Below are 41,820 nucleotides of genomic sequence, written 5' to 3'. Positions count from 1 at the left end.
GAAGTTAATTTTCATGGTAGTTCAATAAAAAAAGGCTGCTTTTTTGGTAGCTTGCCCACAAGTTACTATTTACGCTGCCTCTAACTTAATGATTGGTGGGAACCCTGTGGAACGTAAAACCGCTTATTTTTTTTGAAAAAGTGAAATTACTCTCTTTAAAGTGTTGAAAAATATCTTTGTTACACAAAATACTTAGGAGAGGAGACATGAAATGGAATTTTTTCTACTTACACTTTTATTGCTCGCTGTTATCGGATTGTCTAGTTTCATCCATCATTTTATGCCATACATACCAGTGCCGCTGGTTCAAATTGCACTAGGGGTTTTGCTTGCGGCACTTCCAATAGGAATTCATATCCCTATGGAGCCGGAATTGTTCTTCGTTTTATTTATCGCCCCCCTGCTTTTTCATGATGGAAAAAATGTTTCACGGCACGCATTATGGAAATTACGAAAACCAATCCTATTGCTAGCTCTCGGGCTTGTGTTTGTCACCGTATTCGCAATTGGATACTTAATCTATTGGCTCATCCCATCGATTCCATTGCCTGCGGCTTTTGCGTTAGCGGCCATCCTTTCTCCTACTGATGTCGTTGCCGTGAGTGCCATTTCAAGCAGGGTAAAGATACCGCAAACAATTATGCATGTCCTTGAGGGAGAAGGACTCATGAATGATGCCTCCGGTTTAGTAGCGTTTAAATTTGCTGTAGCCGCCACTGTGACGGGCGTTTTTTCATTGGCTGAGGCAAGCTGGAGCTTTTTAGTTATTTCCATTGGAGGTCTAGTAGGTGGTGCCATTCTTGCCGTCCTTATTATCCAATTGAAAATCTTTATTCGACGGCTGGGGATGGAGGATGTAACGATTCACATGCTCATCCAACTCCTCACCCCTTTTGTGATTTTTTACCTGGTTGAGCATTTCCATCTCTCTGGCATTTTATCTGTCGTAGCAGCAGGCATTGTTCATACCATCTATCGCGATCGTGACCAATCCCCTGCAATGCAATTGCAAGTGGTTTCTCAAAGTACCTGGACCGTACTTATCTATATTCTGAACGGATTGGTATTTGTGCTGCTGGGCTTACAAATACCAAGTGTCATTAGTGAAATTTTTCAAGACCCATTGTTTAATAATTGGGAAGTGAGTAAGTATATTTTCATCATTTCTGCTTCACTTTTCGTCCTTCGCTTCTTGTGGATCGGGGCTGCCTGGCATTGGGGCTGGCTGAAAAAGCAAATCCAAATGCCTTCGATGAGAGCAATTGGCATCATTACGATTTCAGGTGTACGAGGGGCTGTTACACTAGCCGGTGCATTTACGATTCCCTATGTACTGGCGGATGGAAGTCCTTTTCCTCAGCGCTCGTTATTCATCTTTATTGCTGCTGGGGTAATCCTTGTAACACTAGTAGCAGCGAGCACTTTCTTGCCGGTTCTCGCCAAGCCGGATAAAGGAAATACGGATAAACTTAAGGAGGAAATGGAACAGGTTGCTATGATCCGAACAATCGACTCTGCGATTCGTTCGATTCGGGAATTGATGAATGATGAAAATCGTGGAGCAGCTGTCTCCGTTATTTCAGCATACACTCAAATTCGGAATCGCCTTACCAATGCAAGTGATGAAAACTCCGAGCGACTGAAATTAGTAGAAAATGAAATTCGGATGAAGGCCCTTGATGCCGAAGCCAACTACATCGAAAAATTGAAAAAAGAGGGACAAATTGACCGTGAAATGACTTATATGTCTGAAGAACATATCCATCGGATGAGGCTCGCGGTTACAAACCGAATCCACTACCGTAGATTATTTATTTGGACCTTGGTTAAAAGAAGTTTGTATCAGGTTGTTCATCTTTTTCTGCCAAATAACAAAGAACGGCTTACACATCGCCAAGCACAAATAAAAAAGATCATCCGACTAAAAGTAAGCATGGCGAAAGCAGCTATTCAGTATTTGAAGAATCAAATGACTTCTGAAAATGCCAATATTTATTTGGTCATTATCGGAGAATATAGCGAATTAATCATGAAATTAAAACTAGCCAAAAAAGGCGCAGATTCTACTCACTACACACAATTACAAAGAGAATTACGTGTGAAAGCCTTTCAAGCAGAACGTGATGAAATACAGAACTTGTACGAAGAAGGTGAAATCACTATCGATGTCACACGGAAAATTCGTAAGCAGATCAATATACGGGAAGCTTATTGGATGGAAGAAAGTAGTTTGCATTCTCATTAACGGTACAGAACATATGCTAAGGCGGCAGGAACCATATCCCTGCCGCCTCTTTATCTTAATATAAAAAACCTTAGCAAAGTCGATATCATATATTCTAGTGCTTTTCGGTATGGTATTACAATTGGGAATATTTATTTATTGTTTTTTACGCTTTTACGCCAGACAGATGTCCCCCGTATCTAGGAAGAATCATATCCTTCGTATAAACATCCACTTGATGAAGTGTTTCAACGATTGTCGGTATATCCAATGCCTTGACAAGTTTATTAATTGCTTGAACACCCGCCTCTGCATGTGCTTCTCTTTCTTCGGGTGTTTTTAATAGCGGTGTAGCCATATGATCAGATGGTTCATCAAAGTAAGAACCCACTGCGCCGGATTGATAAGCGTATTTTCCCAATGTATTACCAGGATTATTACCCATCCCTGCTAACATATGTTGAACATCATACGTAACAGAATGAGATTCAGGTACATTCAATGGAACATCTTCTATTCTGCCTAAAACTTTATAAGCACCGATGGTCATATCATGAAATGCATCCATCAGATTGAAATTAGTTGCCTCTGCTGCTTTTAATACATCCATATACAAAGCAGGCACTTTTGTTTCGTCAAAGAAATCGCGAACCATGCCGCTTACTGTCAAATAAGCTGGACCATGACTGGTGATATAAATTTGTCGTCTAAAGCCTTGATTTAGTAATGACTTTGCAATCTTATCTAAATAAGCCATTCCGTCTTTTATGCTCATTTGAATCGTTCCCCGACCAACGATTGTTCCGCCTGGGAAGAAATAAGGTAAGTTATGCAAAACAAGTCCATCTGATGCCTCAGCCATTTTTAAAGCAATTGCTTCCGCCAAAACAGTTTCAGAATCGAGCGGTAAAGCTCCATGAGTTTCCGTTACTCCAACTGGAACAAAGATAATATCATTTCGATCTAAATATTCTTCAACTTCCCCATTTGTCATTTTTGATAGGAATCTAGTACGCATATGAACCTCTCCTATTATTCTATTTAATAACGATTCACTATAAAGAGCTCTCCTTATTACGACGCTCTTCTTTCTTTTAATACTGCATACATTTCATTTGTGCTCTTTGCATTTAGGTTAAAGATTAAACCTACACCGATTAGTATGAGAATAAATGCCACAACTGGCATACCTGTGTACATTTTTAATATACCTTCTGCAACTTCTTGTGACTGTGATTTTGCACCAGATACAAATCCAACCCAACCTAAAGAGTAACTTCCCACTGCTGCTCCTAATCCCATTCCTACTTTACGAGCGAAAGAATAGAGGGAGTATAGGGTTCCTTCGATTTTCTTTCCAGTTTTGTACTCTGTATAATCGATACAGTCTGTAACCAATGCCCAAACAAGCATAACAAATACGGATGAACCGATTGTTGCGATATTGTATAATGCTGCAAATACATATACATTTTCAAACGTAACAAAAGTCATTAAAGCGGATGCAACTAAACTGAATGCTGAAGAAGCAAGAATCAAGTTGCGTTTATTGAATTTTGCTACGAGTTTTGGAATGACAACGAATAACACAAGTATAATTCCCATGCTAATGAAAGAGTTGATAGCAAATGCACTAGGCATGTTATAATACTCAGCAAATACATAAGCAGCTAACGTAGCAACACCGGAAATAATTAAGGTAGAACCGAGAGTTGCAACCATCATACCGATTAATGGTCTGTTGGAAAATGCTACTTTAAATGCATCCTTGAAATCGTAATCAGGCTTAGCTCCTGCAGACTTTTCGTCACGGATACGTTCAGTTGTTAATTTTACAAGCCCTGTATAAGAAAATAATGATAAAATACTGAATACAATAGCGATATAGAAGAATGCTTCTGGAACGATATTTCCAGCTTTATCATAGATGAACATTGGAACAAAGGATAAGAAACCAACTCCTACAATCATACCGCCGATCGAACGGGCACGAGATAATTTTGTACGTTCAACAGGATCATTTGTGATTACAGATGCTAATGAACCATATGGAATGGCATCAGCAGTATAAGCAACACAGAAGAATAGATAAGCAGCTACTACCCAAATGTGAGTAGCGGTAGATTCCCAACTTGATATATCTGCAAAAGCTAATAAACATGCTGCTGCTAGTAACCATTTAGAAAAGCTAATCCAAGGCAAGAACTTATCTCCACTTTTTCCTATTCTAAAACGGTCAGTAATTGTCCCCATAATTCCAGTCACAATGGCATCGAATATTTTTCCGACTAAAAACATCGTCCCCATAAAGTAAGGGCTTACACCCAATACATAGGTACAAAAGACAATAAAGAAAGAACCAATATATAAGTTAACGAAACTTCCTCCAACATCTCCTAACGCATAACCAATTTGGTCTCTTACTCCAAACTTTTTCATGTAGAACCCTCCCCTGAATTTTTTCTTTTTTTGTAAACGCTTTATCTGGTACGTGATTAGTATACATCGAATCGCAATTACACTTTTGCACTATAATTGCATGTTTTTATAGTATAATTGCATGAATTTTTAAACAAATGAAGGGAAAAAATAATGCAGCTAGAATAAGAAGGGCAGAATAAATAGGTGCATGATTTCTCATGCACCAACTAAAAGATCACATACGTCTCTTCATTTATTGAGGTTTCTTCCTCTTCTTTTTAAACTCTACAGGAGTTACTCCTTCTATCTCTTTGAAAAATTTAGAAAAATACTGAGGGTTGCTGAACCCCACCATATATGCAATTTCAGTCATCGAAAGATTTGAAAATAGGATCAGCTCTTTTGCTTCTCTTATTCTTCTCAGATTTCGATAATTACTGATAGTGATTCCTTTTTCTTTCTTAAAGGTACGCATTAAATGTGAAGGATGAACATGTATTTTCTCTGCCATATCCTCCATGGAAATGTCCTCCGAAAAGTTCATCTCTATATAGTTCTCTGCTTTCTCTACAATGGTTAAGTTGTCACTTTTCGATTTTCGGATGGCAGGGTCGGAATACTCTGTTACCATATTTAAATGTATTTTTCCTAGTTCAGAAAAGGTTTCGGCATGCTCGATCATAATTGCATATTTTTCTGATATAAAGTGACTTTGCCACGGACTTAATCCGCCCTTTTCAGCCGCATAGCTATAAAGGGTATTGTGTGATAATAGAATATTTTTATAAGATCGGACTTTATCATTTGGGACTCTGTTAAGAATCTTTAATTGATCATCTCTAAATTGCAGAGACGCATCTCCTTGATATTCGGCTACCAAATCTCGATCAGCATGTTGAATTCCGGAGAGTAATTTTTCCCTTAGCTTATGGCCAGTTTCAATGGATTCAGGCGTAAGTCCATTTCGATTTATGTGCGAATTTGGAGGATCTGCTTGCGGTTGTTCCTTCATTTAAAGTCCCTGCCTTATGCATTCTGTCATAAGTCCTATTATATTATCTTTTGGGACATATTGCATTTGATTCTAGAGGCCTCAAATCCATTAACACGATAAATCCTTTTCTGTAACCGACTGACTGAACCATAGCTTTTTGACATTTTGTGAAAATTGGACATAGTTTATTTTCTCCAGTACATCCTAAAAAGAAGAACCTTGTGGACGGAGGATGAAAAGCTTGAACATCGATGATATCATCATTGCACGGGATAAAATGAAGGGAATTGTCCATATAACACCCCTTGATTATTCCAAAACATTTAGTCAGCTCGCTCATAATGAAGTCTATTTAAAGCTTGAGAACCTTCAAAAAACAGGCTCCTTTAAAGTAAGGGGCTCTTACAATAAGCTTAATTCACTATCAAAGGAAGAACTAACAAAGGGAGTAATTGCTGCTTCTGCTGGAAACCATGCTCAAGGAGTAGCGTATTCAAGTCAAATGCTTGGCGTACCATGCAAAATTGTGATGCCTAAAGGCGCTCCACTTAGTAAAATCCTAGCCACAAAACAATATGGCGCTGAAGTAATTTTAGAGGGGGCCACATTCGATGATGCTCTCTCCTATGCATTAAAACTGAAAGAGCAACTCGATGCGACCTTTATTCATGCTTTTGACGATGAGGCTATCATGACAGGACAAGGTACGGTCGGGTTAGAAATCCTCGACCAGCTTCCAGATGTTGAGGCGGTTATTTGTCCAATTGGCGGCGGCGGACTGATTGCTGGAGTTTCTATGGCAGTAAAGGAAAAAAATCCTCATATATCTGTTTACGGCGTTCAAGCCCTTGCCTGCCCAAGTATGAAGCAGTCCTTGTTTGAAAATAAACCTGTAATGGTTGACTCCACACCCACAATGGCTGATGGGATCGCGGTTAAAAAACCAGGGCTGAAGCCCTTTGAAATCGTTCAAAAATACGTGGATGATGTTTTTTGTGTCGATGAAATGGAAATTGCCAGGACCATGCTAATGGTTTTGGAGAGGAATAAGCTTTTAGTTGAGGGGTCGGGTGCCGTCTCACTTGCTTCCTTACTTTATGAAAAATTGAATATTAAGGAGAAAAAAGTGGTTGCTGTATTAAGCGGCGGCAACGTAGATATGAATTTTATTTCAAGAATTATAGAACGCGGTTTGGTTGAATCCGGTAGATATGCTAATTTTACAATTACCTTAAAAGACAAACCTGGTGAACTGCAACGAGTCTTAAGCTCGATAACCGATTTGGATGCGAACGTTCAATCTGTTAATCTCCATCGGATTGGCAAAGATATTTATCCCGGCTATGCCCAAATTGAGATTTCAGTCGAGACAAAAAATCACGATCATATTGAACAGCTGCATAAAGTTCTTACCGAGAAAAACTATCATGTGGAAATGGGGAATTTCTAGGAGCTAGGGCTTATACCTAGCTCTTTTCATTCTTAGACACTATAACTTTTTAACAAATTCAGATTTTAAACTCATTGCGCCAAAACCATCTATTTTGCAATCAATATTATGGTCTCCATCAACTAAACGGATGTTTTTAACCTTTGTACCTGCTTTCAAGACTGATGAACTTCCTTTTACTTTCAGGTCCTTGATGACTGTGATAGAGTCCCCATCGGTTAAAACATTTCCATTTGAATCTTTAACAATATTTTGGTCTTCATTTTCTGTTTCTGATTCTACATTCCATTCATGAGCACATTCCGGGCAAACAAAAAGACTTCCATCCTCGTACGTGTATTCGGAATGACATTTAGGGCAATTTGGCAAATTAGACATATGTTTGTTTCCTCCATTCATCCCTGTTATTCTAATACATCCGTGGGTTTCTAGTCTAGGCGGTTATTAATGGTTTAAAAAAAAAGAGTGCCTGACACCAATTCGGGGATGACCGAATTGGTGTCAGGCACCATTCATTTTTCCTATTCTAAATTGCTATGTCGGCCAAAAGCTAGGGTGTGATCCACTTCGTTAAGCTGGCTGAAAAGCAGGCATAAGGTATCAAATAGAATATGAGCGCATTGATCGAATAAAGATCCAAGCGGTTGGATCGTTTTTAACTCATTCTCGCGCCGATATTTTGTCGCTGCGGGTACATGAAGAATCTGCGTTGCCGCCATAGCTAATGGAGACTCTAGATTTGTAGTTACAGCTATTACCGAACAACCAAGTGAATGCGTTTTTTCAGCCGTCCAAACCACATTTTTCGTTGTACCTGAACCCGAAATCGCCACTAAAAGGTCACCTTCAGCAATGGACGGAGTGATCGTTTCTCCGACAACAAAGACGGTTGCTCCCAAATGCATTAAGCGCATCGCAAATGATTTTGCCATTAACCCGGAGCGTCCTTCCCCAATAACAAAAATCCGCTTGGCCTTTTGCAATTGAACCGCTAACTCTTGAAGCTGCTCCTCTTCGACTTGACTGAGGACCGTTTCTACTTCTTTTAATATTGTAGGAATGACTAACATGTTCTATTTCCCTCCGTTTGTAAAATAAGTTGTTTAAATTGTGCCGCTGCCGCTGACGGATTATCCGCTTTTGTAATAGCAGAGCCAATAATCACAACAGCTGGGTTTAAAGACCGTACGAAGTCTTCCATCGAATCTAGGGTAATTCCTCCAGCTGCCGCTACCTGAAATCCTGAAAAATCACTTGGCTTTGTTCCATGATTTTGACTGCCTAATTCCTCTTGTTGGTCCTTACTCACGTGCTCGCAAAATATGGCGTCCTTGTATTTCCTTAAGTCTCTTTTTTGTTGATCAGACGTATTTAACAGATCAATCATGACCTTTTTTTGATAACGATGGGCTACTACCATGCAGGTATCAATTGTTACAAGGGGAGAGACTCCCATGACGGTAGCAATATCAGCCCCAGCATCAAAACACAGTTCAAATTCATAACGGGCATTATCAATCGTTTTTATATCGGCCACAATTTGTTTATTTGGAAATGCTTGTTTCATCTCTTTTATGCTAGCCACACCGAATTCTTTGATTAGAGAAGTACCAACCTCAATCCAATCAATGGAATCCTCTACTTTCCTTGTTAACTCGATGGCTTCAGCTATTTCCATCCGATCCAAAGCAAGTTGTATTTTCATATTCAAACTCCTTTACATGGGGGTTAGATAAATCGGTTTACTAAATCGGTTTATGAATTGATTATACTTCATTTGTAAGCGTTTTTCAATGAACAAAGTGTGCCCGAACCAGTTTTGGTGTCAGGCACTAATGAATCCTTTTACATCATCTTGCTTGGAAAAACAAACACTTCAGGAGGTGTTTGTTCTTTATTAATCTGTTGGAATAACAGTTCGGCCGCCTTTTTTCCCATATCTGTTGCCGGTTGAATGATGAAGGAAATGGGCGCCTCTAGCATGTTGGAGAATGGGATATTATCAAATACAATCAACTCAAGCTCTTTCCCAAGCTTAATTCCCTTTTCTTTTAAAAACTCCCCTACCGCCATAAATACACGATCATTGGCAGCAAAGAGTGCCGTTGGCTTAACCTTTAATGAAAAGAGCTGTTCTAGTTTGCTTTTCATTTCCGAGATACTTGATTCGATAATGAAATCTGAATTTACCTCTAAATCCGCATCTGTTAAGGCCTTTTTATATCCTGCCAATCGATCGATACGAGTACTAACCGATAGCGGCTGCACCACAAAGGCAATATTCTTGTGACCCTTCGCTATGAAATGCTGCAAGGCCTTGTAAGTGGAATCGGTATTATCCGTAATTACTGAAAACACATCAAGATTCTCGACTCTTCTATCTACAAATACAACAGGATAGCCTTGACGCACCATGGTTTTATATAAATCATTATTTTGTCCAGTAGGAAAAATGATCAGACCATCTACCTGCTTTGCTCTCAACATTTCAATATATTTCTTCTCCTTTTCGGGATCATCATCTGCGTTACAGACGATGGCATGCAAATCATGTTGATGACAAAAATCCTCAATGGCACGGCTGATTTCAGTTGAAAAAAAGTGCGTAATATTGGCAACAATGATTCCAACCATAGAGGTCCGCTTTTGCTTTAGACTTCTTGCGATAAAATTGGGCTGGTAACCAAGTTCTTCAATCGCTTCTTCAATTTTAAGCTTGGTTTTCTCCCCCATATATTCAAACCGTTTATTTAAATATTGAGAAACGGTACTTTTTGACACGCCTGCCGCTTTTGCTACATCGGCCATTGTTACTTTTTCCATGCCTATCTTCCTCTTTCCTCTTGGTTCACTGACTTCATTTTAGCGGCAAATCTACTAATTTTCCAGTAATGATCGATTCAAAGTCGTCCACAGGTAAACAAAAGGAGGATGACCCCCTAAATGACAATGCACTTGTTTATAACCAAGTACTCGCCACTTATGGTCATCCTCCCCCTATGCTTACCGTGCTGACTGGACTTCTTCCATTAACTTCCTTGCATTCTCGGTTATCAAACTTAAATAATCATCCGTTAATGCTTTTTTCGGATCAACCAACGAACTTCCGACACCAACAGCAACCGCTCCAGCACGGATATAATCCTTGGCATTTTCCATGTCAATCCCGCCTGTCGGCATTAACGGAATATGCGGCAGTGGACCCGCTAGATTTTTAAAATAACCAGGGCCTACGCTTCCTGCAGGGAATACTTTAATCACATCGGCACCATACTCATAGGCAGTTAGAATTTCGGTTGCGGTAAATGCACCAGGGACACTAATGACCCCATACCGTTTCGTCATCTCGATCGTTTCCTTGCGAACAGTTGGTGAAAAAACAAACTTTGCTCCTGACAAAATGGCTGCACGGGCAGTCTCAGCGTCTAAAACCGTTCCGGCCCCTACAAAAATCTCATCACCAAACACATCGGCCGCTTTTTCAATAATCGCTAATGCTTTTGGGGTTTCCATCGTAATTTCCAGAGCTGTGACTCCGCCTTCTTTTAGGGCATGGGCCATTGGAATGATGGTTTCCAAACTGGCACCGCGAATGACCGCAACAACCGCCCGTTTTTTGATTTCTTCTACTCCCATTTTAAAAACTCCTTTTATCTCTTTTATGTTATATACAATTGGTAACAGCCTTGGAAAAATCCCAAAGCTGTTGACAGTATTTTTATGCACTCATATTTACATCAGATGGTTTGTTTCTTTCCTTTTTTGCCGCTTTTACCGCCAAAATGGTTAAAATAGCGGAAAGGAATAAAGATCCTGCCATGAAGATGTAAGAAGCACCGAATCCACCTGTAGAATCATTTAAATATCCTACGATATAGGAACCAACAAACGATCCTAATGCACCCATGCTGTTAATAAGGGCCATCGCGCCGCCAGCCACGTTACGAGGGAGGATTTCAGGAATGATCGCAAAGAATGGACCATATGGAGCATACATGGCACCACCGGCAATGACTAATAAGACAAATGAAATCCAGAAATGGTCCGTTCCAATGGCATAAGAGGCATAAAATGCGACTGCACCAATTAATAGGAATGGCCAAACAAAGGCGTTTCGATTCAATGTTTTATCAGAGAAATAAGAAGCTACTAACATAAGAATAATGGCTAAAATATAAGGTACAGAAGACAACCAGCCTGTTTTTACAATATCCATATTTGGCGCTGCTTTAATAATAGAAGGAAGCCACATGACAAACCCATATACACCAATGCTCCAAAGGAAATATTGAGCACTTAACAAAATAACTGGTTTCGATTTAAAAGCTTCACCGTAATTTTTAACCGGCTTAATCCCTTCTTGCTCTTTCGCTAATTGCTGTTCAAAATCATTCTTTTCTTGTTCGGTTAACCATTTTGCATCTCTTGGTTTGTCATTTACAACTTTCCACCAAATAAATGCCCAAATAACGGCAGGAAGACCTTCGGCAATAAACATCCATCTCCAGCCCACAGAATTAACTAAATAACCAGAAACAATTGACATCCATAACACGGTTGCAGGGTTTCCTAAGATTAAGAACGTATTCGCACGAGAACGCTCTGCTTTCGTAAACCAGTTACTTAAGAGTACAAGCATGGACGGCATTACCGCACTTTCAACTACCCCGAGGGCAAAGCGTATCACAAATAACAATTTAATATTGGTGATCATCCCTGTGAAAGAAGCTAATAAACCCCAAGCAATCAATGACCAGAAAATAAGGACTTTTGCACTCTTTTTCTCGGCAAAAGCAGCCCCAGGCACTTGGAAAAAGAAATAACCTAAGAAGAATAGCGAACCAAGTAAGGAAGAAGTACCCGCTGTAATGTGAAGGTCCTCCGCCAATCCTGAAGCAGCACCGAACCCATAGTTAGCACGGTCAAGGTAAGCAAGACTGTAAGTGATAAAAGCAATTGGAATCAGACGTAACCATCGTTGTTTGGCAATCGTTTGTTTCATGTTATTTCACTCCCTGTAAGTTTTTTTCTATATATTTTGCTAACTCTTCTTTGGTTGGATAGCCATCGTTATCACCGGGTGATTGAACTGCTAACGAACCAATTGCATTTCCCCTTGAAACCGCATCATGAACGTGAAGACCTTCGAGTAATCCACTGATCACCCCAACTGCAAAGCCATCGCCCGCACCAACGGTATCAACAACCGTTTCGACATGAAAACCGCGTACCGTTCCTTCTTCGGTTGCTGTTTTATAAAATGCTCCCTCTGCACCAAGCTTAATGACGACAAGCTCGACACCCTTTTCTAAATAAAAGGAAGCGATTTCACGAGGCTCCTTAAAACCTGTTAAAATTTCACCCTCAGCCATTCCCGGCAGCACATAATCAGCAAGGAACGCCACTTCATTAATTTCCTTCACCATTTCTTCGTGTGATGCCCAAAGAGTTGGCCTTAAATTCGGATCAAACGAAACCTTTTTGCCATTCTTTTTCATAAATGATAATGCGTGTCTTGCAAAGGCTCTTGCACTTTCCGAGAGGGCTAATGGAATCCCTGTCATATGCAAGTGCCTTGCATTTTGAAAATACTCTTCATTGAAATCCTCGCTAGTTAAGTGGCTCGCTGCCGAACCCTTGCGAAAATATTGAACCTCTGGGTCGCCTTCTAAAACCATGGATTTCAATTGAAATCCTGTCGGATAATTTTTGTCGATCAACACATGGTCAATGTCAACGTTTTCATTTTTGAGCCTTTCGATGACAAATCTTCCAAACGCATCATTTCCGACTTTGCTTGCCCAACCAGAGCGGAGACCAAGCCGAGCAAGCCCAATTGCCACATTGGTTTCTGCACCGGCAAGCTCACGGGTAAATTGGCCAACTTCGTGTAAGGAACCCGGATGATTAGCCATAAACATTGCCATCGCTTCTCCAAATGTAATCACATCTAACTGTTGCATAATAAAGCCTCACTTTCTGTTATCATCTGAATAAACTCTTTTGTTTTCTCCTTTGGTTCGATAGGAAACTCAAGCGCCTTTGTGATTTCAGATGGTAAACTATTCATAACCTTCTCCCAGCTGTGACTCCCATCTTTTTGAAGAGGCACAGTGATGAACTCGCCATGATCATCTTCTACCTGTTTCAAATGCAGATAATGGACATATGGTGAAAGCTTGCTTAATGCATCGTCTACATCCTGACCGGAATAATACCAGTTCCCTGCGTCAAATGTCATTTTTACTGGTGTGTCCTGCTCGGAGGCGCTTTCAAAAAAGGACGTTAATTGATTGATATTCCCGCCATGTAGCGTCTGGTCATTTTCAACTAGCAATTGAATTCCTTGGAAATGGTTCAAAAAGGTATTCAGCTCGATGACATTTGATTGACCTTTATGAAAATGCCCTAGTGATACTTTTATCCATTTAGCTCCAAGTGCTATTCCTTCGTGAAAGATCTCGTTTAATTCCTTTTCATTTAAACCGTGATCTTTTTTCCATAATTCAATCGGAGCCGAGTACACGGTAAAAAGATGATATTGTTCTATTTCTTTTCTAATGCTATCTAGTGGTGGATCTTGGTCCGACAATAATTCACGGCGAATTTCAATTCCGAAAGCACCGGACTCGGCAATGAGCCTAATGAATGAAGTTTGCCCCTTCTTCAACACTTCAAATCTATCATAAGCATTTAACGGGACAATTACATTTTCCATAACGAAGACTCCTTTTTAAAAAGTAATTCTGATAAATCGTTTTAGTAAACCGGTTTAGTAAATCGATTTATTCATATTATAATCCAAATGAAAGCGTTTTTGCAAGAAAAACTTTTTTTCTTTAATTGATACTACTTTGTGGTGCCTGACACCTTAAAAAATACATAATCTACTCTGGTGCCTGACACCATAAAATGGATTCAAATTACTTTGAGGAAAATGTAGAAAAGGTAAAAGGTGTGGAACCCCTAAGTATAGAATCCAAAAAAAAAGACCCCATATAGGAGTTAGAGACCGAAGCTTTTCAACTTCAACTTGTCGATAGATTTTTCTAGTTGCACTTCTACCTTTTCATATTCTTTACGAATGACTCCGACACCCTGTTCCATATCTCGTTGGATCAGGCGTTTGATATATGTCGCAAAGTGGATGTACTGGTTACAATGTTCTAGAAGCTCTCTTTCATAAGGGTCATCGAGGTTGAAAGGGACGGACTTGATCTTTCGATTCAGTTCATTCATCAACAAAGACCGCTTTCCCCATAGAATAAAATCCGAAAGCATTAGCATATTGCGGACTGTATGCTTTGTGTCCGTTTGTCCGGTAGAGGACGGGTCTGATTAGCTTGATATTACTAAAATGCTCTTTAATATATGGCAGAAGATATTCAGCAATTCCTCCGCAAAGATAAGTTGGTTCGTATAAGTTCCACTTGCCTCGAAGTTCCGCCAGGATGGCTACTGCCATTTGTTTTTCTGTCATTTCCATGTCTGTTTCAGCACCGAAAGCAAGGGTCCCGCTTTTCCTGTCAATAAAGTAGCCATCTTCCACTCTTAAATAGTTGAAGGTACCACTTCCGGCGTCGATGATGTTCGCAATGTCCTCCGGCCTGTCTTCCATGCTGAAGTATGCCCCAGACCCTTCAGGAGCGACTTTTACTTCCTCGATGTAAAACGTCTTCCTAACATTGTTCACCGTGATCGTGTGTTCCCCTTTCAGCATGTTCTCCATACTTTCCCTGTCTTTATTCACCATTCCACGGATCGGCTGCCCAATCACTACACAGTTCCCGTCCGTTTTACCATACTGATGAACTGCCACCAGTACCCTGATCTTTGTTTCTTCGTGCGCCTTCGAAATATCTCTCGGCTCTCTTATTGCATGACATTCCCGCCAGGCGATATTCCCCACAAACAGCTTCTCGTCCCCGTACTCGACGATGTAGTCGCCGGCTTCCATTTGGCTGCTATCTGCATTCACCAAATGAAGATGGCGGTAAGGTCCAATTGTTGACCTAAACTTAAACACATCGTCCCTTGTTCTTCCTTTCACCTCGTATGCGCCGGCATCAATCGCTAATATCCATTTGTGAGTCATTTTTTCTACCCCTTTTAACAATATTTTGAAAGTGCACCTATGTCATACAACTAATCTTTTTTCAAACTTAGTATATGAGTGGAGGCCCAAATGTGACACACACAAGTCATACAATACTGTTTATTGGAAAAAAGAATAATCCAATTTGGGGCTACAACAAGAACAACACCTTCTCTTTAAGGAATTAATAAAATTTTTCCCATGCTTTTTCGACTTTCTAGAAAACGGTGTGCTTCTTTGCCATCGTGCAACGGGAAGACTGTTGGTTCGGAAACTATTAATTTGCCCTCCTCTATCCACCGAAACAGCTCATTTGAACGAGCTATTCGTTCTTCTCGGGAGGTCAGCACATTCCATAAGTCTCCGCCTGTCAGAGTTTTTGATGTATCCATAAGCATCCTTGGGTCAACCAATGCTGGGTCGCCCCCTGCCATTCCGTAAAATACGACCGTTCCACCGGTGCGAGTAACCTCAAAGCTATCTTGAAGTGTAGAACCTACTGATTCGTAGACCGCATCGACGCCCTTGCCATTCGTCTCCTTGAGTACTTGTTCCTTCCAGTCATCCTTGTATAAAAAGACTTGATCCGCACCCGCTTCTACTGCTGCAGCTCTTTTTTCAATGGAAGAAGTTAAGCCAATTGCCGTGCCACCAAGTAATTTTACAATTTGAACAAGAAGCTGCCCCACACCGCCTGCTGCAGCATGCACCAACACGGTATCATTCTTTTTTACCGCATAGCTATCCTTCGTTAAATAATGAGCCGTTAATCCTTGAAGCAATACGGATGCCGCTTCTGCAAATGAAATGGTGTCAGGCACTGGTATAGCTTTTTCAACGGGAACGGCTACTAGCTCGGCATTTGCATATGGTACATCGGCAAATGCCATCCGGTCGCCAATGCTGATACCATGGACATCTGATCCCGTCTTTGCTACGATTCCAGCTCCTTCATACCCTAAGATATAGGGTGGCTCTCCGGCTAGATGATAGTTTCCTTTTCTTCTATATATATCGGCAAAATTCAGACCAATTGCTTTCATGCTTAGCAGTATTTCGTCCGAACCAATCACAGGTTCCGCTATATCACCATATTCGAGGACTTCCGGGCCCCCAAATGTTTTGAACATTAGTGCTTTCAAATGAATTACCTCATCTTATTTAAATTTTTATGACTCGCTTATATTAAATAAGATCGTGAAAGGTAATGCAAATAATCGTTACCGTTATTCTAATTTTCCGCGCTCAGGGGTACGATTACTCCCTAATTGTTACTACTGACCCTATTTTTCCGCACTCAAGGGCACAATTACTTCCCAATTATTACCTCTGACCCTATTTCTCCGCACTCAAGGGCACAATTACTTCCCAATTATTACCCCTGACCCTATTTCTCCGCACTCAAGGGCACAATTATATTAATATGTTGACATTCAAGGGATAAAGATAATAAATGAAATAGAATAGCGTTAGGTATAATCCACATCCACTTGTAGTAGAAAAGGAGACATTATCTATGGATAGAAACAAATTTTCAGCAATTGCTCATCGTAACCATGCATTTAGTAATCCAATCAGCGAAGCAAAGATCATGAAGATGCTCGGAATTGTATCGCCTAAAGCATCAGATAAGGTGATTGATATTGGGGCTGGGAAATGCGAATTGTTAATTCGGTTGGTGGAAAACTACCAGGTTACCGCCACTGCAATAGAGTTGTATAACGGGTCCATTGAGGAAGCAAAGCGGAATGCTAGTAATAGAATTCCTGAAGGCAGTATTGAGTTTATCGTGGAAGATGCCAGCACGGCGGTCGAGAGATGTGAGCCAGACGGGTATGATTTTGGGATTTGTATCGGATCTACCCACGCCTTGGGCGGAATGGAACCCACACTAAAAACACTAAAACGTCTTGTAAAGAAAAATGGCCATATTTTAATAGGTGAAGGCTATTGGAAGCAGACTCCCAGTCCTGAGTATTTAGAGGCGCTTGGCGGTGCAGACGAGTCAGAATGTAAAAGCCATGCAGATACTGTGAAGACTGGTGAAGAATTAGGTTTAATCCCACTTTGGTCTTATGTTGCTAATGATGATGACTGGGATGATTACGAATGGCTTTATTCGATGTCGGTCGAGAATTATTGTCTTGAAAATCCAGATGATCCCGATTGTGAAGCGATGCTGCAACGAATTCGTACATGGCGCCGGACCTATTTGGCATGGGGCAGAGATACCTTAGGATTTGGTTTGTATTTGTATCGAAATAACTAGTAGGAAAATATAGAGCAATACCAAGGCTTCATCCACATTTAATCAAACGTTTGATTAATTTTTTCAGGTAAATTTTCTCCTCTTTTTAATCAATCGTTTGATTAGTTTTTTTTCACAAAAAATTACCAACCTCATAAAAACCTTATACACCAAGGCCTCAGACCCTTTTAATCAATCGTTTGATTAGTTTTTCCAGAAAAAGTCTTTACTCCAAAAACCCATATACACCAAGGCCTCATCTCGTTCCAATCAAACGTTTAATTAGTATCATCCCACCTCTGCCATTAGACATTTTATAATCATTTCTGTTATACTATAATAGTTACCCAAGGTAATTATTACTCTAACTAACCATTTAACAAGGGGTGTTTCAAATAAATACTTCTCAAAAATTTTTCCACCAATTACTGATGTTATACCGTCCATTTGAGAATAAACTTAATATCCATCTCGCCGAGCATCATCTCCACAGAGCGCAATGGTCGATTTTATACTACTTATTCAATAATGGCTCGGCAACGCTAGTGGAACTCTCTCATTATTTATATGTAGAGAAGCCCACTGTCACCCGGACCATGAACCGCTTGGAAGAATTGGCCTATGTCGAGCAGGTTCCGAGTAATGATAAACGTGAAAAGAGAACGCAACTGACAGAGCTTGGGAGAAAAGTATATACAGAAGTCCGTGTGACGATTGATCAATATGAAACGGAGATTTTAAAAGGCATCTCAGAGCATGAACAGCTCGAGGCCATCCGCATTATGGGGGAAATTCGTAAAAATATTATTAAATAAGGGGTTTTAAAAAGTGACTCAACCTAGAGCTAAACTGTGGACAAAGGATTTCACCATTGTTTCCACGGTCAATTTTTTCGTAACTTTAGTCTTTTATTTATTAATCGTAATCATCGGTGTTTATGCCGTCGATGAATTTGGTGCTTCTACAAGTCAAGCAGGGCTTGTAACAGGAATATTTATTGTCGGATCTTTAATTGGCCGGTTGTTGATTGGCCGGTTTATTGAGTCAATTGGCCGAAAAAAAACGTTATTCATTGGTATCATTTTATTTATTTTGACGCTACTTTTGTATTTTGTGAACTTCGGGATTACCTTCCTGCTTATTACCCGCTTACTCCACGGGATTGCAGGGGGAATGGTCGGAACTGCTACAGGTACGATTGTGGCCCAGATTATCCCGGCTTCTCGAAAAGCGGAAGGGATCGGCTACTTCAGCATGAGTGCAACACTCGCTACTGCTATCGGGCCATTCATCGGACTTTATATGACCCAGCATACAGATTTCCAAATGATTTTTATTTTCTCGCTTGCTTTAGGGGTTATTAGTTTAATTACAGCATTCTTTGTTGATGTGCCTGCATTAACTGTATCGGTGAAAACATCTGAAGTAAAAGGATTTAAGCTTTCCAACTATATTGAGCCAAAGGCACTGCCTATCGCTGTTATTACACTGGTAGTCGCTTTTTGTTATTCCAGCGTTCTTTCATTTATTAACTTCTATGCGATTGAAATCGACTTAGTTAGTACGGCTAGTTTCTTCTTCCTAGTCTATTCTATCGCAGTATTGTTATCACGCCCGATCACAGGCCGCTTAATGGACCTGAAGGGGGCAAACTTTATTATGTATCCGGGCTTTGTTCTCTTAGCAGCCGGCTTGTTTCTGTTAAGTTCAGCAAGTATCAGCATCACTTTATTGCTAGCAGGTGTTCTAATTGGCCTTGGTTTCGGCAACATGCAGTCAAGCACCCAGGCAGTGGCCGTTAAGGTAACGCCTCCCCATCGAATGGGTTTGGCGACATCGACTTTCTTTATCTTTCTTGATGCAGGACTTGGATTCGGTCCATATATCCTTGGATTTATTATTCCATTAACCGGCTTTAGCAGCCTGTATGTAATCTTAGGTATTGTCGCCCTGGCAACCTCTATTCTTTACTACTTTCTGCACGGCAAAAAGGAACGTTCAGGAAGGACGATTATGACTGGACCAACCCCCGACCCTAATTGATTTCAGGTAACCGGCCCATCGAAGGCACGCATAAAACCGGTTTATAGCAAATATGATAAACATAAGAATCCTAATTAAAGGGGTCGGTAGATATGATAATTTTTAATAAAATTGCATTATCATTTGTTGTCTTTTTTTCCTTCAGTATTATCATAAATACTTATTTGGGTGAAAAGGAACGGGTCCAATCTAATGTTATTTACTTTGTTATGAACGGGTTTGCTTATATTGTATCTGCCTTAGAAGTTGAAAAGGATAAACTGAGTTTAGAAACGGCAGAAATATAGTGTGAATTTCAAATAAAGTTCCAATTGCCCTTGAACCAAAGGGAATATTCTGATATATTTACTATCAATTAAATATTTTCTTACTTCACGTTTTTTGAAGTGAGGATAGAGGCGCAAAGACCATTAGTACACAATATGAGGATAATGAGATCCAATGATGATTGTGAAAAGGGGAATTTGCCGAAGCTTCAATGAATCTCATTGGTCTTGAAGCTGGTTCTGCTATTGAAAAAATACAGAACTGTCATATAGGAAACTATATGGAGGGCTATCTTACGCACGGGAACTTATTTTTTTTATGTTTCTACTGCAACAGCGAACCCTCGTTGTTGCTTTTTTGCGTTAAATTATGAATGGCCTTACCCACCTCTAAATTTTAAAAAAATTTTAATTAAAGGGTGAGAAATGATGAATTTTGGCCAAGTTTTAACCGCTATGGTTACACCATTTGATCAAAATGGTGAAGTAGATTTTAACGCGACTAGAACACTTGTTGATTATTTAATTGAAAATGGTACCGATGGAATCGTAGTTGCTGGTACAACCGGAGAATCTCCTACATTAACAACGGAAGAAAAAGTCGCTTTATTTAAATTTGTTGTCGACGCTGTCAATGGAAGAGTTCCAGTTATCGCTGGAACTGGCTCAAATAACACGAGAGCTTCTATCAGCTTAACAAAGCTGGCTGAACAAACAGGAGTCGATGGGATTATGCTTGTTGCTCCTTATTACAACAAACCATCCCAAGAAGGCATGTATCAGCACTTCAAAGCGATTGCTGAATCTACACCTTTACCGATTATGCTTTATAATATCCCCGGCCGAAGTGTGGTCAACCTGTCGGTAGAGACCATTGTTCGACTTTCACAGATTCAGAATATTGTCGCCTTAAAAGAAGCAAGCGGTAACTTAGATGCTATGGCTGAAATTATTAGCCAAGCACCAAGTGATTTTACCCTTTATAGTGGTGATGATGGCTTAGCACTGCCGGTTTTAGCCATTGGTGGAGCTGGAGTGGTTTCCGTTGCTTCCCATGTCATTGGTAATGAAATACAAGAAATGATTAATCATTTTAAAAATGGGAATGTCCAAGATGCAGCTAGTGCCCATCGCCGTCTTCTCCCGATTATGAAAGCATTATTTGCGGCACCAAACCCAGCACCGGTAAAAGCCGCATTGAATATGAATGGAGTGAACGTTGGGGGTCTTCGCCTGCCATTGCTCCCGTTAACCACCGAAGAGCAAAGAACACTACAAGGTGTTCTCCCAGCGAGCAATGTAAAGGTATTAATCTAAATACCGATAAAAATAGCTGCCAAACTCCGTAAAAAACCGGGTATTTGGCAGTTTTTTTTGTGATCGACAAAAGTTTTACCTCCCCTTTTCCGATAAAGTAAATCCCTAAGGGCATACTATTCTTATTTACTTGGAATAAGGAGGATATTAACTTGCGAACTAATGATAATAAATTATCTATTTTCGCCTTAGGCGGCATCAATGAAATCGGTAAAAATATGTATGTGGTTCAGTACGCAGACGATATTTTTATCATTGACTGTGGTGGTAAGTTTCCAGACGAAAGTTTATTAGGAATTGATTTAATTATCCCCGATATTACTTACTTAGAAGAAAATCAGGAGAAAATCCGCGCTCTAATTGTGACCCATGGGCACGAAGATCATATTGGCGGTATTCCTTATATCTTAAGAAAATTGAATATTCCTATCTACGCTACCCATTTTACACTTGGTTTAATTGAATTAAAGATTGATGAGCATCGTCTCCATGGAAACACCAAACTCATGACAATTGACTCTAATTCAAAACTTGAGTTTGGAGAAACCACTGTATCCTTTTTCAGAGTAAGTCATAGTGTTCCTGATTGTCTCGGTATTGTCTTTCATACACCTGAGGGTAATGTAGTGCATACCGGGGATTTCAAGTTTGACTTAACGCCTGTGAATAATCAACATTCAGATATTCATAAAATGGCCGATATCGGTCAGCAAGGTGTCTTAGTTTTAATATCTGAAAGTACCAATGCTGAGCGTAAGGGGCTAACACCGTCCGAGCAAATGATTGGTGGCAATTTGGATGAAGCCTTTATGAAAGCTGACGGGAAAATCTTTATCTCTACTTTTGCATCGAATGTGAATCGTGTTCAACAGGTGGTTGCCGCGGCGATCAAGGCCAATCGAAAGATCGCTCTTCTTGGCCGGAGCATGGTCAATGTGGTCTCTGTCGCGATTGAACGTGGTTATTTAACTATTCCCGATGGGATGATCATCGAACCACGTGAAGTCGATCGACTTTCTCCTGAAAAGGTGGTTATCCTTTGTACGGGTAGTCAAGGAGAGCCAATGGCTGCCCTTTCTCGTCTAGCGAGCGGAAACTTTCGTGATGTCTCCGTTTATCCCGGAGACACGGTTATCTTAGCCGCATCTCCAATACCAGGAAATGAAAAGGACGTTTCTCGGATCATTGACAATTTATTTCAACTGGGCGCCAAAGTTATCTATGGATCCGGAAGTTCAACGGGTATGCATGTGTCCGGTCATGGCTATCAGGAAGATTTAAAACTCATGCTTACCTTAATGAAGCCGACCTATTTCATTCCGATTCACGGTGAATATCGAATGCTGCACCACCACCGGTTGTTAGCCGAGTCTGTGGGAGTTGAGAAGGGAAATACCTTCATTATCAAAAATGGTGATGTTGTCGATGTTGAAAACCATGTGGCCCGTCAAACACGGTCAATTCCAGCAGGAGATACGTATGTGGACGGGATGGGTGTTGGCGATGTCGGGGACATTGTGTTACGAGACCGTAAACAGCTTTCTGAGGATGGCATGCTCGTAATTGTGATAACCATTAGTAAAGGTGACCGAAGGATTATATCCGGACCTGACACCATTACACGTGGTTTCGTGTACGCAAGAAATTCGGATGAACTTCTAAAAGAGATTAACCGCCTTGCTAAGAAAACCATTAATGACCTGCAAAGCGAGAATATCCGGCAATGGAATGTAATCAAACAAAACATAAAAAAATCTGTTGGACAATATGTATTCACACAAACAAAGAGAAAGCCAATGATCCTCCCTATTATTATTGAAATATAAAACAAAAAAATGGTGTCAGGCACCATGTGAAAATTTCACATGGTGCCTGACACCTCATTTTTTATCCGGTTGGTAATTTTATTCTATCTATGATGGTTGTCAGGTAATTTCTGACTGTGCTAATTTTTGTCTGTCTCTCGACTAGCGGTTGGAACATTTCGATGTCCTGTTCGTTTTGGTTTGAGTGTTCATCGATTAGTTCGGAGCAGTATATTCGCTGTCCATTGATGATACTGCGAATCGATCCTACTAATTCCTCACTCGGGCTATCCTTCAATAAATACCCGCTTACATCCGCTTGTAAGGCCCTTCCATAATACCCACTCCTGGCAAAGGTTGTTAGGATTATAACCTTACAACCAAATGACCTTAAAGCCTCAGCTGCCTCAAGACCGCTCATTTCGGGCATCTCTATATCCATGATACAAATATCAGGCTGCATTTGGCGCACTAGTGCAAGGGCCTCTTCCCCATTGCTCGCCTGCCCGACTACTTCCATATCCTCTTCCAAATTGAGGAGAGAACCAATTGCCCCTAGCAGCATTTCCTGATCCTCAGCAATAACAATTCGAATCATATAAGTTCCCTCCTTATCTGTCAGCTGTTATGTAAGTAACAACTCCCCTTAAATTAAGGGGAGCAAGCCTTTATTGATCTAGTTAGATTTCAGGTTTAACTTGTACGGAAAACCTCTTTTTAGCTAAAGCTTTGACTTCTCTAAAGCTCACAAAATTCTTTCTTTCCTCATCCCACAAACGGAAACGTAGTGACTTTAAGCTTGTAGCAAGAGAAATGGTTGGTACGTTTTGTAACGGAGGCGTATTATTATGTGCTTCCTCCAATTTATAGTTAGGCACCCGTGGGCTTAAATGATGAACATGGTGGAAACCAATATTCCCAGTGAGCCATTGCAATACTTTTGGAAGCTTATAGAAAGAACTACCCTCTACTGCGGCTTTTACATATTCCCACTCTTTGTCCTCTTCAAAATAAGAATCTTCAAAAGTGTGCTGTACGTAAAACAACCAAATACCAGCAGCTCCGGAAATCATAAAAATTGAACCTTGTACGAGTAGAAATGCCTGCCATCCGATTGCCCAACAAAGCAAGGCAATCAAAGCAACGATTAGAACATTCGTTAAATAAGTGTTGTTACGTTCCTTCTGTTTTGCACCTTTGCGGTTAAATCGATTTTTAAGAAGGAACACATAAATCGGTCCTAATCCAAGCATGACCAATGGATTGCGGTAAAAACGGTAGGCTAGACGAAGTCTAAGTGGTGCAGCTAAATATTCATCTACTGTAAGTGTCCAAATATCACCGGTTCCGCGTTTATCCAAGTTACCACTTGTCGCATGATGGACAGAATGCTCATGTCCCCATTGATCAAACGGGAAAACCGTTAACACACCCATCGCAGTTCCAACGATTCGGTTGGCCCGGCGACTTTTAAAGAAGGAATGATGGGTACAATCATGAAAGATGATGAAAATTCTCGTTAAAAATCCTGCCGCTACCACTATTGGAACTAATGCTAACCAATAGGAAACGGATAGGCTTAAAAAGGCAAGGTACCACAAGCCAATAAATGGTACGACCGTGTTAATAATCTGCCATACACTTTCTTTTGTCGTAGATTGTTCAAAGGGAGCAACTTGTTTTTTTAAAGTTTTCGTATTTTGTAAAGTCATTTTATTTGAATTCCCTTCCTTCGTTTCGTTATTAACCAAAGTATAAACGAAGGAATTTGTCCATGTTAGTAGCAGGTGTCATGTACAGGGTATGACAAATGTCACATTTCGATAAATTTTTCATCAAAAAAGTGCCTGACACCAGACGTAGCAGCACTTCTGGGTCATGACACTTTTTTTGATAAAATAAATTTTTCCTTTTCTTTAGCCAGAAAAATTCGATTCCCCATTTAAATTAGAGCGAACAGTGCTAGTCACTGTTCGTTTTTTACAATATATCAAGTATAATGGAGCATATTCAGATTATGCATACGATATTTCTTTGCGAGAAATCCTATAGATAAGCCGGATAATACAAATAAACGAGGTTAATACATGAGCGAAAAAAGTTTTACGGATTATAATTTAAGTGAAGAAATCACAAGAGCACTTGCCATTCTAAAATACGACACTCCTACCGACGTTCAAACGGAAGTCATTCCATTAGCTTTGAATAATCAGGACCTGGTCGTAAAGTCGCAAACTGGCAGCGGCAAGACCGCCTCCTTTGCGATACCTATTTGTGACATGATGGAATGGGAAGAAAGAAAGCCACAGGCCTTAATTCTTACCCCAACTAGAGAGCTTGCTGTTCAAGTTCGCGACGATGTAACGAACATCGGCCGATTTAAGCGAATTAAAGCGATGGCCGTTTATGGAAAAGAACCTTTTTCGAAGCAAAAAGAAGAATTGCAGCAAAAAACGCATGTCGTGGTAGGTACACCGGGACGTGTTATGGACCATATTGACAGAGAAACCCTCGTCCTAGACGAAATAAAGTATCTTATTATTGATGAAGCGGATGAGATGCTGAATATGGGTTTTATCGACGAAGTGGAAGCCATTATAAAAGAACTTCCTTCAGACAGAGTCACGATGGTATTCTCGGCTACCTTACCAAAGGATGTTGAAAACCTCTGCCATAAATATATGAACAATCCTGTGAATGTCGAGATTGCCTCTACTGGAGTCACTACAGATACGATTGAGCATCTGTTAATTGAAGGAAAAGAAGATGACAAGCTATCGCTTCTAAAAGATGTGACGGTCGTTGAAAATCCAGACAGCTGTCTTATTTTTTGCCGAACAAAAGAACATGTGGATACCGTATATTCGGAATTGGAAAGCTCCAATTATTCTTGTGAACGACTCCATGGTGGATTGGAACAGCAAGATCGATTTGCGGTTATGGATGGCTTCAAAATGGGGAATTTTCGCTATCTCATCGCAACGGATGTTGCCGCACGAGGAATTGATATTGATAATGTAACCCTGGTCATCAATTATGACGTCCCTATGGAAAAAGAAAGCTATGTCCACCGAACAGGAAGAACGGGCCGTGCGGGTAATGAAGGAAAAGCGATTACGTTCGCCACACCGTATGAAGGAAAATTTGTCCGAGCAATTGAAAGATATATTGGCTTTGAGATCCCTAAAATGGAGGCTCCAAAACCGGCTGAAGTGGCTAGAGCAAAAGAGGCTTTCGAGGAAAAAATCAGCGGACGACGGGTCGTAAGAAATAATAAAACCGCCCGGATTAATCAAGGCATCACGAAACTCCATTTCAACGGTGGAAAAAAGAAGAAGATGCGCGCGGTTGATTTTGTTGGAACAATCGCAAAAATTCCAGGAGTTACTGCCGATGATATTGGCATTATCACTATTCAGGATCAAATGACCTATGTTGATATTCTTAATGGAAAAGGCTCACTCGTCTTACAGGCGATGGAGAATGCAACGATTAAAGGAAAGAAGTTAAAGGTTAGCAAGGCAATTAAATAATAAATGCTTTATTAAGGACGATTATGGGACCATAATTGTCCTTTAGAGTTTTATAAATCCCTGCATGAAAAATTTCATGCAGGGATTTATAAAACAGAATATGAATACTCTATTTAATACCACGACTTCAACCTGATTTAATCAAACGTTTGATTAGTTTTTCCTTTTTTTAACTTTTGTGTCGAAAATAATTAAGAGTATCAATTAAGGAAGAATTAATAGAAAATATTGGATTCCAGCCTAATTGAATAAGTTTTAAAGGTTTTTCTTCAACAACCAGATCATCAACACCATCGGTTAGCGCTCTAACCTCAAAGTCTATATCTGTAAAGTTTTTATATATTTGAATCAAATCCCTAATTGAATGGCTTTTTCCTGAGGATATTTCATAAACTTCCCCTGCAATCCCTTTATTAAAGAGCACTTCATAAGCGCTTATAACATCGCGAACATCTATGAAATCACGCTTAGAATTTAAGTTATTTACTACCAACACTTTGTCTAACATGTTCTTTTCCATTTGAGCAATTTTATTGGCAAAAATGGAATTAACACCATTGGAACTACCTGGTCCTATTATATTAGATGGTTTTGCAATTACGATGTTCATTTTGTACAATTTTACCCAAGCTTGTGAAATTAGTACCTGAAGTGTCTTACTAAGACTATAGGGATGTGTGAGATTTGATATTTCATTGGGGCTAGTTTGGAGAGCAGAACCGACAATGACAATTTTACAAGTTGGATTTAGTTGCCGGGTAGCATCAATGATATATAGTGATGATAACAAGTTGGTTTCTAATGTTGTAATCGGGTCATTCCAAGAATCACCAACATGGTTGAGTCCTGCTAAATGTAATAAGAAATCAGGTTTTACTTTTTTTATTAAATGATTCACATCATTCTTATTTGTTAGTTCACAGTATTCTGTTTTTATCCCTTTACATCCATCAAAAGGTCGGTTTCTAGTAACAGCTGTTATGTCATATCCTAATCCGGAAAAATGTTTACATGCATGTTCTCCGGTAAAACCGCTTGCCCCAGTAATTAGCAACTTTGGCCTCTGATTCATCATTTTGCCTCCATATGATAAAATTACTGTAAAAATTTTGATTTAATCAACAATTTTTTTATTTCCTCATGGGTCATTAAATCATCATTCGAACTATAAGATGACATATTTATTGGTTGACAGTTTGAGTACAGTTCCCTTACTTCTGAAAGGTTTACCTCAGGAAGAACAACCAAATATTCTTGGTTATAAACAACTGTATCCTCTATTTCATGGTGTGATACAAGTACTTCATGCAGTTTCTCTCCTGGTCTTGAACCAGTTTCAATAATATTGACTTCTTTTCCAAAATGTTCAATTAAAACTTCGGCTAAATCAATTATTCTGCATGCTGGCATATTTATGACAAAGATCTCCCCGCCCTTACCATCAGTAGCGGCCTTTAATAAAAGCTTGATTGCATCTTCTTTAGTTAAAAAGAATCGTGTCATCCGTTTATCCGTAATGGTAATTTCATTTTTAATTTTTATTTGATCGATAAATAAATGGAGAACACTTCCGTTTGTTCCGAGAACGTTACCACCTCTTACACAAACAAACTTCGTTTTTGAACTAAATAGATTTGCATGTATAATTAATTTTTCACTTATTGCTTTTGTAAAACCATAGAAATTTGCTGGATCTGCCGCTTTGTCAGTTGATACATTAATCACCTTTTTTACTTCATTAAATATAGCTGCATCAATCACATTTTGAGTGCCAGTAACGTTTGTTTTAAGTGCTTCCTTAGGGAATTCTTCACAAACTGGAACATGCTTCAAGGCCGCAAGGTGGAAAACATAATCGACACCTTTACAAGCCTGGAATAAAGCATCCCTATCCCGTATATCACCTATCCGAAAACTTAACCTTGAGTCTTCAATTTCTCTTCTCATCTTAACTTGACTATCTTCGTTACGGGAAAAAATGATTATTTCTTTTGGATTATAGGTTAATAATTGGAGTGTAAGCTCCTTCCCCCAGGAACCTGTCCCCCCAGTTACTAAAATGACTGCGTCTTTAAACATCTATAAATCCTCCTATTAATTAAGCTTTAATATTAATACCTTTAAAAATGGCTTCCCAGTAATGGTCATTGCCATGCCATTTTTCTTCATTAGGAAGCTCTATGGCACATACATTTTTCACAGGCCAGTCTTTTTCAATTAGGTCTTTGGTATTCGTATGGTTTACAAGAAGAATATGGAATTCATTTTTCACCAATTTCGATAACACTGACTCAAGTTCCAGCAATTCTTCAAAGGTTCCTTCTGTTCTAATAAACAGGATACGTTTTCCGTTGGAAAGTATATCTAAGAATCTCTGAATTCTTCGGTCAAATTTGGCTCTTACCTCAGGGTAAGTGGCTAAATTAGTAAATGTATTTTTGTCTGCAATAAAATCATGACTTGAAACGATCTGATAGGCCATATCAGTTACAACAAGGTGGGGCTCGGAGCTGTCTACACCAGTAGCATAGCCTGAAGGTATTAAATTTGGCAGGTCCATATAACCAATGAATCGATTTTTCAATAGACTACTAACGCTAGACAATGAAGGGGATGACATCCAGTCCAATGGTCCCGCGAAAGGTCTTAAATTGTTTTGTCTTAGTTGAAGGGCTGCAAGGCACAAATCCCCCAAACTGTATATCGTATCGTACTCTCCTTTTAAATCTTCTAATCTCATAAAAAGTAATCAGCTCCTTACATTAATAAAATATTAAATATTTACCTGTGTTATTAAATGCAAAAATAAAATAAATGATAGGGCTAATACGCTGTATTCAATAAATTTTATATAAAAAATATAAGACCGTTATCACTTTATTGTGATAACGGACCCTTTTAAGGATTAATTTTTTTCTTGTTTTGATTAATATGTTTCCTAATATATTTTCTACTTGTTATCTCCATAATTAATGGGTTAGGAAGTCGATATTCATCAGGTACCGTATCTTTAATTTGCTGAAGGACCTGATGATCAACTACCACTTCTGGATTGAACACTTTTAATTCAAAAAAGGAATTATATTGGTCTGCTTTCATCGGCTCAAAGATTTGCAGGGTCTTTGGATTAGGTAACTTAAAGTCTTCAGTCAAGACTCCATTAATTGGTTTCCAAACGTTAGAATCCACAATTATATTTGGTGTAGGAGTATTTGTGGAAAATAATAAATCATAAAAAGCACTGTTCATTGGTTTGAACGTCATCTCCGCAAATGGGCTGGGAAGCAAATAATTTTCAGGCACAGAATGTTTAATTGTTTTCCAAATCTCAGAATCCACGAATATTTCAGGTGAATTTATAGGTGTTGAGAACATCGAATAATAGGAATCGGCTTCCATGGATTTAAAGGTTCTCTCAATAAAAGGATTTGGCAGTATATAGTTATCAGGAGTAGTATTTACAATAGATTCCCATATTTGAGGATCTACAAATACTTTAGGAGATGGTACCATTGTGTGAAAAAGGGAATGATAAACATCGCCTCTTAATTTTTTTAAGGCATTCAATGTGTCTGGATTAGGGAAAACTAATTCTTGGGGAACCGAATCGATAATTTTTTCCCATTCTATGCCGGAAACAAAAACATTTGGACTTGAGACGGGGATAGAAAACAAAGAATTATATTCATCCGAATTTATTAAAAACACTTGGGAATTTTCATCGGTAGGATGGTTTAATCGCACAGATTTTTGGGTTCTTGACCAGACTTTTTGAGTCTTTGACCAGATGTTTTCCAACCAAACCTTACAATTGGAGAAACAAACGAGAAGATATTGATTAATTATTAGGTTCAGATGCTCCATTACTCTCGTCCTTCCCACGTTTGGAAATCGCACTATTATAAATTTCGATTAAATGTTTAACTCCTTTATCTAAAGACCAATGAGTCATTCCCCATTTTTTGGCGTTTGCCCCAAGCCTTTTTCGATATTTTTCATCTTCAAGCAACAAATTTAGTTTTTTGCAAAGGATTTTAATATCTCCTGCAGGAGTAATCAACCCTGTAACTCCATCCTCAACAATTTCTGGCAATCCACCAACATCATTAACAATTATTGCTTTACCAGCAATTTGGGCTTCTATTACAGACAAAGGCTGATTTTCTAGGAGACTAGGCAGAACAAAGATATCCGATTTCGCTAACAAGGATGGAATATCATCTCTTTTTCCAAAAAACAAAATGTCATCTTCCAAACCAAGGTTTTTACTTTGTACTTTTAAGTCAGCTTGCTTATCGCCGTTACCAACAATCCAGCATACCCAGTCATTACGTATTTTTTTTAATTCACTTAAAGCAGATATTAAATGATCGACCCCTTTTAGTTCTACCAACCTGCCAGAATAAATAATTACTTTTTTGTCCTTCGGACGTATGATTGATGATTTTTTCTTCGACCGTTTAATAAAATTCTCAGTATCAAAACCATAATGCAGTACTTTAATTTGTTCATTTGGAACATGGAATTCATTTGTTAATATATTTTTTAGCCACTCATTTGCAACAATGGTGACTTCTGCAGATGTAGCTCCTAGCTGCTCTAGCTCATCATAATATGCTCTAGCCATAAACGATGTATTTGAGCTATGAATTGTATTCAATTGATGCCTTATTTCATGAGCTACAGAACCATGAAGAGTAGCAACCAGAGTGGATTTTTCAGGCCTAACCCTATCTATGGAGGCAGTTGAAATTACGTCATGTGTATGAATCACATCATATTTTTCCAACCCTAAATAGGCAGCGCTTAACTCATAGACGTATCGGTGAAATTCAGTATATTTTACTAAATCATTGGCATAAATTGCAGGGTAGGTTTGTGCGTTTAGTTTTGCATTTAATAATGGGAGAATCTTATCGCTATCTACTTTTCGGTTTTCATTTACAATGTAAACAGAAATATTATCCTCATCATAACCAAGCATATCAACTTCATGTCCCAGTGATTCAAGCTTTTTCCTAAGTTGAACCATATAACTCCATACTCCTCCTACATGTGGAATAGGCCAATAGGTTGCAAGCAGTATTTTCATTTACATCTCTCCTATATCTATTGATATATCATAACAATATGGGAAGATAGTCAATATGGTATAGGCCGTTAACTTAGTTTAGTTTTATATTATATATTTTTTATTTATACGACTCATAAATATGATGTCCCTTTTTAATAATCCATTATATTTATTTCAAAGGGAATAAATGCAAAATGGGCATATGTATTAACTTAATAAAAATCAACTCGTCTATCTATATCTCATTTTACATATTTTACATATGTTGTATTGAAATATTATAAGGAGGAAATATAATGGGCCTAAAAATTATTAAGCTTGCCGTTACATCTGATACTAAAATTGCTTTATCCCCCACTGTTACACGTTTTTTTTATGAAGTGCTTGAGCCTTTGTCACAAATAACCACCTTGAGAATTGATGCTGCTGGTTTTTTAGATGACTCTGGTCATAATGTTGATTCATTACCGTCCTTAAATCTAAATAATAGCTATTTTAATGTTTATATCAATGGTGTTTTGCAAATGGACGATAATTTCGCTTATACTGCTGGTGAAGAAGGTATTGGGAACCTTCTCATTTCAATTCCAGATGGTTCGGAGATTGCTGCAGGAACTCCTATCATTTTAGAAGTTGTAAACTTTAACCCCTCCCTTAAGACCACTTTTGAGACATAACTTTTCACAAGATGACATTAAATAAATAAATAAATAAATAAATAAATGAATAGGAAATAAAGGCTACTAAAAAAAGTGTTATAAACACCTTTTGAGTTAGCCTTATTTTATTCAAAAATATTAGACTATTAAATTATTTCCCTACGGTGTCTTCTGACCAATGTTCCCCCATGTGGAGCAATTTGGCTCATGTATAGCCCTCCAATCATAGTTTATTTATGGTCATTTGATGAAATCGCGAGCGTATACAAAGCAAGGAAATTTTTCACCATTTTATCCATTGACCATCGATCTTTTGCCCATTCCTTCGCGCGGTTTGCAAACTGTGTCCTAATGTCGGGATTGTCGAGAAGATAATTAATGTGCAAGTATAGTTGATGGCTGTTTCCTGCCGCTGCCACCAATCCATTTTCCCCGTTTATTACCATTTCAGGCAGTCCTGATGCATCGCTGACGATTACCGGAACACCGCTAAGCTGTGCTTCCATGACAGAATGCGGCTGAGTATCCTGCAGGCCGGGAAGAACAAAAATATCTGCTTGTCTAAGAAAATGCGGGACATTATCCGATACTCCTAAAAACTTGACATCGCCCTCAAGGCCCATATTAATACATTGTGCTTGTAACTCATTCTGTAACAATCCTTCACCAAGAATCCAGCACTCCCAATCACTTCTGTAGAGTTTTAAAATAGCAAGCGACTCTATAAGATGCTGTAGTCCTTTAAGGTAAACCAGACGGCCTGTAAAAAGGATTACCTTTTTATTAGGTGGACGGCTAATGGACGTTTCACCTTCTGAACGTTTTAAATAGCCTTCAATATCCATTCCGTATGGAAAAGTAAACAGCTTGTCAGCTGAAACGGAAAATTCATTTATAATTTTTTCACGCATCCAGTTTGATTGAGTATGGATATAATCACTACAATGGTAACCCGAATATTCTAAAGCTTTATGATACTCATACTCAAATCTGTCTTTAATTTGCTCATCCGTTAAATAGCGGTTCCCCGTTTTTAGATGGTAGAATATTGCCCCTGAGAGGTTGCCGTGTGCACTGGTAACTAAAGGAATATGCTTTGGTTTTACCCTGCTCATGGCAAGTGCCGCTATGACATCCTGTGCATGGATAATATCGTATTGGTGAAGTCCGTAATACAAGGATGATAATTCCAGGCTGTAACGATATAACTCAGTATGGTAAATCCAATAGTTGGAGTGTAATGTGGGGAAGGCCTCTGTTAATTTTCCCTTAATATAAGGAGAAAGCTGGGAGATTTCAACTTCTGGCTGACGTCCAATGATGCGATATTTGGTAGCTTCAGGGTTGTGACTGAGTACATCTACGGTATGTCCTAATTGTTCAAGCCGATTTTTTAATTGCGATACAAACCTCCAAATCCCGCCAAGTGCAGGAAGTGGATAGTAAGAAATCAATAAGACTTTCATTTTATTAAACCCTCATTTGGGGGATAAAACTTTTTGATTGTTTCTGCTAGTTGCGGATCAGGAATAGTAAGCTCCAATGCCGAACTATCCTTTAAATGTTTCCAAAGATCAAAATCCTTTACAGATAAATTCGCAGGTTGCTGCTGTTCTGTCATTTAAGCCACCCTTTCATTAAATAACTTTGAATATTTTATTATTGGTCATTCATTGGCGCTGTGAATGGAGTAAATAGCGTTCATATCATAATCCTCAAGTTGCTGTTCCCATAGTAATTTTTCATTTTTTAAATCATAGCAAGCAATTCTGGTCGGAAGAACTCCATACTCACCTTCCCAAAGGGGTAATGGAGTGTTAAATCCAAAAACCCCACATATCGTGGAAATATTTAATGAGTTTTATCCATCCTTTCCAAAGTTCGCCTTTAATAACTGTTTTGATACAAGTCAATTTAGCTACCAATCCCATCCTGTCAGCAATCAACCCATCATTGCTTGGACTGGGAGGATTGAGGATAATAAGAATTGGAGAGAATTTCTCCACATCGGCCATCAACTTATTAACCAAAATTATTCAAATCTAAAATTATATATGTTTGAAGATCCTTCGTTATCAACAGCAAAAGAAAGAAAGGATTTTCACCAATTAATTCAAGGGTTGAATCTTGGAAACAATCTTACAATCCATTCAAATATCCCCCATAAAAAAATGGCTGACTACTTTTCGATTATTGGCGATTCAGGCGGCTTTCTTTGTTCGACCTCTAAAGTAGAAGGTGCCCCGTACGCAATTCTCGAAGCAATGAGCTGCAGATGTCCGATATTAACCACAGATTCTGATGGAGTCAGAAGCTCCATTATTCATAACCAAACTGGCAAGTATTACACCATTGGGAATATTGAAGAAGCAGTTCGAGAGGCTAATGAACTTATGACAAATCAATACTTGCGGGAATATATACGTGCGACAGCACTTACACATGTAAAACAAGAATTTAATCCAGAATTATATAGCAGGCATTTTGCCGAAATGTTAACCAGTTTAGGGATCGTCCTTAAAAAGTGAAATAAATAAGTTTCTCAAGTCCTTTTTTAGGACTGGGTATAGGAAATAATAAATGATGTAGTTAATCCTTTAAAAACAATTGAACCGGTTTAGTATGGATGATGTAAATCACCCTGCTAAACCGGTTTTTTATGTCGGCCGGAAATCATTTATTTTTGGTTTCCATCCAATTCTTTAATGCTATTAACATCTGTTTATAATCTGGATTTACATATTTAAAATCAGTTCTAGTGTTTTTAATCGTCCGATCAAGTACGGTTGCATGATCAGGGATGATATCAACATCATTTTTCCTAAAAACTTCCTGAATTAATTTAAGTAACGAGTACTTTGAAATCCTTTGTGTTGAACCCAAATGATATAAACCTGTAATTTGATGTTTGATCATTTCTTCTGTTGCCTTAGCTAGTTCAAGAGTTGTTACTCCATTCCATAAGACGTTTTTATACCCTTTTATTTTTCCTGTTTGTTTCATGAACCATAAAAACAATCCAATTCCATCCTCTTTTTTTTCTGGACCAATTATGGAAGTGCGGATTGTCAAGTGCTTATCACTGATAACTTCACCCAATTGTTTAGATTGGGCGTAGACCGAAGTACCATCCGGAAAATCATCCTCTGTATATTCTCCTCTTAATCCCGAAAACACACAGTCTGTACTAATATGAATTAATTTCCCATGGTGGCGCTCAATATATTTTGCTAATTGATGAGGAAGTAAGCTATTTACCTGGAAGGCTAGAAGAGGGTTATTGGCTGCATGATCATTCAAAATACCAACACAGTTGATGATGATATCAGGTTTTAACATTTCAATAGTTTCTTCAACCCTTTTTAAATCAGTAACATCCAAATATATACTTTTTTTATCATTAACATCCCTTGAAGTATAGTGTACCTCATATTGTGTTTTGTCCATAAAATATTCAGTCATCATATGTCCGGCCATACCTTTTCCACCAAGTATGAGTACCTTTTTTATTAAGTCTTTCTGATATTTTTGTTCTTCCCAGTCTAATCGAAAACCAGCCTCTGGCTGTCATAGAAGCACAAATTGCCGAAAGAGCTATAATAGTTAGTGATACAGGTGGGTTGCCTGAAATGGTGGAGCATGGGGTAACAGTTATAATAACTCCTGCTGGAGATTCAGAGATCTTATGTAAAAATTTGAATCTATTACTCAGTAACGAAAAGTACAGAAAAATTTTAGGATCCAATGCCCAGAAATGGGGAATGAAACATTGGATTCCGGAAGAGGCCGTTGAGAAAGTTTTGAATGTATATCAAAGTGCAATCTCTAAAAGGAGAAAATAGTTAAGTAATTTATATGCGGAGGAACGCGAGGAATGACACAAAAGCAGGATCCAATTAGGGATTCTGCTTATTATAATTACTACACAAAAATTTAATTCTTTTATTTCTTTCATCACTTTTGGATTGTACGAACTCACCAAAATAGTGTGTCCCATTCTTAGTTTTGGGTGTTTTCAATAAAATTTAAACATTTGTAAAATAATAGGCGCTCCTTTTGCTGGAATGTCATCCGTAAGGAAAGTAATTTTTCCTTCTTCAATTAGGTAACATGTTTTGGGTTGTAAAATTCCATTTATAAACAGATTGATAAATGATATGTTTCTTGGATCTAAGATCTTTTGTTTTCCGTAACCCATTAAGGCATCTTTTTCTGTGTAAACCCTTTTGAAGCCATCCGATAGGGCATAAAATTCAATAGTATCTACCTGTTTACGACTAACATAATATTCTTGTCTTTCTATCACTGGAAAGTTTAGAAAAGGAGGGGGATATTGTATTGTAGATTTACGTTTTCTCAAGTCATTTTCCTCCATTCACAAGAAAAAACAATTGATAAATATTTAATCCATTATATTTGTAACAAAAGGAATAAGTGTGTAAAAAATGGGTATATGTATCAGATTTAAAGGCTGACTCTAAAAAGGTGGTTTAAAGACCACCTTTCGAGTCAGCCTTAGTTTTTATTAAAAAATACAAGCTATTGAATTTTTTTATTAAATTGGCATGTTTTTGTTAAACCATCGATAATTGAAATTTTTGGCTGCCAATTCAGTTCCATTTTTGCTAATTGATTATCAAGGCAACTGTGATTGATGTCTCCTAATCGTTCCACTTTATATTCGGGGACAACATTTTTATTTAAGATAGTATTTAATTTTTCAATAAGTTCATTGATGGATATTCGTTTGTTTGTGCCAATGTTATATGTTCCACTTTTTTCTGTTTTTAGTGCGGCTAGATTCGCTGCAACGACATCCTCCACATAAATAAAGTCTCTTGTATGTTCCCCATCTCCAAATACAACAGGGATTTCATTATTCATCATTTTATTAATGAAAATGGAGATAACACCACCTTCGCCCTTTGGCATTTGCCGGGGACCATAGACATTTGCATATCTTAAAATTGTATATTTTACGTTATAAAGGTGTGCATAACAACGGATATAAAGTTCTGGTGTATACTTGGATATACCATAATTGGATAGAGGATGAATCGGATGTTGTTCACTAACCGGTAAATTTAGTGGTGTACCGTAAACGGCTGCAGAGGATGAATAAATGAGTTTACTATTATAATTTTTGCATAATTCAATAATGTTAATAGTGCCTAAAATATTTATTTGTGAATCAAGGTTCGGATTGTGTATGGATGTTTGTACGTCTATTTGAGCAGCTAAGTGAAACACAGCCTTTGGTTTCACTTCTTCAAAAATTTCTTTCATTTTCTGTATGTCTAAGATGTCGGATTGATAAAACTTAGCCCTTGGATTATGGAATTGTCGCTTTCCGGTCGATAAATTATCGATAACATACGTATCAAAACCTTCATTAATTAGCCTATCAACTAGATTCGAACCAATAAATCCTGCGCCCCCAGTGACGATTACATTCATTTCTTCTCCTTCTTTCATACTTTGCTTTTTCATTCCTCCTAATGGTATGAAAAAAGATCGTACATGGTTCCACGGTTTCTGTATTTTTTTTATGTCTTTAAATACGTCAAAAAAGCAGGAATCCCATAAATGGGCCCTGCTTCTTGTAATCCCTCTTAGTTATAATCCTCTTTGATCTGAAATAGTTGCTCCATTGTTTGCAGCACTCAAAGCAGCTAAGTTATCGTATGGTGGCCCAGTTGTGGTTCCAGCTAATAATACAATATCGAACTCATTAGCAGGAATCCCCCATGAATTTCCGTTAAATGTGGTAAATGCCCGGTCCACTAAAAAACCACCTTTAGTGTTATAGACAACATTATTATTAATTGCACCCATACCATTAGGATTAATATACATTCCTGTTCGCAAGGAATGAAAAGTATTATTTTCAATCAATAAACCTGTTAGGCCTCCTTGAGAAACAACAGCGCGATTGACCACCCAATTTGACATCGGCAACGCTTGAGGCGGACCAAATATTGTATTATTTCTTAGTGTAACGTTATTGGCCCCTATTTGAATGAATTCTCTTGCATAAGGTATATCGCTTGTGATTGTTAGTCCATCAACAGTTACATTAGGGGCTGTAATCAATAATGGAATCAGGTTTGCCTGTAAAAGAAGCTGTGTTCCCGCCTCTCCTTTAAGCGTAATACCAGCCTTATTGACGACAATTTGAGTGGTTATAAGGTATGTCCCACTTAAAATATGAACAGTTCCCCCAGGATTAACCGCGGCAATTCCCTGTGTAATCGTACCAAACGGTTGGGCTGCACTTCCATTTCCTCCTACTGCACCGGCACTGACAAAAATATTATTAGGATCGACGATTTCGTTAATCGCATTATCAAGTGCTGCTTGTACACTTACTACTGTCGGATATCCGCCAACAGGTCGATTCGTTAACAAATTACCAGCAACCTGATCTTTTTGAGCCTCTGTGAGACTATTGTATGCTGTGAGATCTAATCCAAGTTGTGGATTTTCAATAGCTACGCGCATTTCTGTTACAGTTTGAGCATCATTTACAGCATCTAAAGCAGGATTGCTTCCAGAAATGACGTAGTCTGTTAGTTCTTTGGTGATTGTTACAGTATCGTTAGTATTGAGCAAATCATCTAGTTCACTTCCGCTTACGGTGACAAACTGAATTTTACTATAGAGATCACCTGCGAAAATAGTAAACATTAATATACCATTTAAGAAGATGTTTGGAGCATCCCCATAGGTAATTGTTAGAGTTTGTCCAGGATTAAGAGTAAATGAGCTTGTCCCATCCTGATTCACTGGATTAGCTCCCTGTCGAATAAAGAGTGTGATCTGTAGGGTCGCTGGACTATTATTAATAAATGTTTTTTCTGCCATCTAATAGTTCCTCCTATTATATAATTTAGTTTTGTAACAATACAAAACCTATTAGAAAGAGAAAAATTCTTTCTAGAATATTAATATGGAAAAGAGGACAAGACCGTGATAATAAAAAAGCCCTTTTTATCAATAATGGGCTTTGGAATAGGTGCAATTTTTAAAATGAAACCAAGAAATAAAATAATCAATTATGGAAACTAAAGCTAACTTTTTGAAGTTCTTATCATATATTATTTTGTGGAAAGTTGGATTATTCTTACTCTTTATTGAAAGGTGTGTAAAAGATGACTAAGCAGACAACAGCTTTTTTAAGGATTGATTTTAAAAATCTTTATAAAAAACCTGTTCTAGAAATATACGATTACTTCATACAATATCTTGGTGAACCTGATTATATTGAAAAATGTGCAGATCAAATTCACTGGTTTCACTTTAAGTCTTTTAGAATTGAAGAATTAAATAATCAATGGGGAATTACTATCCCTTTATTGAAACCAGTAGCGGATTACGACTCAATAGACATATTTATACAATTAGCAGAGGAATTAAAAAGTAAATTAATTAATATATATAAAGCGATTCCCTTTCAAGATGATGAAGTGGAAATTTTCTTAGATTACAATATTCACCATTCCATACCACTACCATGGACTGAATTAATAAAGGAATGAAAAGATAATAAGAGGTAGAAAACACAGTAAATATTATTACATTGAAAGATTGATACGATGAGAATAAAAATAAAATATATAATTAATTAAAGTATGAATTTATATCAAAAAAAAGAAATAGCCCTCTTCAAAGGTTTAAGTGTTAGTAGACCAATCACCATCAGTATATTTCTATAACCATGAAAATTTTATTATCTCTAAAGTGCATACATTCTATAAAAGCCTTTATTACGAGATTTTATGCATAACTTAAAATAAAGGCCTTTTTTACACAAAAAATATACTGCCATAAACGACATAATTGCCAAAAACACTTTCAATATGAATAACCAACTGACAATATGGAGGCAACTATGACTAAAAAACAATGTATAGCAATGCTATTAGCTGGGGGTAGAGGTACTCGATTAAAAGAATTGACCAATTATATAGCTAAGCCAGCAGTTCCATTTGGTGGAAAATATCGAATTATTGACTTTCCATTAAGCAATTGTAGTAATTCTGGCATTGATACTGTTGGTATTTTGACACAGTATCAACCTCACACTCTTCAAAATTACATTGGCGATGGTAAGCACTGGAATCTAAACCGAAAAAATGGAGGGGTTACTATTCTTCCATCCTTTCAATGTGAGTTGGGTGAAAGATGGTATGAAGGCACCGCCCATGCTATTTATCAAAACCTTCGATTTATTGAAAGTTACAATCCAGCGTATGTTCTAATTATTTCAGGTGATCACATTTATAAGATGGATTACAGTAAAATGCTAAAGCAGCATATAGAAACGTCGGCGGATGCCACCATTTCAGTCATAAACGTACCGTGGAGGGAAGCCAATCGATTTGGAATTATGAATATCGATCCCGACTCTAAGAAAATATTAAATTTTGAAGAAAAGCCAGAACTGCCTAAATCAAACCTTGCCTCTATGGGCATTTACATTTTTAATTGGAAACTGTTAAAAAAATATTTAGAACAAGAAGAAAAAAAACCATTTTCAACTAAGGATTTTGGGAAGGATATTATACCTTCGTTGATAAATGATAATTGCAAACTATATGCTTATCGCTTCAAAGGTTATTGGAAGGATGTCGGAACCATTCGTAGCCTTTGGGAAGCGAATATGGATTTACTTTCATTTAAAAGCAATCCAATTTTACAAAATGAAAACTGGACTATTTATACTCATGAAACTTCTCAGCCGCCATTGTATTTGGACGGAAAGGCTAGCACACACAAATCTTTAGTAAGTGAAGGCTGTAAGGTGTTTGGAAGTGTAGAAAATTCGGTTCTTTTTTGTGGAGTAACCGTGGGTAAAGGAGCTGTTATTAAAAATTCTGTTATTTTGCCCAATACTATTATTGGTGAAAATGCGGTGATTAACCAAGCAGTTGTTGGTAGTGGAACTATAATTGAAGCCAATGTTAAAGTGGGTGAAGAACAGCCGTTTAGTGAAATTACCTTAATTGGGGATAATCAAACCATTCAAGTTAATAAAATAAAAAGGGCTTTACTCCTTAATTTAAGTAAAGCACCCTTGAGTCATAATGAACGAAACGACTCCCCTCGCTTAACGTAGATTGCACTTGGTCATAATGTTACTATCCATATCAAAACCAAGTGTAGAGCTACACACGAATAGGAGCTGATTATTATGAAGGATTGCCAAAAGATTTGTTGGTTTAGACGCCTCAAACATACATAAGTTAAATGCCAGAAATATTTAAAGCAGCCAAATGGCTGTCAGATTGTCGAGAAAGAGTATTTTTCTCGGCAATTTTTTATTCTCAGCATTTAATTATTCATTGTACCTGCTAATGGGCCTGTTGATTTCCGCTCTAGGCACTTCGCTTTCCGCGGGCGTGCCGGGGAGCCTCCTCGTCGCTATGCTCCTGCGGGGTCTCCCCTGCCCCGTACTCCCGCAGGAGTCTGCGTGCCTTCCGCGGAAATCAACAGGGAGGTAATCAACCTAAAGAATTGCAACACACTTTTTCTAGCCTTGCTAATTGTGTTGCAATCTTTTTCATATTTTGGCAGGCTGCCGTAAGGAGAGCCTGTTCGCTTGCTTTCTTCAATCCCCGTAACCGGCAATAGCGAAGCCCGTGCAGCTCTTTTGAGTCTGCGAAGCTTCGCTCAATTTTTTCCTTTCTAA

At 38.4% G+C, this 41,820-nt stretch carries 41 protein-coding genes, 1 pseudogene and 1 riboswitch; of the genes and pseudogenes, 14 read left to right on the top strand and 28 right to left on the bottom strand.

Features of this window, described 5'->3' with window-relative positions; genetic code table 11:
• Positions 1-211 precede the first annotated feature (211 nt).
• On the top strand, positions 212-2,245 hold the full coding sequence (locus J7E63_RS25455) for a Na+/H+ antiporter (protein WP_215017654.1): 2,034 nt from the start codon (positions 212-214) through the stop codon (positions 2,243-2,245).
• A gap of 145 nt (positions 2,246-2,390) precedes the next feature.
• Here the strand turns inward: J7E63_RS25455 and J7E63_RS25450 are convergent, their stop codons facing one another.
• The 3 genes from J7E63_RS25450 to J7E63_RS25440 all read right to left on the bottom strand — a co-directional run bounded on the left by J7E63_RS25450 (position 2,391) and on the right by J7E63_RS25440 (position 5,657).
• Positions 2,391-3,242: a creatininase family protein gene (locus J7E63_RS25450; RefSeq protein WP_215017652.1), complete on the bottom strand. Its 852-nt coding sequence runs from the start codon at positions 3,240-3,242 to the stop codon at positions 2,391-2,393.
• Positions 3,243-3,298: 56 nt separating this feature from the next.
• Positions 3,299-4,663 (bottom strand): MFS transporter, encoded by a 1,365-nt coding sequence (locus tag J7E63_RS25445; RefSeq protein ID WP_215017650.1) that lies wholly within the window; start codon positions 4,661-4,663, stop codon positions 3,299-3,301.
• 235 nt (positions 4,664-4,898) lie between these two features.
• Entirely contained in the window at positions 4,899-5,657 is a 759-nt protein-coding gene (locus J7E63_RS25440; RefSeq protein WP_215017648.1) for a helix-turn-helix transcriptional regulator, read from the bottom strand.
• A 259-nt stretch (positions 5,658-5,916) separates the two neighbouring features.
• Between J7E63_RS25440 and ilvA the strand changes: the two genes are divergently transcribed.
• Complete coding sequence (gene ilvA / locus J7E63_RS25435; protein ID WP_251033767.1) at positions 5,917-7,089, top strand: threonine ammonia-lyase; 1,173 nt, start codon at positions 5,917-5,919, stop codon at positions 7,087-7,089.
• 39 nt (positions 7,090-7,128) lie between these two features.
• Here the strand turns inward: ilvA and J7E63_RS25430 are convergent, their stop codons facing one another.
• From J7E63_RS25430 to J7E63_RS25380, 11 genes are all read right to left on the bottom strand, one after another.
• The gene (locus J7E63_RS25430) at positions 7,129-7,467 is read right to left on the bottom strand and encodes a zinc ribbon domain-containing protein YjdM (RefSeq protein WP_215017644.1); all 339 of its coding nucleotides are present in this window, start codon (positions 7,465-7,467) and stop codon (positions 7,129-7,131) included.
• Between the two features lie 143 nt (positions 7,468-7,610).
• Complete coding sequence (hxlB, locus tag J7E63_RS25425) at positions 7,611-8,159, bottom strand: 6-phospho-3-hexuloisomerase (RefSeq protein ID WP_215017642.1); 549 nt, start codon at positions 8,157-8,159, stop codon at positions 7,611-7,613.
• On the bottom strand, positions 8,153-8,794 hold the full coding sequence (hxlA, locus tag J7E63_RS25420; protein ID WP_215017640.1) for a 3-hexulose-6-phosphate synthase: 642 nt from the start codon (positions 8,792-8,794) through the stop codon (positions 8,153-8,155). The genes hxlB and hxlA overlap by 7 nt, the downstream gene beginning before the upstream one ends.
• A 140-nt stretch (positions 8,795-8,934) precedes the next feature.
• A complete protein-coding gene (locus tag J7E63_RS25415; protein WP_215017638.1) occupies positions 8,935-9,912 on the bottom strand; it encodes a LacI family DNA-binding transcriptional regulator in 978 nt (325 codons plus the stop codon).
• 180 nt (positions 9,913-10,092) lie between these two features.
• On the bottom strand, positions 10,093-10,725 hold the full coding sequence (locus tag J7E63_RS25410; RefSeq protein ID WP_215017636.1) for a bifunctional 4-hydroxy-2-oxoglutarate aldolase/2-dehydro-3-deoxy-phosphogluconate aldolase: 633 nt from the start codon (positions 10,723-10,725) through the stop codon (positions 10,093-10,095).
• Positions 10,726-10,807: 82 nt separating this feature from the next.
• Positions 10,808-12,091 carry an MFS transporter gene (locus J7E63_RS25405; RefSeq protein WP_215017634.1) on the bottom strand — a complete coding sequence of 428 codons (1,284 nt, stop codon included), beginning with the start codon at positions 12,089-12,091 and terminating at the stop codon, positions 10,808-10,810.
• A gap of 1 nt (position 12,092) precedes the next feature.
• Positions 12,093-13,052 (bottom strand): sugar kinase, encoded by a 960-nt coding sequence (locus J7E63_RS25400; RefSeq protein WP_215017632.1) that lies wholly within the window; start codon positions 13,050-13,052, stop codon positions 12,093-12,095.
• On the bottom strand, positions 13,040-13,807 hold the full coding sequence (locus J7E63_RS25395) for a sugar phosphate isomerase/epimerase family protein (RefSeq protein WP_215017630.1): 768 nt from the start codon (positions 13,805-13,807) through the stop codon (positions 13,040-13,042). Before J7E63_RS25395 ends, J7E63_RS25400 begins: the two co-directional genes overlap by 13 nt.
• A 287-nt stretch (positions 13,808-14,094) precedes the next feature.
• Positions 14,095-14,328, bottom strand: coding sequence for a hypothetical protein (locus tag J7E63_RS25390; RefSeq protein ID WP_251033766.1), 234 nt, complete (start codon positions 14,326-14,328; stop codon positions 14,095-14,097).
• The gene (locus J7E63_RS25385) at positions 14,321-15,184 is read right to left on the bottom strand and encodes a ParM/StbA family protein (RefSeq protein ID WP_215017627.1); all 864 of its coding nucleotides are present in this window, start codon (positions 15,182-15,184) and stop codon (positions 14,321-14,323) included. The genes J7E63_RS25390 and J7E63_RS25385 overlap by 8 nt, the downstream gene beginning before the upstream one ends.
• A 176-nt stretch (positions 15,185-15,360) precedes the next feature.
• Positions 15,361-16,326, bottom strand: a complete 966-nt coding sequence (locus J7E63_RS25380; protein WP_251033762.1) for a quinone oxidoreductase family protein — start codon at positions 16,324-16,326, stop codon at positions 15,361-15,363.
• 374 nt (positions 16,327-16,700) lie between these two features.
• On the opposite strand from J7E63_RS25380, the gene J7E63_RS25375 reads away from it, so the two are divergent.
• From J7E63_RS25375 to J7E63_RS25350, 6 genes are all read left to right on the top strand, one after another.
• Positions 16,701-17,453, top strand: a complete 753-nt coding sequence (locus J7E63_RS25375; protein WP_215017626.1) for an SAM-dependent methyltransferase — start codon at positions 16,701-16,703, stop codon at positions 17,451-17,453.
• 374 nt (positions 17,454-17,827) lie between these two features.
• A complete protein-coding gene (locus tag J7E63_RS25370) occupies positions 17,828-18,247 on the top strand; it encodes a MarR family winged helix-turn-helix transcriptional regulator (protein ID WP_308162017.1) in 420 nt (139 codons plus the stop codon).
• A gap of 13 nt (positions 18,248-18,260) precedes the next feature.
• A complete protein-coding gene (locus J7E63_RS25365; RefSeq protein WP_215017625.1) occupies positions 18,261-19,475 on the top strand; it encodes an MFS transporter in 1,215 nt (404 codons plus the stop codon).
• Between the two features lie 92 nt (positions 19,476-19,567).
• Positions 19,568-19,762 carry a hypothetical protein gene (locus tag J7E63_RS25360; protein ID WP_088085274.1) on the top strand — a complete coding sequence of 65 codons (195 nt, stop codon included), beginning with the start codon at positions 19,568-19,570 and terminating at the stop codon, positions 19,760-19,762.
• 98 nt (positions 19,763-19,860) lie between these two features.
• Positions 19,861-20,041, top strand: a riboswitch (Lysine riboswitch).
• 129 nt (positions 20,042-20,170) lie between these two features.
• Complete coding sequence (dapA, locus tag J7E63_RS25355; RefSeq protein WP_215017664.1) at positions 20,171-21,058, top strand: 4-hydroxy-tetrahydrodipicolinate synthase; 888 nt, start codon at positions 20,171-20,173, stop codon at positions 21,056-21,058.
• Between the two features lie 218 nt (positions 21,059-21,276).
• Positions 21,277-22,884: a ribonuclease J gene (locus J7E63_RS25350; protein WP_374193800.1), complete on the top strand. Its 1,608-nt coding sequence runs from the start codon at positions 21,277-21,279 to the stop codon at positions 22,882-22,884.
• 61 nt (positions 22,885-22,945) lie between these two features.
• Here J7E63_RS25350 and J7E63_RS25345 read toward each other — a convergent pair whose 3' ends face one another.
• Both J7E63_RS25345 and desA read right to left on the bottom strand, forming a co-directional pair.
• Positions 22,946-23,461: a response regulator gene (locus tag J7E63_RS25345; protein WP_215017623.1), complete on the bottom strand. Its 516-nt coding sequence runs from the start codon at positions 23,459-23,461 to the stop codon at positions 22,946-22,948.
• An 82-nt stretch (positions 23,462-23,543) separates the two neighbouring features.
• On the bottom strand, positions 23,544-24,575 hold the full coding sequence (gene desA / locus J7E63_RS25340) for a Delta(5) desaturase DesA (RefSeq protein WP_215017622.1): 1,032 nt from the start codon (positions 24,573-24,575) through the stop codon (positions 23,544-23,546).
• 375 nt (positions 24,576-24,950) lie between these two features.
• On the opposite strand from desA, the gene J7E63_RS25335 reads away from it, so the two are divergent.
• Entirely contained in the window at positions 24,951-26,396 is a 1,446-nt protein-coding gene (locus J7E63_RS25335) for a DEAD/DEAH box helicase (protein WP_215017621.1), read from the top strand.
• 169 nt (positions 26,397-26,565) lie between these two features.
• Here J7E63_RS25335 and J7E63_RS25330 read toward each other — a convergent pair whose 3' ends face one another.
• The 5 genes from J7E63_RS25330 to J7E63_RS25310 form a co-directional block, all read right to left on the bottom strand.
• The gene (locus J7E63_RS25330) at positions 26,566-27,471 is read right to left on the bottom strand and encodes an NAD-dependent epimerase/dehydratase family protein (RefSeq protein ID WP_251033761.1); all 906 of its coding nucleotides are present in this window, start codon (positions 27,469-27,471) and stop codon (positions 26,566-26,568) included.
• A 20-nt stretch (positions 27,472-27,491) separates the two neighbouring features.
• Complete coding sequence (locus J7E63_RS25325) at positions 27,492-28,475, bottom strand: polysaccharide biosynthesis protein (RefSeq protein WP_215017620.1); 984 nt, start codon at positions 28,473-28,475, stop codon at positions 27,492-27,494.
• 19 nt (positions 28,476-28,494) lie between these two features.
• Positions 28,495-29,136, bottom strand: coding sequence for a DUF1796 family putative cysteine peptidase (locus J7E63_RS25320; RefSeq protein WP_215017618.1), 642 nt, complete (start codon positions 29,134-29,136; stop codon positions 28,495-28,497).
• Positions 29,137-29,294: 158 nt separating this feature from the next.
• Positions 29,295-30,260 (bottom strand): hypothetical protein, encoded by a 966-nt coding sequence (locus tag J7E63_RS25315; RefSeq protein WP_215017616.1) that lies wholly within the window; start codon positions 30,258-30,260, stop codon positions 29,295-29,297.
• Positions 30,235-31,488 carry a glycosyltransferase family 4 protein gene (locus tag J7E63_RS25310; RefSeq protein WP_215017614.1) on the bottom strand — a complete coding sequence of 418 codons (1,254 nt, stop codon included), beginning with the start codon at positions 31,486-31,488 and terminating at the stop codon, positions 30,235-30,237. The genes J7E63_RS25315 and J7E63_RS25310 overlap by 26 nt, the downstream gene beginning before the upstream one ends.
• Before the next feature lie 278 nt (positions 31,489-31,766).
• On the opposite strand from J7E63_RS25310, the gene J7E63_RS25305 reads away from it, so the two are divergent.
• Positions 31,767-32,147 (top strand): DUF4183 domain-containing protein, encoded by a 381-nt coding sequence (locus tag J7E63_RS25305; RefSeq protein ID WP_215017612.1) that lies wholly within the window; start codon positions 31,767-31,769, stop codon positions 32,145-32,147.
• A gap of 212 nt (positions 32,148-32,359) precedes the next feature.
• Here J7E63_RS25305 and J7E63_RS25300 read toward each other — a convergent pair whose 3' ends face one another.
• Both J7E63_RS25300 and J7E63_RS25295 read right to left on the bottom strand, forming a co-directional pair.
• On the bottom strand, positions 32,360-33,595 hold the full coding sequence (locus J7E63_RS25300) for a glycosyltransferase family 4 protein (protein WP_215017610.1): 1,236 nt from the start codon (positions 33,593-33,595) through the stop codon (positions 32,360-32,362).
• Positions 33,592-33,750 (bottom strand): hypothetical protein, encoded by a 159-nt coding sequence (locus J7E63_RS25295; RefSeq protein WP_214997851.1) that lies wholly within the window; start codon positions 33,748-33,750, stop codon positions 33,592-33,594. The genes J7E63_RS25300 and J7E63_RS25295 overlap by 4 nt, the downstream gene beginning before the upstream one ends.
• A 193-nt stretch (positions 33,751-33,943) precedes the next feature.
• Between J7E63_RS25295 and J7E63_RS25290 the strand changes: the two genes are divergently transcribed.
• Entirely contained in the window at positions 33,944-34,657 is a 714-nt protein-coding gene (locus J7E63_RS25290) for a glycosyltransferase family 4 protein (protein WP_308162016.1), read from the top strand.
• A gap of 145 nt (positions 34,658-34,802) precedes the next feature.
• Here J7E63_RS25290 and J7E63_RS25285 read toward each other — a convergent pair whose 3' ends face one another.
• Positions 34,803-35,606, bottom strand: coding sequence for a dTDP-4-dehydrorhamnose reductase family protein (locus tag J7E63_RS25285; RefSeq protein WP_215017608.1), 804 nt, complete (start codon positions 35,604-35,606; stop codon positions 34,803-34,805).
• Positions 35,607-35,647: 41 nt separating this feature from the next.
• Between J7E63_RS25285 and J7E63_RS25280 the strand changes: the two are divergent.
• Positions 35,648-35,971: pseudogene (locus J7E63_RS25280) on the top strand (glycosyltransferase); the annotation flags it as partial.
• A gap of 173 nt (positions 35,972-36,144) precedes the next feature.
• On the opposite strand, the gene J7E63_RS25275 reads toward J7E63_RS25280, so the two are convergent.
• The 3 genes from J7E63_RS25275 to J7E63_RS25265 form a co-directional block, all read right to left on the bottom strand.
• Complete coding sequence (locus J7E63_RS25275; RefSeq protein WP_251033760.1) at positions 36,145-36,489, bottom strand: DUF4183 domain-containing protein; 345 nt, start codon at positions 36,487-36,489, stop codon at positions 36,145-36,147.
• Between the two features lie 179 nt (positions 36,490-36,668).
• Entirely contained in the window at positions 36,669-37,619 is a 951-nt protein-coding gene (locus J7E63_RS25270) for an NAD-dependent epimerase/dehydratase family protein (RefSeq protein ID WP_251033759.1), read from the bottom strand.
• A 126-nt stretch (positions 37,620-37,745) separates the two neighbouring features.
• Positions 37,746-38,993 carry a right-handed parallel beta-helix repeat-containing protein gene (locus J7E63_RS25265; protein ID WP_215017604.1) on the bottom strand — a complete coding sequence of 416 codons (1,248 nt, stop codon included), beginning with the start codon at positions 38,991-38,993 and terminating at the stop codon, positions 37,746-37,748.
• Between the two features lie 287 nt (positions 38,994-39,280).
• On the opposite strand from J7E63_RS25265, the gene J7E63_RS25260 reads away from it, so the two are divergent.
• Positions 39,281-39,667, top strand: a complete 387-nt coding sequence (locus J7E63_RS25260) for a hypothetical protein (RefSeq protein WP_215017602.1) — start codon at positions 39,281-39,283, stop codon at positions 39,665-39,667.
• Positions 39,668-40,020: 353 nt separating this feature from the next.
• Positions 40,021-41,247, top strand: coding sequence for a glucose-1-phosphate adenylyltransferase (locus J7E63_RS25255; protein WP_215017600.1), 1,227 nt, complete (start codon positions 40,021-40,023; stop codon positions 41,245-41,247).
• A gap of 385 nt (positions 41,248-41,632) precedes the next feature.
• Here the strand turns inward: J7E63_RS25255 and J7E63_RS25250 are convergent.
• Positions 41,633-41,820: transposase (locus tag J7E63_RS25250; RefSeq protein WP_215009856.1), on the bottom strand; the 188-nt coding region annotated here is incomplete at its 5' end.

The sequence above is a fragment of the Bacillus sp. ISL-75 genome (assembly GCF_018613095.1).
This window is presented reverse-complemented; position numbering and strand designations above follow the sequence as displayed.

Coding starts and splice junctions, on each gene's coding strand:
- J7E63_RS25455 (WP_215017654.1), top strand. CDS start 212: ATGGAATTTTTTCTACTTACACTTTTATTGCTCGCTGTTATCGGATTG.
- J7E63_RS25450 (WP_215017652.1), bottom strand. CDS start 3,242: ATGCGTACTAGATTCCTATCAAAAATGACAAATGGGGAAGTTGAAGAA.
- J7E63_RS25445 (WP_215017650.1), bottom strand. CDS start 4,663: ATGAAAAAGTTTGGAGTAAGAGACCAAATTGGTTATGCGTTAGGAGAT.
- J7E63_RS25440 (WP_215017648.1), bottom strand. CDS start 5,657: ATGAAGGAACAACCGCAAGCAGATCCTCCAAATTCGCACATAAATCGA.
- ilvA (WP_251033767.1), top strand. CDS start 5,917: ATGAAGGGAATTGTCCATATAACACCCCTTGATTATTCCAAAACATTT.
- J7E63_RS25430 (WP_215017644.1), bottom strand. CDS start 7,467: ATGTCTAATTTGCCAAATTGCCCTAAATGTCATTCCGAATACACGTAC.
- hxlB (WP_215017642.1), bottom strand. CDS start 8,159: ATGTTAGTCATTCCTACAATATTAAAAGAAGTAGAAACGGTCCTCAGT.
- hxlA (WP_215017640.1), bottom strand. CDS start 8,794: ATGAAAATACAACTTGCTTTGGATCGGATGGAAATAGCTGAAGCCATC.
- J7E63_RS25415 (WP_215017638.1), bottom strand. CDS start 9,912: ATGGAAAAAGTAACAATGGCCGATGTAGCAAAAGCGGCAGGCGTGTCA.
- J7E63_RS25410 (WP_215017636.1), bottom strand. CDS start 10,725: ATGGGAGTAGAAGAAATCAAAAAACGGGCGGTTGTTGCGGTCATTCGC.
- J7E63_RS25405 (WP_215017634.1), bottom strand. CDS start 12,091: ATGAAACAAACGATTGCCAAACAACGATGGTTACGTCTGATTCCAATT.
- J7E63_RS25400 (WP_215017632.1), bottom strand. CDS start 13,052: ATGCAACAGTTAGATGTGATTACATTTGGAGAAGCGATGGCAATGTTT.
- J7E63_RS25395 (WP_215017630.1), bottom strand. CDS start 13,807: ATGGAAAATGTAATTGTCCCGTTAAATGCTTATGATAGATTTGAAGTG.
- J7E63_RS25390 (WP_251033766.1), bottom strand. CDS start 14,328: ATGAATGAACTGAATCGAAAGATCAAGTCCGTCCCTTTCAACCTCGAT.
- J7E63_RS25385 (WP_215017627.1), bottom strand. CDS start 15,184: ATGACTCACAAATGGATATTAGCGATTGATGCCGGCGCATACGAGGTG.
- J7E63_RS25375 (WP_215017626.1), top strand. CDS start 16,701: ATGGATAGAAACAAATTTTCAGCAATTGCTCATCGTAACCATGCATTT.
- J7E63_RS25360 (WP_088085274.1), top strand. CDS start 19,568: ATGATAATTTTTAATAAAATTGCATTATCATTTGTTGTCTTTTTTTCC.
- dapA (WP_215017664.1), top strand. CDS start 20,171: ATGAATTTTGGCCAAGTTTTAACCGCTATGGTTACACCATTTGATCAA.
- J7E63_RS25350 (WP_374193800.1), top strand. CDS start 21,277: ATGTATGTGGTTCAGTACGCAGACGATATTTTTATCATTGACTGTGGT.
- J7E63_RS25345 (WP_215017623.1), bottom strand. CDS start 23,461: ATGATTCGAATTGTTATTGCTGAGGATCAGGAAATGCTGCTAGGGGCA.
- desA (WP_215017622.1), bottom strand. CDS start 24,575: ATGACTTTACAAAATACGAAAACTTTAAAAAAACAAGTTGCTCCCTTT.
- J7E63_RS25335 (WP_215017621.1), top strand. CDS start 24,951: ATGAGCGAAAAAAGTTTTACGGATTATAATTTAAGTGAAGAAATCACA.
- J7E63_RS25330 (WP_251033761.1), bottom strand. CDS start 27,471: ATGATGAATCAGAGGCCAAAGTTGCTAATTACTGGGGCAAGCGGTTTT.
- J7E63_RS25325 (WP_215017620.1), bottom strand. CDS start 28,475: ATGTTTAAAGACGCAGTCATTTTAGTAACTGGGGGGACAGGTTCCTGG.
- J7E63_RS25320 (WP_215017618.1), bottom strand. CDS start 29,136: ATGAGATTAGAAGATTTAAAAGGAGAGTACGATACGATATACAGTTTG.
- J7E63_RS25315 (WP_215017616.1), bottom strand. CDS start 30,260: ATGGAGCATCTGAACCTAATAATTAATCAATATCTTCTCGTTTGTTTC.
- J7E63_RS25310 (WP_215017614.1), bottom strand. CDS start 31,488: ATGAAAATACTGCTTGCAACCTATTGGCCTATTCCACATGTAGGAGGA.
- J7E63_RS25305 (WP_215017612.1), top strand. CDS start 31,767: ATGGGCCTAAAAATTATTAAGCTTGCCGTTACATCTGATACTAAAATT.
- J7E63_RS25300 (WP_215017610.1), bottom strand. CDS start 33,595: ATGAAAGTCTTATTGATTTCTTACTATCCACTTCCTGCACTTGGCGGG.
- J7E63_RS25295 (WP_214997851.1), bottom strand. CDS start 33,750: ATGACAGAACAGCAGCAACCTGCGAATTTATCTGTAAAGGATTTTGAT.
- J7E63_RS25285 (WP_215017608.1), bottom strand. CDS start 35,606: ATGGCCGGACATATGATGACTGAATATTTTATGGACAAAACACAATAT.
- J7E63_RS25270 (WP_251033759.1), bottom strand. CDS start 37,619: ATGAAAAAGCAAAGTATGAAAGAAGGAGAAGAAATGAATGTAATCGTC.
- J7E63_RS25265 (WP_215017604.1), bottom strand. CDS start 38,993: ATGGCAGAAAAAACATTTATTAATAATAGTCCAGCGACCCTACAGATC.
- J7E63_RS25260 (WP_215017602.1), top strand. CDS start 39,281: ATGACTAAGCAGACAACAGCTTTTTTAAGGATTGATTTTAAAAATCTT.
- J7E63_RS25255 (WP_215017600.1), top strand. CDS start 40,021: ATGACTAAAAAACAATGTATAGCAATGCTATTAGCTGGGGGTAGAGGT.